General features: G+C 61.6%; 45 protein-coding genes and 1 pseudogene (1 of these 46 running past the window's edge). 27 read left to right on the top strand and 19 right to left on the bottom strand.

Annotated features, from left to right (window positions below; translation table 11 throughout):
* On the bottom strand, window positions 1–1,413 hold the 5' portion of the coding sequence (locus HHL24_RS14645) for a TAXI family TRAP transporter solute-binding subunit (RefSeq protein WP_169486176.1). The gene continues 84 nt to the left of window position 1, outside the view; the window shows 1,413 of its 1,497 coding nt (coding positions 1–1,413); it begins with the start codon at window positions 1,411–1,413; the stop codon falls past the left edge of the window.
* Between the two features lie 685 nt (window positions 1,414–2,098).
* Between HHL24_RS14645 and HHL24_RS14640 the strand changes: the two genes are divergently transcribed.
* The gene (locus tag HHL24_RS14640; protein WP_169486175.1) at window positions 2,099–2,452 is read left to right on the top strand and encodes a BON domain-containing protein; all 354 of its coding nucleotides are present in this window, start codon (window positions 2,099–2,101) and stop codon (window positions 2,450–2,452) included.
* 338 nt (window positions 2,453–2,790) lie between these two features.
* Window positions 2,791–3,039, top strand: coding sequence for a hypothetical protein (locus HHL24_RS14635; protein WP_169486174.1), 249 nt, complete (start codon window positions 2,791–2,793; stop codon window positions 3,037–3,039).
* Window positions 3,040–3,311: 272 nt separating this feature from the next.
* On the opposite strand, the gene HHL24_RS14630 is transcribed toward HHL24_RS14635, so the two are convergent.
* Both HHL24_RS14630 and HHL24_RS14625 read right to left on the bottom strand, forming a co-directional pair.
* Window positions 3,312–4,100 carry a sulfite exporter TauE/SafE family protein gene (locus tag HHL24_RS14630; protein WP_169486173.1) on the bottom strand — a complete coding sequence of 263 codons (789 nt, stop codon included), beginning with the start codon at window positions 4,098–4,100 and terminating at the stop codon, window positions 3,312–3,314.
* Window positions 4,101–4,255: 155 nt separating this feature from the next.
* Window positions 4,256–5,182 carry a LysR substrate-binding domain-containing protein gene (locus tag HHL24_RS14625; protein ID WP_169486172.1) on the bottom strand — a complete coding sequence of 309 codons (927 nt, stop codon included), beginning with the start codon at window positions 5,180–5,182 and terminating at the stop codon, window positions 4,256–4,258.
* A 63-nt stretch (window positions 5,183–5,245) separates the two neighbouring features.
* Here HHL24_RS14625 and HHL24_RS14620 point away from each other — a divergent pair, with 63 nt between their 5' ends.
* Window positions 5,246–6,148: a DMT family transporter gene (locus tag HHL24_RS14620; RefSeq protein ID WP_169486171.1), complete on the top strand. Its 903-nt coding sequence runs from the start codon at window positions 5,246–5,248 to the stop codon at window positions 6,146–6,148.
* A 51-nt stretch (window positions 6,149–6,199) separates the two neighbouring features.
* Here the strand turns inward: HHL24_RS14620 and HHL24_RS14615 are convergent, their stop codons facing one another.
* Entirely contained in the window at window positions 6,200–6,847 is a 648-nt protein-coding gene (locus HHL24_RS14615) for a LysE family translocator (protein ID WP_169486170.1), read from the bottom strand.
* Between the two features lie 363 nt (window positions 6,848–7,210).
* Here HHL24_RS14615 and HHL24_RS14610 point away from each other — a divergent pair.
* Window positions 7,211–7,303, top strand: a pseudogene (locus HHL24_RS14610) (LysR family transcriptional regulator); the annotation flags it as partial.
* A 163-nt stretch (window positions 7,304–7,466) separates the two neighbouring features.
* Here the strand turns inward: HHL24_RS14610 and HHL24_RS14605 are convergent.
* Complete coding sequence (locus HHL24_RS14605) at window positions 7,467–7,607, bottom strand: hypothetical protein (RefSeq protein ID WP_169486169.1); 141 nt, start codon at window positions 7,605–7,607, stop codon at window positions 7,467–7,469.
* Between the two features lie 499 nt (window positions 7,608–8,106).
* Here HHL24_RS14605 and HHL24_RS14600 point away from each other — a divergent pair, with 499 nt between their 5' ends.
* A complete protein-coding gene (locus HHL24_RS14600) occupies window positions 8,107–8,571 on the top strand; it encodes a hypothetical protein (protein WP_169486168.1) in 465 nt (154 codons plus the stop codon).
* A 359-nt stretch (window positions 8,572–8,930) separates the two neighbouring features.
* Here the strand turns inward: HHL24_RS14600 and HHL24_RS14595 are convergent, their stop codons facing one another.
* The gene (locus HHL24_RS14595) at window positions 8,931–9,914 is read right to left on the bottom strand and encodes a helix-turn-helix domain-containing protein (protein WP_169486167.1); all 984 of its coding nucleotides are present in this window, start codon (window positions 9,912–9,914) and stop codon (window positions 8,931–8,933) included.
* Window positions 9,915–10,232: 318 nt separating this feature from the next.
* Here HHL24_RS14595 and HHL24_RS14590 point away from each other — a divergent pair, with 318 nt between their 5' ends.
* Complete coding sequence (locus HHL24_RS14590; protein ID WP_169486166.1) at window positions 10,233–11,009, top strand: SDR family NAD(P)-dependent oxidoreductase; 777 nt, start codon at window positions 10,233–10,235, stop codon at window positions 11,007–11,009.
* A gap of 76 nt (window positions 11,010–11,085) precedes the next feature.
* Complete coding sequence (locus HHL24_RS14585; protein ID WP_169486165.1) at window positions 11,086–12,624, top strand: amino acid permease; 1,539 nt, start codon at window positions 11,086–11,088, stop codon at window positions 12,622–12,624.
* A gap of 123 nt (window positions 12,625–12,747) precedes the next feature.
* On the opposite strand, the gene HHL24_RS14580 is transcribed toward HHL24_RS14585, so the two are convergent.
* Window positions 12,748–14,262 carry a hypothetical protein gene (locus tag HHL24_RS14580; RefSeq protein WP_329606652.1) on the bottom strand — a complete coding sequence of 505 codons (1,515 nt, stop codon included), beginning with the start codon at window positions 14,260–14,262 and terminating at the stop codon, window positions 12,748–12,750.
* On the opposite strand from HHL24_RS14580, the gene HHL24_RS44780 reads away from it, so the two are divergent.
* Window positions 14,252–14,713: a hypothetical protein gene (locus HHL24_RS44780; protein ID WP_329606651.1), complete on the top strand. Its 462-nt coding sequence runs from the start codon at window positions 14,252–14,254 to the stop codon at window positions 14,711–14,713. The genes HHL24_RS14580 and HHL24_RS44780 overlap by 11 nt on opposite strands.
* A 710-nt stretch (window positions 14,714–15,423) precedes the next feature.
* Window positions 15,424–16,509 (top strand): glycosyltransferase family 4 protein, encoded by a 1,086-nt coding sequence (locus HHL24_RS14575; protein WP_169486163.1) that lies wholly within the window; start codon window positions 15,424–15,426, stop codon window positions 16,507–16,509.
* A gap of 25 nt (window positions 16,510–16,534) precedes the next feature.
* Here the strand turns inward: HHL24_RS14575 and HHL24_RS14570 are convergent, their stop codons facing one another.
* The 3 genes from HHL24_RS14570 to HHL24_RS14560 all read right to left on the bottom strand — a co-directional run bounded on the left by HHL24_RS14570 (window position 16,535) and on the right by HHL24_RS14560 (window position 21,899).
* Window positions 16,535–18,916 carry a PIG-L family deacetylase gene (locus HHL24_RS14570; protein WP_169486162.1) on the bottom strand — a complete coding sequence of 794 codons (2,382 nt, stop codon included), beginning with the start codon at window positions 18,914–18,916 and terminating at the stop codon, window positions 16,535–16,537.
* Window positions 18,917–19,062: 146 nt separating this feature from the next.
* Window positions 19,063–19,515, bottom strand: a complete 453-nt coding sequence (locus HHL24_RS14565; RefSeq protein ID WP_169486161.1) for a GDP-mannose mannosyl hydrolase — start codon at window positions 19,513–19,515, stop codon at window positions 19,063–19,065.
* A gap of 200 nt (window positions 19,516–19,715) precedes the next feature.
* On the bottom strand, window positions 19,716–21,899 hold the full coding sequence (locus tag HHL24_RS14560) for a hypothetical protein (protein WP_407947506.1): 2,184 nt from the start codon (window positions 21,897–21,899) through the stop codon (window positions 19,716–19,718).
* A gap of 909 nt (window positions 21,900–22,808) precedes the next feature.
* Here HHL24_RS14560 and HHL24_RS14555 point away from each other — a divergent pair.
* The 9 genes from HHL24_RS14555 (at window position 22,809) to HHL24_RS14515 (ending at window position 35,259) form a co-directional block, all read left to right on the top strand.
* Window positions 22,809–23,795, top strand: a complete 987-nt coding sequence (locus HHL24_RS14555; protein WP_169486159.1) for a helix-turn-helix domain-containing protein — start codon at window positions 22,809–22,811, stop codon at window positions 23,793–23,795.
* A 103-nt stretch (window positions 23,796–23,898) separates the two neighbouring features.
* Window positions 23,899–25,500, top strand: coding sequence for a sugar phosphate nucleotidyltransferase (locus tag HHL24_RS14550; protein ID WP_169486158.1), 1,602 nt, complete (start codon window positions 23,899–23,901; stop codon window positions 25,498–25,500).
* A 57-nt stretch (window positions 25,501–25,557) separates the two neighbouring features.
* On the top strand, window positions 25,558–26,943 hold the full coding sequence (locus HHL24_RS14545) for an undecaprenyl-phosphate glucose phosphotransferase (protein WP_169486157.1): 1,386 nt from the start codon (window positions 25,558–25,560) through the stop codon (window positions 26,941–26,943).
* A gap of 67 nt (window positions 26,944–27,010) precedes the next feature.
* Window positions 27,011–28,150, top strand: coding sequence for a polysaccharide biosynthesis/export family protein (locus HHL24_RS14540; RefSeq protein WP_169486156.1), 1,140 nt, complete (start codon window positions 27,011–27,013; stop codon window positions 28,148–28,150).
* 49 nt (window positions 28,151–28,199) lie between these two features.
* Window positions 28,200–30,434 carry a polysaccharide biosynthesis tyrosine autokinase gene (locus HHL24_RS14535; RefSeq protein WP_169486155.1) on the top strand — a complete coding sequence of 745 codons (2,235 nt, stop codon included), beginning with the start codon at window positions 28,200–28,202 and terminating at the stop codon, window positions 30,432–30,434.
* A 91-nt stretch (window positions 30,435–30,525) separates the two neighbouring features.
* Window positions 30,526–31,644 (top strand): GDP-mannose 4,6-dehydratase, encoded by a 1,119-nt coding sequence (gmd, locus tag HHL24_RS14530; RefSeq protein ID WP_169486154.1) that lies wholly within the window; start codon window positions 30,526–30,528, stop codon window positions 31,642–31,644.
* A 5-nt stretch (window positions 31,645–31,649) separates the two neighbouring features.
* On the top strand, window positions 31,650–32,609 hold the full coding sequence (locus HHL24_RS14525; RefSeq protein ID WP_169486153.1) for a GDP-L-fucose synthase family protein: 960 nt from the start codon (window positions 31,650–31,652) through the stop codon (window positions 32,607–32,609).
* 114 nt (window positions 32,610–32,723) lie between these two features.
* Window positions 32,724–33,866, top strand: a complete 1,143-nt coding sequence (locus tag HHL24_RS14520) for a glycosyltransferase family 4 protein (RefSeq protein WP_169486152.1) — start codon at window positions 32,724–32,726, stop codon at window positions 33,864–33,866.
* Between the two features lie 58 nt (window positions 33,867–33,924).
* Window positions 33,925–35,259 (top strand): glycosyltransferase WbuB, encoded by a 1,335-nt coding sequence (locus tag HHL24_RS14515; protein WP_169486151.1) that lies wholly within the window; start codon window positions 33,925–33,927, stop codon window positions 35,257–35,259.
* Window positions 35,260–35,290: 31 nt separating this feature from the next.
* Here HHL24_RS14515 and HHL24_RS14510 read toward each other — a convergent pair whose 3' ends face one another.
* Window positions 35,291–35,788, bottom strand: coding sequence for a hypothetical protein (locus tag HHL24_RS14510; protein ID WP_169486150.1), 498 nt, complete (start codon window positions 35,786–35,788; stop codon window positions 35,291–35,293).
* A gap of 176 nt (window positions 35,789–35,964) precedes the next feature.
* Between HHL24_RS14510 and HHL24_RS14505 the strand changes: the two genes are divergently transcribed.
* Both HHL24_RS14505 and HHL24_RS14500 read left to right on the top strand, forming a co-directional pair.
* Window positions 35,965–36,591, top strand: a complete 627-nt coding sequence (locus HHL24_RS14505; RefSeq protein ID WP_169486273.1) for an LbetaH domain-containing protein — start codon at window positions 35,965–35,967, stop codon at window positions 36,589–36,591.
* A gap of 228 nt (window positions 36,592–36,819) precedes the next feature.
* Window positions 36,820–38,562 carry an FAD-dependent oxidoreductase gene (locus HHL24_RS14500; protein WP_169486149.1) on the top strand — a complete coding sequence of 581 codons (1,743 nt, stop codon included), beginning with the start codon at window positions 36,820–36,822 and terminating at the stop codon, window positions 38,560–38,562.
* Window positions 38,563–38,603: 41 nt separating this feature from the next.
* On the opposite strand, the gene HHL24_RS14495 is transcribed toward HHL24_RS14500, so the two are convergent.
* Together HHL24_RS14495 and HHL24_RS14490 are read right to left on the bottom strand one after the other, a co-directional pair.
* Complete coding sequence (locus HHL24_RS14495; protein ID WP_169486148.1) at window positions 38,604–39,842, bottom strand: glycosyltransferase; 1,239 nt, start codon at window positions 39,840–39,842, stop codon at window positions 38,604–38,606.
* Window positions 39,839–41,332, bottom strand: coding sequence for an O-antigen ligase family protein (locus HHL24_RS14490; protein WP_169486147.1), 1,494 nt, complete (start codon window positions 41,330–41,332; stop codon window positions 39,839–39,841). The genes HHL24_RS14495 and HHL24_RS14490 overlap by 4 nt, the downstream gene beginning before the upstream one ends.
* A gap of 282 nt (window positions 41,333–41,614) precedes the next feature.
* Here HHL24_RS14490 and HHL24_RS14485 point away from each other — a divergent pair, with 282 nt between their 5' ends.
* On the top strand, window positions 41,615–42,763 hold the full coding sequence (locus tag HHL24_RS14485) for an acyltransferase family protein (protein ID WP_169486146.1): 1,149 nt from the start codon (window positions 41,615–41,617) through the stop codon (window positions 42,761–42,763).
* Between the two features lie 18 nt (window positions 42,764–42,781).
* Here HHL24_RS14485 and HHL24_RS14480 read toward each other — a convergent pair whose 3' ends face one another.
* Window positions 42,782–43,972, bottom strand: coding sequence for a glycosyltransferase (locus HHL24_RS14480; protein WP_169486145.1), 1,191 nt, complete (start codon window positions 43,970–43,972; stop codon window positions 42,782–42,784).
* 349 nt (window positions 43,973–44,321) lie between these two features.
* On the opposite strand from HHL24_RS14480, the gene HHL24_RS14475 reads away from it, so the two are divergent.
* Together HHL24_RS14475 and HHL24_RS14470 are read left to right on the top strand one after the other, a co-directional pair.
* Window positions 44,322–45,575, top strand: coding sequence for an oligosaccharide flippase family protein (locus tag HHL24_RS14475; protein ID WP_169486144.1), 1,254 nt, complete (start codon window positions 44,322–44,324; stop codon window positions 45,573–45,575).
* Complete coding sequence (locus HHL24_RS14470; protein WP_169486272.1) at window positions 45,575–46,654, top strand: glycosyltransferase; 1,080 nt, start codon at window positions 45,575–45,577, stop codon at window positions 46,652–46,654. Before HHL24_RS14475 ends, HHL24_RS14470 begins: the two co-directional genes overlap by 1 nt.
* A gap of 40 nt (window positions 46,655–46,694) precedes the next feature.
* Here the strand turns inward: HHL24_RS14470 and HHL24_RS14465 are convergent, their stop codons facing one another.
* From HHL24_RS14465 to HHL24_RS14455, 3 genes are all read right to left on the bottom strand, one after another.
* Window positions 46,695–47,528, bottom strand: a complete 834-nt coding sequence (locus HHL24_RS14465) for a hypothetical protein (protein WP_230417470.1) — start codon at window positions 47,526–47,528, stop codon at window positions 46,695–46,697.
* Between the two features lie 256 nt (window positions 47,529–47,784).
* Window positions 47,785–48,372, bottom strand: a complete 588-nt coding sequence (locus tag HHL24_RS44000; protein WP_230417469.1) for a hypothetical protein — start codon at window positions 48,370–48,372, stop codon at window positions 47,785–47,787.
* Between the two features lie 593 nt (window positions 48,373–48,965).
* Window positions 48,966–50,171 carry a glycosyltransferase family 4 protein gene (locus tag HHL24_RS14455; RefSeq protein ID WP_169486271.1) on the bottom strand — a complete coding sequence of 402 codons (1,206 nt, stop codon included), beginning with the start codon at window positions 50,169–50,171 and terminating at the stop codon, window positions 48,966–48,968.
* A 497-nt stretch (window positions 50,172–50,668) separates the two neighbouring features.
* On the opposite strand from HHL24_RS14455, the gene HHL24_RS14450 reads away from it, so the two are divergent.
* Window positions 50,669–52,030 carry a tyrosinase family protein gene (locus tag HHL24_RS14450; protein WP_169486141.1) on the top strand — a complete coding sequence of 454 codons (1,362 nt, stop codon included), beginning with the start codon at window positions 50,669–50,671 and terminating at the stop codon, window positions 52,028–52,030.
* 159 nt (window positions 52,031–52,189) lie between these two features.
* Here HHL24_RS14450 and HHL24_RS14445 read toward each other — a convergent pair whose 3' ends face one another.
* Complete coding sequence (locus HHL24_RS14445; RefSeq protein WP_169486140.1) at window positions 52,190–53,092, bottom strand: LysR family transcriptional regulator; 903 nt, start codon at window positions 53,090–53,092, stop codon at window positions 52,190–52,192.
* 255 nt (window positions 53,093–53,347) lie between these two features.
* Here HHL24_RS14445 and HHL24_RS14440 point away from each other — a divergent pair, with 255 nt between their 5' ends.
* From HHL24_RS14440 to HHL24_RS14430, 3 genes are all read left to right on the top strand, one after another.
* The gene (locus tag HHL24_RS14440) at window positions 53,348–55,117 is read left to right on the top strand and encodes an adenine deaminase C-terminal domain-containing protein (protein WP_169486139.1); all 1,770 of its coding nucleotides are present in this window, start codon (window positions 53,348–53,350) and stop codon (window positions 55,115–55,117) included.
* 66 nt (window positions 55,118–55,183) lie between these two features.
* Window positions 55,184–56,008: a YczE/YyaS/YitT family protein gene (locus HHL24_RS14435; RefSeq protein WP_230417468.1), complete on the top strand. Its 825-nt coding sequence runs from the start codon at window positions 55,184–55,186 to the stop codon at window positions 56,006–56,008.
* Window positions 56,009–56,289: 281 nt separating this feature from the next.
* A complete protein-coding gene (locus tag HHL24_RS14430; RefSeq protein WP_169486138.1) occupies window positions 56,290–57,366 on the top strand; it encodes a porin in 1,077 nt (358 codons plus the stop codon).
* Window positions 57,367–57,448: 82 nt separating this feature from the next.
* Here HHL24_RS14430 and HHL24_RS14425 read toward each other — a convergent pair.
* The coding region (locus HHL24_RS14425; RefSeq protein ID WP_169486137.1) for an ATP-binding protein at window positions 57,449–57,671 on the bottom strand (223 nt) is incomplete at its 5' end.

The following is a 57,671-nucleotide window of genomic DNA, read 5'->3' as shown; positions in this document are numbered from 1 at the left end:
CTCGCCCGCTGAAGCAGGTGGTGGGGGCTCGTCGCCGGGTCCGCCCGGTTCGCCCGCTGCGTCGCGCTGAGCCTCGCGGCTATGCGTGAGCCGCTCGCGCACGAAGCCGATATGCTCGCGCAGCACGTAGAACTGATCCGCATAGGCGAGCGGCATTTTCAGACCGTTCACCGATTCTTCAATCGCATCGAGCTGCTCGATCAGCGACGCGCGTTCGGCGGCCGAGTGCTCGCTGAGCGCGCTTCGCTCGATCGCGATCAGCGCGCCGTACCAGCGGTAGATGCGCGATTTCACTCGCCACGCGTACAGCGACGGCACGAGGCGCAGCGCCGGAATCAGCAGCACGATCAGCGGCACCACGACCACCAGCAGCCGGTCCGCGAGGCTTGCGAGCCAGAACGGCAGGATCCGGTAGAGGAAGCTCTTGCCTGACTTGTAGTAGCGGGCAGCGTCGTCGCTGATCGGGAAATCGTGCGCGAGCGGCGCGGGGAATTCGCCGGCGCGCTGCATGACGTTCGCCTTACCGTGGACCTCGCGTGCCGCTTCGATCAGCAGATCGGAAAGCGCGGGATGCAGCGAATCGCGCGCCACCAGTTCGGCGGTCGGCGCCACCATATGAATCGGCGTGGACGGCAGGTTCTTGCCGAGGTCGAACGCGCCCATCGGCATTTCGAGCTGTGTCAGATACGGAAAACGGCGGGTGTAGGCATCGGCCTGGGTGAAGTCGTAGAACTGCACATTCGGCGTGCGATAGAGCTTACCCATCACCGCTGGTTGCGCCGAATCGCCGGCCAGAAAAGCGGCGTCGACTTTGCCTGCGACGAGTGCCTGGGCGGCGTCGTCGCCCGAGAGCGGCAGCAGTTTGGTCGGGCCGCCCGGCACGATGCCGTTTGCCTTCAGCAGCGCGAGCGCCAGTTCGCGCGTGCCGCTGCCCTCGGCGCCGACCGCGAGGCGCAAGCCCTTGAATTCGGAGAGCCGCGCGACCGTCGGCCCGTGATAGAAGATCGCCAGCGGCACATAGGCCACGCTGCCGAGCGACATCAGGCCCTCGCTTGCCGGCCCGGGTGCGACGCCGTCCTGCACGAAGGCGACGTCGACATTCGACTTCGGGTCTGAAAGCCGCTTGAGATTCTGCAGCGAGCCTTCCGAGGACAACACGTTCAGGGTGATACGGTTGCGCGCCAGAATCGCCTTGTACTTCTGCGCCGCGTTCCAGAAGGTGCTGCCTTCGGGGCCGGCGCTAATCGTCAGCGTACTGGGCGGGGCGGGCTGGATCAGGCGCACGGCGACCCAGATCGCCGCGACGGCGATCAGCAGGATCGGTCCGAACGAGACCGCCAGATCGCGCCAGGAGATCGCCACGAAACGGGCGACGAGACGGGGAGGGCGTTTGCGGCCGGTGGCTGGCTTCATCAGGTGACGTGATGGCTACGGTCGAAAGTGAACAGGGTGGCGGCGCTCTGCGGCGCGCGAACCGGGGTGAGGCGCTCATGCCATGCCGGGCTGGCCGTGGCGAAAGACGCACACGCCGCGCGGCAGCGCACGTCGCGCCGATGGTACCTGAGAATCGCGCGGCGGCGCAGCGTCCGGCCGGGGCGGGTGCTGTCAAACCCGTAACAATTCGTGAGCGGTGCGTGAATGGCGCATGAACGCTCGATGAACGGCCGATGAACGGCCGATGAACTACGCCCGGACCAAAATATGAACGGCGCATGAATAAAAAACACGATCCATGGCCCCATGACAACCGGAAGGCACCCCCAGGTATGACTAAACCCTTTGCGCTTCTGGCGCGGCTAGATTAAATTGTGGATCGCTGCCGCGAACAGACGTTTGCGCGGCGTGACCCGGCACGACAGACAAGAACCGGGCGCGCTGGCGGACTTCGCGGCTTGCCGGCTCTCGTACCGCATTGCATGCGTGTCATCGCACGCGACTAACGGCGGCCGGCCTCTCTCGCCTCTCGCACACCGTGTTGCAGCCATAGTCGGCCGTCGCTAAGCCGCGCCTCGTCGCGACTGAAAAGCATGGCCGCCCGTAGTCGTAACGAAGCCGCTTGTACATGCGGTCCAATGTGTAGCTAAGGAGAAGAGAAACTATGAAATCGGTCGGTTTTCTGAAAACGCTGGGCTCGGTTGTGGCAATGGTGGTGGCGTGCAATGTGTACGCTCAGGCAAGCGATGCAACGGCGACGGGTACGACCGCAGCGCCGGCTGCAAGCGCCAAGGCCGGCAAGAAGGCCAATAGCCAGCTGGGTCACAAGGTGCGCAGCGCGCTCGCCAAGGCGCAAGGCATCGACGTCTCGAACATCGCCGTGCGTGCTCGTGGCGGCGCGGTGACCCTGACGGGCTCGGTGCCTGACCAAGGCCAGATCGACGCTGCCGGCGAAGCGGCCAAGGGCGTCGCCGGCGTGACGTCGGTGTCGAACAAGCTGACCGTGGTTCAGCAGTAAGAAGGCTGCAATGAGCAGGCCGCAATAAGCGGTCTGGCATAAGCGGTTTGCAGCAAGCGCACGAGGCGCCGGCAGGCGCGGAATGCTGTATCGGAAGGTGCATGCGATTCGATATCGCTATGCGCCATCGTGATGCATGTCAGTGCGAGGGCTCCGGCGAATAACCGGAGCCTTTTTTTCGATTTATTTTTCGTAGCAGTGATTTTTGAAGCGGTGATGATGGCTCAGACCCGTTCCGGGCTGAACGCCGGTACCGCAACGGCCGGTCTGTGCGCTGTGACACACAGTTGACGCGTCGCGAGGCGTACTGTGAGATGAAGGGAACCGGAGCCAACGCCATGGAAATCACACGTTTGCGCTATACCGATCTGCCGATCGGCGATCGGGCGGCTTTCGAACTGGTGTGCGCGCGGCACGGATTTGCGCCGGCGCATTTCGACATCAGCGCCTGCCTGGATCCGGGCGATGCCGCGCACGAGCGCCTCGTCACGGTTCGGCGCGGCGGCTGGGCGCAGTCCTATCACGACTGTCACGGCCAATGGGTCAGGCAGTTCGAGAACGATCTGACTTGCAGGTTTTTCAAATAGAGGTGGTCTGGGTGCGGTGGTGTTTTTGCCAGATACTGAGGCGGGCGACTGAGGCCTGCATCTGAGGCAGCCTGCCTAAAGCAGGCACCTAAAGCAGGCACCTAAAGCAGGCACCTAAAGCAGACACCTAAAGCAGACACCTAAGGCAGACACCTAAGGCAGACACCTAAGGCAGACACCTAAGGCGGACACCTAAGGCAGACACCTAAGGCAGGCATCTGAGGCAGGCGCTTCAGGCCGGCTATCAAGACCGCATATTCAGGGCTACTGCTTCACGCCAGCACGAGGCGCACGCCGACCAACGTGAGCGTAGCGGCGAGCACATTGCGCAGCAGCGCGTCCGGCGCGCGCGACGACAGATAGCTGCCGATCGCGATGCCCGGCAATGATCCCACCAGCAGCGACAGCAGCATCGACCAGTCGATCGAACCCAGCAGCCAATGACCCGCGCCCGCCAGCAGCGTGAGCGGTACCGCATGCGCGATATCGGAGCCGACGATGCGCGTGGTCGGCAGCAACGGATACAGCAGCAACAACACCGTCACGCCGATGGCGCCCGCTCCCACCGAGGTCAGCGACACCAGCACGCCCAGCACCGCGCCCGTCAGCATGGTGAGCGCGAGCGTACGGCCTTGGCTGGGGGCGCGCCGACGGCGCGCGCCCAGCGCCGCGAGTTGCGGGCGGAAGATCAGCGCCACGGCGGTCACCAGCAGCGCGACGCCGAGCACGATCTGGATCAGCCGGCTCGTGCCCGGCGTGTCCATCCCGTAACGATGCAGCAGGATCAAGGTGACCGTTGCGGCCGGTACGCTGCCGGCCGCGAGGCGCAGGGTGATCTGCCAGTCGACGGAGCCTTTCAGGCCGTGCACCAGCGTGCCGGTCGCCTTGGTGGCGGCCGCGTACAGCAGATCGGTGCCGACCGCGGTGGCCGGATGCACGTTGAACAGCAGAACCAGGATCGGCGTCATCAGCGAGCCGCCGCCGACGCCCGTCAGTCCGACCAGAAAGCCGACGAACAGGCCGGACACGGAGTACAGCAGATCGATGTGAGGAAGAGCCATTGAGCAGACCGCTGATGGTCGGGTGGGTTGGACAGGTTAGGCGGCGAGGCCGGCGCGCGCCTGCCTTCGAGCGTCGGCGAATGTCGGCGACAGGCCCGCGGCGGCACGGCGAAAGCCGCTATTGTCGCAAAACTGCCGAGCTTGCGTATAAAGCGCTACGACGGGCCCTGCTGCGCCGCCTGCATCCGGTCGATCAGCGCCAGCACTTCGGGCCGGTTTTCGCCCTTTGCATGCACGAAGTAGTAAGTCAGCGGCGAGGCGACTTCGTGGCGGCTCACCCGCACGAGACCGGTTTTCCGCAGATACGCGTCGGCGAACGGCACACGCGCCAGCGCTACGCCGAGTCCCGCCTCGGCGGCGGCTAGCACCAGTGTGTAGTCTTCGAAGCGCCGATCCTGCGCGCGCGGTTTCAGCGGAATCGCCAGCGCGTCGAACCACGCGCGCCAGCCGGTGACATCCGAGTCATGCAACAGGGGCACATCGAGCAGCGCGGCATCGCCACGTTTGTGCCGCTGCTTCGCCAGTTGCGCGGCGAGCGTGGGATGCGCAACCGGATAGAGCGTCTCCGGCAGGAAAGGCTTGACCTCGAGTTGACGCCAACTGCCGCGCCCGTAGCGAATCGCCAGATCCGCTTCGCCGCCGGCGATGTCCGCGTTGCGATGGTCGATATCGAGCTGGATGCGCAGCGCCGGGGCCGCGCTTTCGAATGCCGCCTGCCGCTCGAAAAACCACAGCTTGGCGAAAGCGGGCACGACGCTCAGCTTGACCAACTGCGGGCTGCGCGGCGAGCGCCACTGATCCGCCGCGCTGTCGATGATGCCGAACGCCTGCTCGATACGCCCCACGAAGCGCTGCCCGTCAGGCGTGAGCCGCACGCCGCGCGCATGGCGTTCGAACAACGTCATGCCGAGCCAGTTTTCGACCGCGGCGACCCGCCGGCTGATCGCGCCGTGCGTCAATCCGGCGACTTCGGCAGCGGCGAGAAACGAGCCTTCGCGGGCGACCGCGCAGACGGTTTCGAGGCTTGCGAGCGGCGGCCGCGCCGACGAAGTGCGTGCCGTTGGTGAGGAGCTGTGAGCCATATTCACATCACGATGTTCATTTGTGCGCTAGCTTAGCAGCTCGCCGCGCGGCACCATCGGCCAATGAACACACTCACTTCATCCCCATCGCCGCGTTCCGCGCGGCAGCCGCTGCTGGCGGCAGGCGCGGTCGCCTTCACTATCGTGTCCTGGGCCTCCGCCTTTCCATTCATTCGCATCGGCTTGCAGGGTTTGCCGCCTTTGCAATTGGCGGCGGCGCGTTTCGCCACCGCCGCGCTGCTGGTGATTGCGTGGCTCGCCTATCGGCGTCCGCCGTTGCCGACATGGCGCGACGGCCTGCGTTTCGTATTGTGCGGTTTTCTCGGCATCGCGCTTTACAACGCGCTGCTCAATACCGGCGAGAAAACGGTGGCGCCAGGTGCGGCGAGTTTCATCGTCAATACGCTGCCGATTTTCACGGCACTGCTGGCAGCCGCGTTTCTCGGCGAGCGATTCAATCGGTGGGGATGGTTCGGTTCCCTCGTCAGTCTCGCCGGCATCGCGGTAATCGCACGGGGTCAGCCTGGCGGGCTGACGCTCGGCGCGGGCAGTACGCTGATTCTCGGCGCGGCGTTGTGTTCGGCGAGCTACTTCGTGCTGCAGCGACGCCTGATTCCGGTTTATGGGGCGCTGACCTGTACTGCCTACACGTTGCTGGCGGGGGCGGTGTTGCTGGTGCCGTGGCTGCCGGGCGCCTTGAGTTCGCTTGGCAGTGCACCGCACGGCACGTTGCAGGCGGTGCTGGTGCTCGGCGTGTTTCCCGCAGCGCTTGGCTATGCGACGTGGACCTTCGCGCTGGGCTACTTCGGTGCGGCGCGCGCGGCCAATTTCCTGTATCTGACGCCTGCAGTGGCGACGGCGTTATCCGCAGTGCTGACCGGCGAGCGCCCGGGTCTCGCGACGCTATGCGGTGGTTTGATGGCGATTGCCGGTGTGGTGTTCGTGGCGTTGCGAGGTCGCACGTGAGTTCGCAGGCACCGCTTTGAGCACCACGTGCGCGACGCCCCTAACCCTCATTCAAAGCGCGCGGCGAATCTCGACGATACCGAACGCCGCCAGCGTGAATCCGGCGATCCGGTCGATCGCCACACGCAACTTGCTGCCGATCGCATGACGCGCGAGCGACACCACGGTCACGAGAAAACACCACCACGCGATCGAACCGCAAAACACGCCGCCTACGGTCGTCAGTGCGATGCTCGATGAAAACGCCCCACGCGGTGCGAGCGTCGTGAACAGCGCGGCGAACATGATGACGGTTTGCGGATTGGTCAGCGTCAGCAGCAATGAACTCGCATACGCGCGCAGTGCGCCGGCACGACCCACCTGCGCGAGCTTGCCGTCGCTGTTGCCATTACCGTTGGCCGCGTCGGCGGGCGCTTTTTGCAGCAAGGTACGCACGCCGAGATAAAGCAGGAATAGGCCGGCGAGCAGATGCAAGGGCCGGTCGTAGGCGAGCATGAACTGCGAAATGCCGACAAGACCGAGTGCCGCGATCAGACCGTAAACCGCATCGCCGGTCGCAATGCCGAAGCCGATTGCGAGCCCCGCGCGCGGACCGCCGGTCAACGTGCGGCGAATGCATAGCATGCCCATCGGGCCGACCGGTGCGGCAATCGCGAGCCCGACGCCGGCAGAGGTGATGAAGAGACTTGTGGTGGACATGGGCAAGCCTTGATGGGTTGTTCTGTTTCGTGGTTGGTTGCGCGCGCTGCGCTTCTCGCCTGCGGGCAGGTGGCAGGCCAGCGTGACCCCAAGCATAGCCAGATCGAAAATCCTGAGCAAGGCGGTGGGGTCAAGCGGCGTGAACCAGCAGCGCATCAAACTACGTCATTCTGCACGCGATCAAGCTTCGCGACGCAGCACCGTTTTAACCTGCGCAGTTTGACGCACGATCAACCTTCACAACTCAGCGCGCGATCGACGACGCAATCCGACGTGCCGGCCGTGGATATCTTGGGATGGACTCGGCCGCCACTTTCCGCGGGCATCATTTTCCCACTTCAAATACCCAGGGCACGCCTGATCATGTGGCAAATCGATCAGGTGACGTTGCGCTTGTTTATCGCCGTCTGCGAGGAAGGCACGAGCGCGCGTGCGGCTGAACGCGAGTTCTTCGCGGGCCCTTGTGCGCAGCGGTATTCTCACCGGATCGTCATGCTGGCCATCGGGACGCTTGGGCCGAAGACGCGAGATGTCGCGTTGGAGGATGTTTCGAGGGAGTGCTTTGCGGATGGTTGATGCCCGCCTGGCGGGGCGGGCTTGCTGCGCGGTTAGTGCATGCTCAGTGTTTCTTCTGTGTTGCCGATACGGTCGGCGCCACGCGGATCGGCGGCGCGCCCGACGGCGTCGTGGCCGGTGTAGGTTTCTTGGCCTGCTTCGGTTTCTTTACTTCGCGGTTACTGCGCATTTGACCTTTTGCCATGATGGACTCCCAGTTGGCTTTATCGCTCCGCGACGGAGCAGCATGATAGTGTGCGCTGATTTTGGGGTTTTGGGGTGGGTTTTCGGTTTGCCTTCGCGGCGCATGGTTGAATGTTTGCCTGCGGGTTGAGCGCTCCTTTGGTCCGTTGCGACGGCGTTGGTTTTTCCTTGATTTGTCGTTCGCGGGGCAAATGTAAAGATTAGTTATAATTCGCGCGTTTAGCCTGTTTGGGCGATCGTCCCAAAAAACAGGTGGTTTACATTGTTCCTGCCGTTAGACAAAACGGCGCGGGTTTGACGGCCCGTCGTGATGCACCGCACTGCCCGTGAAAGCGGGTAGTGCTCACCTATGTGCGCCTTTTCTATGGGCGGGCAGTGGTGAGGGAGCCGCGAGGCTCGCCGGTTTGGTGCATCACCCGGTCCGTCAACCTTGCCACGTGCCCGCTCACCCATCTGTTAGTGAGTGTCGGGCGATTCAGGAACGAACCGGAAATCGCACCATGAGCAAAGCCACTAAAAAGACCCAACCCACGTCACGTCTTCCCGTTGACGCTCTCCAGTACGAAAAACTAGCGCTATCAGCGCACAATTTGTGCAACCGGCAGTTGGATCAACTCAGGAGACTGGCCATTCTTGCGGTCTCGATATGCAGGAGTCCTTCTATGACAAGGGAGGAGCGTCAGAGCCAGAAGGCGCTATTGGAACTGCTGGTTGAAACTGCCGAGGGGTATGAGCGGGAGGTTGAATGCGATCGCGAACTGTACCAGGTGATCGCACTCGACGCTAAGGGAATTCCTCACAGTCGCATCACGGCCAGCGTTGCGGCGAAACTGCTTTCCGAAGCCGCGCAGATGGCAGGGGAAACTTGGGCTGATGCAGAGCCGAATATGATTGCAACGCTCAAGCCTGTGCGGGCAAGACCCGCTGCGAGCGGCGGTGACCAGCAGGCAGCCGTGCAGCACTGACCAGCACTAGCGGCCACCACGCTGCAGCAACGACGAAGGCGCGAATTGGTCGCGCCTTTTTTATTGCCTTAGCAGCATACCGATAATCGTACACGCTCCGATGATTGCTCCCTGTGAATTGATAGATATCTCCGATGGCATCACTCGCCCCCGCTATTTAGGCTCGTGTATTACGAACGATTGCAACGCTAACGAGCTGACTACGGACGGCGAAACGTCGTAGCACATATACGTCATTTCTAACCGTCAGTTAGGATTTTAAATAAAATCCATGACCTGCGTCGAAGTGACGTAAAAGGTTGGAAGAAGGCACCACCGCGGGGCAGCTAAAAAAGCACCGTGTGGCCACAAACCCAACCTCAACCTGCGCGACTCCTACTACGCCGCCATGTCTCACTCGGCAATTCCTCAAACTGCCCGCGATACTCGTTCGAGAAATTCCCAAAATGCCAGAACCCCCAACGCGTAGCGACTTCGGTAACGGACGCAGCGGCTCTTAGTTCACGCCGCACATGATCAAGCCGAACGGCACGTATATACGCTGAAGGATTGACCCCAAGCGTATTCTCAAACGCATATTGAAGAGTTCGCCGACTCGCGCGAAACCGCGCACATAGCTCGGCCACGGACAGCGGGCAATCAGGCGAGTCTTCCACCAGTTCACGAACGCTCCGTACGAGTTGCCAATTCCGTGCGGTACGCGCCTCGACATTCCCGTGCGGATCGGCATCCCGCATCCCCTGCACCGCCTCAGCAAGACCGAATATCACCGACTTCTCGAACGACGCTGCCACGCCCACGTCATCGAGCAAAGCCGGCGTCGCAGCCACCGCGTCGAGCAATTGTTTGAGTACTTCGCGAAAGCCCTGCAATCTCGCAGGATCAACATTCAATACGCCAGGCTTCGCGCCTAGCAGCGGCGTAATTCCATCGAGTTGCGAGCGCACCAGTTCATCGTCAATCGCGCCAGGCTCAATCTCCAGATTCACCACGACATGCTTGTCGGGCGATAAAAACTCGAATCCGCCATCGCCGGAAAACACATGCAGGCCGTCGCGATGACTCGTCTGCCCGCACAGCAGCGCATGTCCTTCGAGTTGAAAAGGAATGCCCACCGCCAACTTGGACAGCGCCACCTGGCCGCGTTGATAGACCGTGCGGTTCAGGCGTTCCACCAATACCCGCACACCACCCGCGGCGAACGAACTCACCGAGCCGTCGAAGGCGCCGCGCGAAATCTGGCAATAGCTCTGGTTCCACGCGTCGAGCAACATCGCCTGCTCATCAATGTTCCGGCAACAGCGAATCTCAACGGCGCTGCTTGTCTGATTGACCGGCTGCATAGCTTCTCCCGATTCTGTTGGCGCTCCCCGAAAGCCTCGTGCCGATCAGTGTATGCGAAAAAAAATTTACGCCGCAGTGTTGGAGCGACCCATCCAGGGCACACGCGCGGCGTCCTGCCCCGTGTGCGCAAAGATCACGAACACGGGCGACTGCCAGATACGGCAAGCATTCAGGTCGGGATGTAATGCATTTGTCAGCAAGTCTGATTTTTACGGGATTTTTACTTTTTGCCAATTTTGGATAGTCGCCGCTTTTTGCTGCCCCTACTTTGTGCACAACGCAATGCAATGCATTAGACACTGGAACGGGAGTCACGCATGAGCAGATCGGCAGGCAGGCTGGAAGGCAAGATCGCAATCGTGTCAGGCGGCGCAACCGGCGCTGGCGGCGCGGCATCGCTGCTGTTCGCGCAAGAAGGCGCGCAGGTCGCCGTGGTCGATATCAATACCGATGTGGGCGAGGAAGTCGTGACGCGCATTCGCGCGGCAGGCGGCACAGCCGAACTGTTTGCCGCCGATGTGTCGAAGCGCGAAGCCGTGGACGCCGCCGTGGCGAACATCATGGCGCGCTTCGGGCGCATCGACGTGCTGTTCAACCACGCCGGCAGCATCGTCGTGAAGCCGTTCGTCGATACCACCGACGAAGACTACGACTGGCTCATGAACGTCAACGTAAAGAGCATGTTCATGATGACGCGCGCGGTGTTGCCGCACATGCTCGCCGCGGGCGGCGGTTCGATCGTGTGCACGGCGTCGATTTCGTCGGTGGCGGCCACGCCGCTCGAGGTGCTGTACTGCACGACCAAAGGCGCGTGCGCGATGTTCGCGCGTTCGATTGCCGTCGAGTATCGCGACCGCGGCATTCGCTGCAATGCCGTGTGCCCCGGCTTCATCGATACGCCGCACGGACGCCGCGAAATCAGTGCGCTCGCCAGGTATGGCTTCGATGCGAGCGAGGCGGCGCTGTCGGTGCAGCAGGGCCGTCTGTGCGCGCCTGAAGAAGTCGCGCGCGCCGCGCTCTTTCTCGCCAGCGACGACGCCAGTTTCGTCAACGGCGCCCACCTGTACGTGGATAACTGCTTTACGGCTGCGTGAGCCGGTCCTTCGTCGCGCGGTCACGCCTCTGCATCGCTTAGCCGCTTCGTCATAACCCTGTTCAAAGGATCGCGTCATGGACATCAACACGGCCGTGCCGTCGGCGGACCCCGCCGACAACGACGTCAAGCTGTTGCACAAGATGGGTTACGCGCAGGAACTGTCCCGGCGTATGGGGGCGTTCTCGAACTTCGCGGTGTCGTTCTCGCTGATCTGCATTCTGTCGGGCGGCATCACGTCGTTCCAGATGGGCTTGTCGGCGGCAGGCGGGGCATCGATCGGACTCGGCTGGCCGCTCGGCTCGCTGTTCGCGTTGGTCGTGGCGGCGGCGATGGCGCAGATCGCGTCGTCGTATCCGACGGCGGGCGGCCTCTATCACTGGAGTTCGATTCTCGGCGGCAAAATGTGGGGCTGGCTCACCGCGTGGCTGAATCTGCTCGGTCTCGTGTTCGTCGTCGCCGCGATCAATTACGGTACCTATGATCCCTTCTTTCGCACGCTGATCGCACCGATGTTCGGCGTGAATCCCGACTCGCTCGGCTGGTGGCAGCAGACGCTCTTTCTGACTGTGATCACCGCTTCGCAAGCGTTTCTGAATCATCGTGGCATTCGCATCACGAGCAAGATCACGGACCTGTCGGGCTATCTGATTTTTGTGGTGACGATCATGCTGGTGGTTTCCCTGCTGGTGTATTCGCCGGTCAAGATCGATCTGTCGCGGCTCTATACCTTCACCAACTTCACGGGTGTCGATGGCGGCGCGTGGCCCAAGCAGACCATCGCCATGGCGTTTCTATCCGGTCTGCTGCTGACCGCTTATACGATCACGGGCTTCGACGCTTCCGCGCACACCTCGGAGGAAACGCATCAGGCGGCGCGCAATGTGCCGCGCGGCATTGTCGGCTCCGTGTTCTGGTCGACTACCTTCGGCTACGTGATGGTGTGCGCATTCGTGCTGGTGATGCCGGATATCGGCGCGGGGGTGAAGCAGGGCACTGGATTCTTCGAAGCGATTCTCGCGCCGATTCCCGGACCGCTGCGCATTCTGATCGAATTGCTGATGTTCTTCATCAACTACGTATGCGGTCTCGCCGCTGTCACGTCGACCTCGCGCATGATGTTCGCGTTTGCCCGCGACGGCGGCTTGCCTGGCTCGAAGTGGCTGCGCAAAGTGAATGCGGCACATCGCACGCCCGGCGCTGCGATCTGGACCTCGGCGGTGCTGGCGATCGTGGTGACCTTGTACGGCGATGCCTTCACGGTGCTAAGCGCGGGTAGCGCAGTGTTCCTGTTCATTTCGTACGCCATGCCGATTGCGGCCGGCATTTTTGCCGAGGGTCGCACGTGGAAAGAAAAGGGGCCGTTCCAGTTAGGCATGCTGTCGAAGCCGTTCGCGGTGGCGGCGGTGTTCGGCGCACTCGTGCTCGCCTATGTCGGTATGCAGCCGCCGAATCAGAAGGTGGTGTACGTGATCGTCGGATTGCTCGCGGTGTTACTGACGATCTGGTACGGCGCGGGTGTACGCAAGAGCTTTGCGGGTCCGCCGATCGGCAAGGTGTCGAAGGAGCGCGAGCAGGAACTGAGCGGGATGGAGGGGCAGTTGGGGGAGAGCTGAGTCTCGGCGAATGTGCGGCCCGTTGCCGCCATTCATGCCTGAAAAAATAACGTCAGCCGGCCCTGAAGCCGGCTGACGTTTTGCCATCTACTGTTAGTACCCGACCTTAGGGTCCTAAGCGACTTACATGCCGACGTATCCCACCGGAACCGTCGCGTTGGCTTTGGCGACCGACGCGTTGTTCGACACCACATATACCGGCGATTCGGTCAGGTTGAGCGTCAGCGTACCGTTGCTGTAGTTCGCGCTCGACGCATTACCCATCATGTCGACGACCTTCACGCTGCCGCTCGTGCCCGGTGCATCCACCGTGAGGCTATACGGCACGCTATAGCTCGAGCTGAAGCCGACGCTCGCGTCCCACACGCTGTTGTTGTGCGCCCACAGCGCGGTAATCACGGCGCCGTTGCCCACCTGCTGGAATGCGTAGGCGTAGATGCCAGTCGGCGTGCCGTTCACCGGTCCGAGCGTGGTCGTGCCGTCGAGCGTATGCGTCATCGCGCTGATCGCCATTGCGACCGGCTTCGGACTGATGTTTGTTGCGCCGAATGCGCCTTGCGCGTCGTTCAAATCGAAGAACGTGCCATAGCCGACTTCGCCCGGATAGTCCGCACCGTAGAACACGTAGGTCTGATCCGCGCCTTCGCCGAGCGTGATGATGTGCATGCGGGCCGCGACCGCCGCTTGCGCGTACAACACGTTCGCGGTCGGGTAGTTCGGGCCGTACGAGGTGCCGAGGTCGTAGCTGATGCCGGCTTCTGTCGAGAACAGGTGAATGCCCGGACGGTAATCGGTGGCCATTTCCGAGCGCAGACCGCGCATCTGGCCGCGCAGCGAACCTGAAGCCGTGGACGGATCGGCATCGTAGCGCTCCGGCGGATGCGACGGCGAGGTACCCGCGTCGTAGTAGCCGTGCGTGGCGACGGCGTCGATGTATTGACCGAAGCCGAGCGGCGCGAGGCGCTTCAGACGCGTCGTGGTCAGGCTCGGGAACGCATCGGTCGGGCCCATCACCACCGCGTGCGGATCAGTCAAGTGAATGCCCTGATAGACGGACTGATACAGCGCGATGAAATTGGCGTCCGTGTCGGTCCAGAACTGGTTCGGCTCCCACGTCACCTGATAGTAGTTCGCTGACTGGGTCGGGAAATACGCTGCGCGAATCGCGTTCGATTCGGTGCCGACGCGGCTCATGTAGTTCTGGTAATACGAAAGATTGGTCGGCACGCTCGTGTCGTCCTGGAACGCACCGGTGCTGCTCGCCCATGCGGGGATGCCGTCGAGACGGATCAGACGCATCACGTTACCGGTCGTGTAGAACGGATCGAGATTGTTGGCCGAAGGATTGAACGTGTTCGGTCCGTTCGGTTCCATGGTCGAGAGCTGGCGGTCGTCGATCGTCGACGAGATGCCGAGGTCGGCGAGCACCGGGTCGTTGTCGTTCGCGCCCTGCATACCGAAGCGGTGCTGTTCCTGACGTGCGTAGGTGACCGCAGGCACGACACCGGACAGGTTCGGCAGCACACCGAAGGTTGCGATGCCAACCGGACGCGTGCCGGCTTGCGGCAACTGACCGCCGTTCTGCGCGAGCGTGCCCGTCGCGGCGAAATAGCCGGCGAGCGTTGAGGTGCAATTCAACGTGATGGTCTTCGAACCGCTCGGCACGGCAGTGCTGCCGCTCGCCGCGACCCGGCCGAGGGTGTCCGTGACGGCCCAGTTCAACGTGTCGGCGTTCGGCACGTTGGTGGTGAAGGCGAGCTGGAAAGTGCTGCCGGAAGCGAAGATGCGGGTGCCGTCGGCACTGGGTGTGTCGGCGGAAATGGTGGCGCTGCCCGAGCCTGCCGAGACGGCCGGCGACGCACAGCTTAGTGTCGCGACGATGTTGCCCGCGGCGTTCACCGTGGCGGTGCCGCCGGTGCTGCTGTTTCCCGCCGCAGTCGAACTGGACGAACTGGACGGGCTGGTAGTGCCGTTGGCCTGGGTTGACGCGTTGGTGCTGCTGGCGTTACCACTGCCGCCGCCGCCGCAAGCTGCTAGTGCCAAAGAAAGTGTCGAGAGTAGGAGTAGCTGCGATTTCATCAATCTCTAACCAATGCGTAAGCTGAACGTTCGTTCGCCTCTTCGCGCAAAGCGCGTTGGGAGACGGAGCGAAGAAAAATTCATATCGTACGAATCCGTGCCGCACGTCATGGCGGATTTGGCGGAATCGGACGGCCGGGGAAGGTGCGACGAAAACAACTAACGTCTGGAGAACAGCGTGGTTCATATCGCAGGGCCTGAGTTGATGGCGCCGCTCAATGAACTTTTTACTGTTCTGTAAGCAAGAAAGCCTCTGACGAGGCGAATCGACCGCAACAATACGCATTAGTATGTTTAAAAGAAGTAACGAGTCGTTACGTATGAACAATAATGCAGTACTAATTGCATTGATCTCATCAAAAAATACATATGATTAAATCAGTCTTTATCCGCCAAACAAAAATGGGGGTCGAATAAAGTTGTAACGGATGCCTAACTATACGAATTGGCGTAAACCACGGCGAAATGGGCGCTAGCGCTCATTCCATAGCCGATGGAACCTTGGAGATGGCGGAAAAGTGCTGGGCCTTCGGTGTAAGGTTTCCTCGCGACCGTGACTTCGCGGCGGAACTGTCGCTGTTTTATGGAGACGAGGCGCGTCCTGCAAAAAGGGCGCGCCAGATGAACGAGATGGAATGCCGATGTTTTTTGGGGCCGGTACTTGCTGGTCGGCATGTCCATCCGCTGCGCAAAAAAGGCGGTTATCCAGAGAGATAGATCGTGAGAATTCTTCAGTTGGTTCACGCACCGCGACTGTCCGGGGCAGAGGTGCTGGTAAAGGGGCTTGCGATTCATCATCAGCGCGGCGGCCATGACGTTTGTATTGCATCGCTGCTTCCGCAGCAGGACGATTTCATCGGTATTCGCGCGGAGCTTGAGGCCGCGGGCGTCACCTGCCTGTTCCCGAGCATCCGATACGGGAGGGTGGGCAAACTGCTGCACCTGTATCGGGTGGTGCGCCAGTTCCGTCCCGATTTCATCGTGGCTCACGCCACGCTCGCCGCACTTTATGTGCGTCTACTGCCTGTCCATACGCCGATCGCCTGGGTGATGCACTCCGGCGTCAACGACTTCGAGAACGGCGCGCTCAAGCGGGCCGAGCGCCTGCTGTCACGGCGGGCGAGAGCGATCATCGGCGTGTCGCAGCAAAATATCGACGACTACTTGAGAGAGATCGGCAAACATCCGGCGATGGTGGTGATCCCGAATGGCGTCGACGCGTCGCAGTTCGCGGAGGACAACGGCACGTCGGCACCGGATATCGCAGTGCCTGCCAAGCAGATTGTTCAGCTGGGCCGCTATATAGAAGCGAAGAGCCAGTTGCACACGATCCGCGCGTTCGAGCGTGTCCTGCAAAGCGAGCCCGAGGCACGCCTGCTGCTGTGTGGTGTCGTCGAAGACATCGCCTATCACAAGGCGGTGCTGTCGCTCGTTCATCAACTCGGGTTGGAAAGCCGCGTGACCGTGTGCGGGCCGCGCTCGGATGTCGCCGCGATCCTGCGCTCCTCGCGTGTCTTCGCCATGCCTTCTCGATTCGAAGCGCAGAGCATCGGCTTTCTGGAGGCGCTCGCCTCGGGTATTCCCGTCGTGGCGAACCGGATTCCATCGTTCGCTTTTGCCAGTGGATTTGCCAGCGTCAATCTCGTCGATACGACCGATCCTGAGGCCTACGGCCGCGCATTGCTCGGGGCGCTCGACATGCCGCGTGCCAACCGGCAACTGGCGGGATACACGTTGCATGACACGGCAGATCGCTACATGACGATCGCACGGCAGTTCGTCCGTTCGCTGCAAGTGTCGGCCTGAACTGCGCCGGATCGACCAGCTCGCGCTACTGCGCCAATCGGTCGATCCGCACCGTCTCCGAGAAGAGCCCCGGCAGTTCACCGAGATCCTGGGCTGTGCCCAGGGCGAAACCGTCGCCGACCGGATAGCGCGTCAGCGCCGGTGCGCCGCCGGTGAAATAGAAATCGCCGAGCGTCGCGTCGGTTCTCCGGTAAAGCACGAGCGCGGCATTGCGCTTGTCGCGCACGAAAACCGGAAAGACATCCGACCACGACATGCCATGCAATGTCGCTGCCTGGACGGGCACGCTCCTCGCGTCCGCCGTGTCGAGCGTGGCAATGTCGATGACCGCGTCCTCATTTGTTCCATCGAGATGCGGTGTCAAAAGGACCAGCGTATTGCTTGCTTTGCCGTGCACCGCCCCGACCGTCACCTTGACGAAATCGGGCAGGAAATTCGCCGGCAATAGTCTGCGTTCGCCGATGGTCATGCGCGTGCCGTCGTTGACAATTTGCGTAAGCGCGAGCCGGCCGTCCGCAGCCTCCATCACGACGAGTGACGCGCGTGATCCTGGAACCTGGACCGGCAGAAGATTTGCGTTTCGCGGTAGCGCTTTTGCCTGTGCCATGAGCGTCGGCGCCGAGCCGGTTGAGCCCGTGGAAGACGCCAGCCAGAGGTCGAGCCCGCTATCCGTTCGTTTCTGTGCGATCAGCACGCCGGCACGTCCCGTTCCGCTGAAATCCGCCGCTACATATTGCTGCGCCAGCTCAGGCCTGAACGCGCTGTCGGTCTGGAGCCAGAGGCGTGGGGCTTCGAAGCGATCGCCTGTACTGCGAAGCAACCAGAACGCCGTGCCGCCGCGGCGCGCGGTAACGACCATCAAGTCCGCTTTGCCGTCGCCGTCGAAGTCGCCTAGCAGAAAGCGCGCGCTGTCGAAGCACAACTTGTCATCCGCGCAACTCGGCGCCGTCGCGCGGGGATCGAACGGGACAGTGTTCGCGTACCAAAGGGCGGGGGGCGACGCTTTCACGAGCGACGCCGCATACACGTTGAATCCGGGCCCATCGTGCTGTCGCTGCACATAGACCGCGGCTTGTTCGCCCGTGCCGGCGATGTCGCCAACCATCGCGGTCGCGAGCCGCAGATCGGTCGCCTGGGTGCGTTGCGTGGTCGCCCAACGGTAGCGTGTGGTGAGCAGCGTGCAGCCGCGCATGGTGAGCTTGCCGTCGTTTTCGCCGAGACAGTGCCGCAGCGGCGTATAGACGAGGCCGAAGTCCCACGGTGTCCAGCGCTGCGCCATGTCCCATTGATCGCAGGTCTCGGAGATCAGATAGCCGTCGCGTTCGGCGATGCACTGCGAAGTCGCGGCGCTGACGAGCGCGGCATTGCGCGTATTGCCGGGATAGACGGTCAGCGGATCCCAGCGCCATTGTTGCGCGGATGAGCCCGTGCACGCGGCGAGTGTCGGCGCCTGGCCGCTACCCGCGGAGGTCAGGCAGCGGGTCGCGGCCGCATTGAATAGCTGAACGGGATGCGACTGGAAATCCGCGACGCGGCGATCGCTGCGGTCGGCAAACGCATAGCGGCGCGCGACCCAATTGCCGTCCCACTGGAACTCGCCGAATACGTGCGAAAACTCGCTGCCGTCGACAGAAAAATAGCTGGCGACGATGTCGCGCTTGCGCTGAACTTCAGCCGCCGGAACGTTGCCGGGCCAGTCGCCGGTTGGATAGGTGATGTGGTATTCGATCGGCACGCTTTTGCTCAGCGTCTGGGCGACGTGGCGCGTGATGCGCGCGGCATAGATGTGATCGGGATGCTCGAGAAACGGCACCGTGTCCGGATTGAGCGTGTAGATCTGCGACGCCTCGGCGAGTATCACTTTCAGCGTGGCCGACAGCGAGGCCCGATCGTATTGCACACGCACGGAACCGTCGGCGTTCATCGGATAGGTGGAGAGCGTGGCGTGCTGTTCCCACAGGAGGCCGAGCGGTACGCGGCCGCCGCGCACGGCGCCGCCAGGCAGGCGGAGTTCAAGCAGACGAACCTGCGGCTTCGCCTTCAGCACCATCTGGTGCACGAGCTTGCCGGCAATCGGGATATTCGCTTCGATCCATTCGTCAGGCACCCCCGCCATCCGCGCATAAGCGAGCCGCGAGGCCCGCTCGCGGGTCTGCACGTAAGCGAAATTCGCACCATTGGCGCCGCCGATCAGATGCACCGTGGTGATGCACCAGCCGGCATCGAGCCGTTCGCTGATAGCGGGGTCCACGAAGAGCAGATCGTCATCGAGGTGGGCGACGACGGTGACCAGCGTACCGGCGCCGCAATCCGCCGCGCGCGCCGAACCGGGAAGGAAAGCCAAGAAAAGTAGCGCTAGAAAAGCAATGAATGAATCGCGAACGAGCCTGGCTGCCGATGATCGCATGTTGATTCGAGCCCTGACGGTGAGCTCGATCATACTGTATCGGCGTGGTCCGCCACGTTGGCGAACTCACAGTTGGCATCGCTTTTGCACGCCGGCAATGGGCCATGCCGGTAGCGGGGCTGTTGGCCCCAACGGTAGCCTTGGCGTCAGCGGAAATAAGCCTTGGTGTTCTCGTGAACATCGGCGCGCGCGAGCAGTTCCGAAGGCGCGAGCCAGAGATATTCGCTGTGCTGGTCGAGCCGGCCGACTGAGACGGTGCTGGTGAACTGCAGCGCATAGGCAAGCACGATGTAGTGCGTCGACACGTCGGGCTCGGCGGCGAAGTTGTCCTGGTAGTGGTGCTCGAAAACGCCTTCGAAGCGTGCGGTCGAGCGCGCCAGCTTTGCAATGCCCAATTCGGCGTCGGCAATGCGTGCGAACGCTGCGTCGAGCGTTTCGTCTTTATGAATGCGCCCGCCAGGAACGAACCATGTGCCGCGCGCAGGACGATTGCGCCGATGGCCGATCAACACGCGACCCTCAGCGTCGCTGACGATCAGATCGATCGCGACCAGTGGCGTGAGACGCACCACGTCCAGGAAATCGATCTCGGTCAGCATGTCATCTCCTGCGGGGCGTGCGGCGATTGAGCGTGAGGGCGATCCTGACGGCGCTTGCAGTCGTGACGATGCCACCCGCTTGGATCTTACGTGCGCACGCAACGGACCGCTCTGTCACGACACGCCGAAGTATCGGCGCATCGCGACAGTGAGCCGTGCTTATCGCAGCCCCCGGCGCGGCCGCTACATGCACGGCACCGCTAGCGAGGAACGTAACCCTCCGGGGTCATGACTGCGTCCTTGAAGACGCCGACGTTGGCGGAGACCACATAGAGGGGCGTTGGCGAGAGCTTGAGGCTCGCGACGCCGTCGCGATACGGCAAGTTCGATGGGTTGCCCATCATGTCGAACACCGTTACTTCGCCCGACGTGCCGGGCGCGTCGACCCGCAGACGATAGTCTGCGCTCTGGCTCGCGCTGAAGCCGGTTTTGGCGTTCCATGCGTCGTTGTCATGCGTCCATAGTGCGGTCACGATCTTGCCGCCGCCGAGGCGGCGGAATGCGTACGCGTAAACGCCTTTTGGCAGACCCTTGAGCGGCCCGAGCGTATCCGTTCCGTCGATGATCCGTGTCATCGCCGCCACCGCGAGCGCGGCAGGTTTGGGGCTGATGCGAACGGGGCCGTAGGCGCCGTCCGGATGATCGAGTTCGAAGAAGATCCCGTAGCCTCGCGCGGCGTCCGGCATGTCCGCCAGGTAGAACACATAGGTCATGTCCGCGCCTTCGCCGAGCAGGATGAGATGCGTGCGCGCCACGACCGCAGCTTGCGCATACAGCACGTCTGCGCCCGGATAGTTCTTGCCGTACGCCTGACCGATGTCGTAGCTGATGCCGGTTTCGGTGACGAACAGCGGCGCGCCCGGCTTCAGGTACTGATGCAACTCATGGCGCAGCGCGCGCATCGCGGCGGGCAGCGCGCCCGGCACGGTGCCCTGATTGCCTGGGTCGGCAACGCGCTCGGGGGGATGCGACGGTGTCGTGCCGATGTCGTAATACCCGTGAATGGTCATGCCGTCCATATATCGGCCGATTCCAAGCGGACCGAGACGGCGCATCCACTCGACATTGGCCTGCACCGAGGCGTACGTCACACCCATCACCACGGCGTGCGGGTCTGTCTGATGAATACCCTCCCAGACGGCCTTGTACATCGCGACGAAATTCGCGTCGGAATCGCGCCAGGGCAGGCCACCATCGGCGTCAGGTTCCCATGTGACCTGATAGTAGTTGTCGCGTTGTTTGGGGAAGTAGGTTATCCGCGTGCGGTTGGACTCGGCGCCGACTTTTGCCATGTAGTCCTTCATTTGCGCGAGCGAGGTCGGCGCGTAGCTATGCGTCTCTTTGCCGTTCGGACTTACCCACTGAGGAATGCCGTCAAGCTGGATCAGGCGCATGATGTCGCCGCGCCGGAAGTAGGGGAGCAACTGCTTGCTCGCGGGATCGAACGTGCCCGCGTTTTTCGGCTCCTCCATATACCAGTTGCGGTTGTCGTTCGCCCATGAAAGGCCGAGCGCCGTATAGACCGGCCGGTAGCCGTCGCCGTCGCAGCAATGTTGCCCGGGCGCAAGGTAGGCGGTGCCCTGTCCGCCGAATCGATGCAGGTCTTCGTAGGGAAAGCGTACGGCGGGTAAGGCAGCCGAGGTGTCGGGCAGCACGCCGAAGGTGGCGATGCCCGCAGGACGTGTACCGCGCGATTCGAGCTGGCCGTGTGCGCGTTCCAGCGAAGCCGAGACGGCGAAGTAGCCGGCAATGCTCGACGCGCAACTGAGGGTCGATAGTGTGGCGCCGGCCGCAATGGGGAAGCGGCCGCTGGCGCGCACGGCATTCCAGCTGTCGCGGATCTGCCAGTTGAGCGTGTCGTTTTGCGTCGGACGCGCCGTGAAGACGAGCGCGAAGGGTTTATCCGCTGCGAACAGGCGCGTGCCGTCGCTCGGCGTGTCCGCTTCCAGCAGATCGCCGTTTGCTGCCGCGCGCACCTGTGAGGAGGGCGCGGCACAGCGCAAGCCCTGTCCCGGCGGCGCCTTCAGTCCAGTGGGCGCGGTGGCTGCCGATTCCAGTGTGGTGTCTTTATTCGCGGAGGCTGCCGCAGCCGCCTTGGCCGCCGTGCTCGGATCGACCGCGGTGAGCGCAACCGCGCAGCGCTTCTCCACCCCCGGCGCTGGATCGCCGAACACACCGTTATTGCAATCGGCGCTGTTCAAGAACGTCTTTATGACATGTTGCTCGACTGTGCCGTACAGCACGTCGCGCGATCCGCTGAACCGGCAGGTGCCGTATTCGGCCGCGCAGGGTCGCCACTTTCTGCCGTCGACGCTCAGATCGGCATTGCTTGCGCTGTCGGGACCGGCTGAAGCCCCCGCCGCACTACACGATGAGGCCATCATGCATAGCAGGAAAAATGCCGCCGCCGAGGCAGCGACGCGCAGCGCAAACCCGTGAGCGGCACAGCCCCTGGCGAGCGGTCGCAGCGCGCGATATTCGCGTACATTCGACATGTGTTCCCCGTGTCGTTCGACGTATATGTTCCGATGATAAAGCGTCGCCGGACTGCTAGTTGACCAGGTCAGACCCGCCTTAGGCTACTTCGTGTCGCAAGCTGTTGCGGAAACCGCATAGGCTATTTCCGCAATCCGATGGCGGAATCGTACCGCCTCTCATCCGACAGAATGCGCCATTGGCCCGTCTATTGCGACGCGGGCTAAAGTTGTCTTATTGCCGTGTTTCACGTTTGTAACATTAATCGTCATGTTTATATTCCCCGGATCCAATAACAACGAATTAAATAATTTTGTCTCTCAAAAAGTGCTTATATTGGATGCTGCTTTACATGCCTCTGCCGACCGAAAATATCGTCATAAGAAAGAGCCTTGGGCATCTGGTAAGAGCAATGACTGGTGCAAGCAAGGCGGCTGCGCTCATTCTGGCGACGTGACGGAAAGAAGTCACTTCAAATCTGCGGAACGGTGGGCGGATCAAATTGTAACTCGCGCGTTTTGAGTAGCGATCGTATGTGTGCTAACGCACAAAAAATTGCATTAATTAGCATTAAGATTCACGGATCGAAAACTCATTCATATGCAGAATCAGCATTTAATTTGTTGAAAAATCAGTAGTGTCGGGATTGTTCCGAAAATCACTGGCTGGCCACCATAGCGAAACGCCAACATGTCTGCGCTTTCGGTCATGGCGGCTAAATGCTTGATGGGGGATGACTATGATGCACTGCACAGAGCATCCCTCTGTGTGGGCGTTCGAGATTGAAAAGTAGATCCGTTTCTGTTGAGAGGATGACTATGACCTGCGCGAGTCTCGAGTCAGCAATGCTGCGCTGGGTGCACGCACCGAACAAGGGTATGCGTCGCATCGCAATTCTGATGTTCAACGATTGCTCGCTGCAGGGCGCGGGCGTGGTTGCCGAGGTGTTCCAGGCTGCGAACGAACTGGCATCGTCCGGCTCGGGCGGCTGGTTGTATGACGTTTCCTTCCTGTCGGCCGATGGTGGCATGGTGACCTCGTCATCCGCACTGCGGGTCTGGACCGACGGACTCGATGCGCGGCATTACGTCGGCTTCGACGCGTTGTATGTCGCCGGTGGCAAAGGCGCGTTCGCAGCAGCCAGTGACGAGCGCCTGATCGCCTGGTTGCGACGCGTTCGTCGCAATACCGGCATGATCCGGCCGATCGCCGAAGGGCGCGCGCTGCTCGAAGCGGCGTATGTGCCGGACAGCAAGGAAAGTGGCGATTTCCACCAGTCGCAGCCGGCGCCGTCGCGCCAGGCCGAGCAGAACGGCGATGCGGGCGACCGGCTTGAATCGATGCGAAGCGCCCTCGCCATGATCAAGCGCGATCTCGGCGGCGCGACCGCCCGTACGGTGGCCGAGCGCCTGCTCGCCGATTCGTGCTCGAACCTCGCGCCGCTGCTTGGCGAAGACGGCGGTTTGAGCCCGGGCGACAAAGTGCGCGCGGCGGCCCGCTGGCTGCAAGAGAATTGCCAGCAGTCGATTTCGATTGCCGATGCGGCTCAGTTCGCCGCGATGAGCGAGCGCAACTTCCTGCGCCGCTTCAAGATGGAAATGGGTATCACGCCTTCGAGTTTCCTGTTGCATGAGCGCCTCGCGGTGACCTGCAGCCTGCTAACCGAGTCGGAATTGCCGGTAGACAAGATTGCGCGGCGCACCGGCATGGGTAACGGTGACCGTCTCGCGAAGGTGTTCCGCAAGCGGATGAGAATTTCCCCCACTGAGTTCCGGATTCAAAGCCGCCGCATGGTCGGCGGATAACGCACGCGTCGCGAACCGGCTGAGCGCGCTTACTACGCGATATTTTCGCGTGGTGCCTGGGTAAGTCATTCGTCTACTTCAGAAAACTTTAAGGAATGCGAATATGTTGACTAAGGGGGGTGTGAGCGCTGCGTCGGCGAGCCCGGACAGCGCAAGTGCCGGGAGTGAAGGCGCGCATTGCGCGCGCATCGTCCCGGTCATTCTTGCTGGTGGCTCAGGCACGCGGCTGTGGCCGGTGTCGCGTGAAAACTATCCGAAGCAACTGATCGACGTGGTCGGCTCCGACTCGCTGCTGCAGGCGACTGCGCGGCGTATGGACGGCTTTCCCGCCGGCTGGAACGTAGACGTGTCGCCGATCATCGTGTGCGGCGAAGAACACCGGTTTGTGATTACCGAGCAGCTTCTTGAAAACGGCGTGAACGCGCGTTTGATCGTCGAGCCTGCGCGGCGCGATACGGCGCCGGCGTTGACGCTCGCGGCGTCGCTCGCATGCGCGGACGGCGACGATGCGATTCTCATCGTCATGCCGGCCGACCATTCGATTGCGGACCTGCCCGCGCTGCAAGGCGCGCTGGAACGTGCCGCCCGGTACGCGGCACGGGGCTCGATCGCCACGCTGGGCGTGCCGCCCACGCGCCCCGATACGGGCTTCGGCTATATCCGCATCGGCGCGCAATTACCTGATGGCGGTCATGCGATCGACGGCTTCGTCGAGAAGCCGGCCGAGGAAATCGCCGCGCAGTACGTCGCCGCGGGCACGTATTGGTGGAACGCCGGGATCTTTGTCGTGCGGGCGCGTGCGTGGCTCGATACGCTCAAACGCCTGCAGCCTGAGATGCACGCGGCCTGCGAACGCGCATTCGTCAACGGCCACACCGAAGGCGCGTATTTTCGTCCCCTGCTGGACGCTTTCCTGAGTTCGCCCGCTGACTCGATCGACTATGCGGTGATGGAGCGGCTCACTGACGTGAGCGACATGGGCGCAACGAGCGAGGGCGCCACGGACGATGCGGCCGCGGCCCACGGCACGGACCCGCAAGCGCAAGGATCCGACGCGAATCCGTCCGGCGTGGTGGTGCGTCTCGATGCGGGCTGGTCGGATCTCGGCTCCTGGGACGCCGTCTGGGCTGCGATGGACAAGGACGCCAACGGCAATGCCGGGCGCGGCCGCGTGACGTTCGAAGGCGCGGTGTCGAGCTATGCGCATTCCGAAGGCCGGCTCGTCGCCTGTGTCGGGACGACCAATGTGGTGGTCGTCGAAACGGCGGACGCCGTGCTGGTGGTCGACCGTTCACACGTGCAGGACGTCAAGGGCCTGGTGTCGCGCATCAAGGCGCAGCACGCCCCCGAGGCTGATTCGCATCGCAAGGTGCGCCGCCCGTGGGGTTTTTACGATTCCATCGACCATGGTGAACGCTTCCAGGTGAAGCGCATCGTCGTCACGCCGGGCGCGAAGCTTTCGCTGCAACTGCATCACCACCGGGCCGAGCACTGGGTCGTCGTGCGCGGTACGGCGCTCGTCACGCGGGGTGAAGAGCAGTTCCTGCTAAGCGAAAACGAATCGACCTACATTCCGCTCGGCACGCGGCACCGGCTCGAGAACCCCGGGAAAGTGCCGCTCGAAATCATTGAAATCCAGTCAGGCACGTATCTCGGGGAAGACGACATTGTGAGGTTCAACGACAACTACGGCCGCTGCTCCTAACAGCGCGCACGGGGTCATCTGCGGAAAAGAACGAACGGCCAGGACGAGGTAAGCAAAATGCGCAAGTTTCAGGATTTGCTCGCGCGAGTTTTCGATGTCGCGCTGGTGCTCGTCGGGGCGGCAGTGGCGTCGCAGATCCGCTTCGATTACCTCGCTCAATCCGGGTTCTATTGGGCGCTCGCGATGTTTTCCGCTGCCTTTGCGCTGGCCATCTTTCCGGCGTTCGGCGTGTATGAGTCCTGGCGCGGCCGTTCCAAGCTCGCGCTGGCCGGGCAGGTGTCGCTCGCATGGCTGATGGTGCAGGTCAGTGCGCTCGTGCTGATGTATTCGCTGCATCGCATCGACTTCGTATCGCGGCTGTGGTTCTCGTACTGGACCGCGGTGGCGGGTGGCCTGCTGATCGCTTACCGGCTGATCACGCATGCGGTGCTGGCGCGCGCGCGCAGTGCCGGCCTGAATCTGCATCAGGTCGCCATTGTCGGCAGCGGCTCGCAATGCGACGCGATCATTCGCCGGATCGATTCGGCGCCCGGCACAGGCTTCCGCGCCACGGCCGTCTACAACACGCGTCCTGACGTGTCTGCCGTTACCTGCGCGCGGGTGCCCGTCTGCGATACGGTGGATGCGCTTGCCGACTACATTCGAACCAACGACGTGCATGAGCTTTGGCTCATGTTGGCGCTTGCCGAAGAGCCCCTGATCTGCAAGCTGATCAGCGAGTTTCGCGATGATCTGGTGAATATTCGCTTCATGCCGGATGTGCGCAGCATTGCATTGTTCGATGGCAGCGGCGTGATCGATCTGCTCGGTGTGCCGGCGATCAACCTCGTCGCCTCACCGCTGTCCGCCAGTTCGATGCTGAAGAAGGAAATCTTCGACCGCCTGTTCGCCGCCGCGGCGCTGATCGGCCTGGCGCCCATCCTGCTCGCCATTGCGATCGCGGTGAAGCTCTCGTCGCGCGGCCCGGTTCTCTTCAAGCAGAAGCGTAAAGGCGCGGACGGCCGCGTCTTCACGATCTACAAATTCCGCTCGATGCGACTGCATATCGAGCAAAAAGGCGTGGTCAAGCAGGCGACGCGCAACGATGAGCGCGTCACGAAAGTCGGCGCATTTCTACGTCGTACGAGCCTTGACGAACTGCCGCAGTTCTTCAACGTGTTGCGTGGCGACATGTCGGTCGTCGGACCGCGTCCCCATGCACTCGAGCACGACGACCTCTATCAGAAAGTGGTCGCCGGCTATATCAATCGCTATCGGATCAAGCCGGGGATTACGGGTTGGGCGCAGATCAACGGCTTTCGTGGCGAAACCGACCGCATCGAGAAGATGGAGCGTCGCGTCGAGCATGACCTGTATTACTTGGGGCATTGGTCGTTTGCGCTCGATATGCGGATTATCGGCGCGACGATTGTCGCCGGACTGGTGCATCGAAACGCTTACTAAGCAGTTAACAAGCACGCTGGGCGCTACCTCCTCCGAGGACAGTTCCCTGGCACAAGGAGGAAACACCATGAGCTCACTTGGTATACGCACGGGAAGTCTCGTGATTTTCACAGCTACAGCACTGCTTTCCGGATGCGGGATCGTACCTGGTCAACAGATGATTACGCCCGCCGCGGTTCAGGACACGGGTGGGGATTTCAGCACGGAAGCATCGCAGCAACAGCAGATACCGATTACCGATATCAACCTCGCGCTGCTGCGCAAGATGAACGCGGTTCATACGTCCGCGACACTGCCGCCGGAGACGACCGCGCTGTTCGGCAAACCGACGGCTTACAAGGTCGGCCCCGGCGACGTGCTGCAGATCGTCGTGTGGGATCACCCGGAACTCGCCGCCGCGCTCGGCCAGCCCGCGCAAAACGCGAAAACGACGGATGCCGCGCCCGGTTTCCTGATCGACGAAAACGGCGACGTGCAGTTCCCGTACGCGGGCACGGTGCATGTGGCAGGCAAAGACGTCGCATCGATCCAGCGGGACCTGCATAAGCGTCTGAGCAACGTGTACCAGAAGCCTGAGGTGACGGTGCGGGTGGCCTCGTTCCGGAACGCGCAGGTCTACGTCGACGGAGAAGTACGCACGCCTGGCGCGCAGTCGGTCACCGACATTCCGTTGTCGTTGACGAGCGTGATCAACCAGGGCGGCGGCTTCAGCCCGAATGCGGATCGCAGCCGCGTCGAGCTGATCCGCAACGGCGTGACGTATCCACTCAACGTGGACGACCTGATCAAACGCGGCCGCAATCCGTCGGACATCTACCTCCAGGCCGGCGACATCGTGCGGGTGGCTTCGCGCGAAGACAGCGGCGTGTATGTGATGGGCGAGGTCAACAAGCCCGCGACCGTCCTGCCGATGCGTAACGGTTCGCTGACGCTTTCGCAGGCCATTTCCGACAGCGGCAGCTTCGACTCGAACACGGCGGCGGCCAGACAGTTGTTCGTGATCCGCAATTCGACAAGCGAATCGCCGCAGGTGTACCACCTCGATGCGACCTCGCCGGTGTCCATGATCCTTGCCAATCAGTTCGAGCTCCAACCGAAGGACGTCGTGTACGTCGGTCAAGGCGGATTGGTCCGCTTCAACCGCGTGTTGAACCTGCTGCTGCCGGCGATCAATGCGGCTGTGACGGGTGCCGTTCTTGCGAAATAACAACCGTGCAACGTGACCTTGAACCGCCGGGCTTTGTTGGGTGAACAAAATGGCAATCAACTTCGAAAACCGCTACACCGACGTGTCCGGACCGGACGAGCTGCATCTGTCGGACTATCTGCGCACGATCGTGAGGGGTTGGCGCACGATCACGATGGTGACCTTGATCGCGCTCGCGCTGGGGTGCGCGTACGCGTTTCTCGCGCCGCCGACGTATCGCGCGGATGTGCTGTTCCACGTCGAGGACAAAACGGCCAACGCCAACGCGAACGGCAAGGATTCCTTGCCGCCGCTCACTGGCATGTTCGACACCAAGCCCTCGACAGCGGCGGAGATCGAGTTGCTGAAGTCGCGTCTCGTCACCGAGGAAACGGTCAAGAACCTGCACCTCGACATTACGGCTTCGCCGCGCTACATGCCGCTCGTCGGCGGGATGATCGCGGGGTTGGTGAACGGGCAATGGGGCTTCAAGTTGCCGTCGTTCATCAACCTGTCGGGCTACGCATGGGGTGACGAGAGCATTGCCGTGTCGCGCTTCGACACCTCGAAGGAACTCTACGACACCACCTTCACGCTGATTGCGGGCGAGGGAGGTTCGTACGTGCTGCGCGACAAGAACGGTATCGCGATTCTCTCCGGCCATGTCGGCGAGACCGTGGAAACCGACACCGCCGACGGCCCGATCGCGTTGCACGTCGATAAGCTGGTCGGCGCTCCCGGCTCGCGTTTCGAACTGCAGCGCGCCTCGACGCTGGGGACCGTGGATCGCTTGCAGAAGGCACTCGTGGTCGCGGAGACCACGCTGCAGTCCGGCGTAATCCGCACGAGCCTCGAAGGCGGCGACCCCGCGCTGACCGCGGCGATCGTCAACAGCATGGCGCGTGAATTCGTGCGTCAGGATGTGGAGAGCCGTTCGACCGAAGCGGAGCATATGCTGGCCTTCCTCGATCAGCAACTCCCCGGCTTGCGCAAGGAACTCGACGACGCCGAGCAACGCTATAACAAGTTCCGCAACCAGCACGGCACGGTCGATCTCGGTGAAGAAAGCCGCCTGCTGCTCCAGCAGGTCGTCGACAACAAGACGAAGCTGCTCGATTTGCAGCAGCAACGCGCGGAGATGTCGCAGCGTTTCACGGCGAATCACCCGGCGGTAGCCGCGCTCGATGCACAGATCGCGGCGTTGCAGGGCGCAGCGGCCAGCATGAACCGCAGCGTGGCCGTGATGCCGGATACCGAGCAGACCGCGTTGCGTCTGCTGCGCGACGTGCACGTCGACACGGAGCTCTATACCAATCTGTTGAATAGCGCGCAGCAACTTCGGGTGGCGAAAGCCGGCCAGGTGGGCAACGTGCGGGTGGTGGACTTCGCCGAAACGCCTGACGAGCCGGTGCGTCCGAAGCGCGTGCTGGCAATCCTGATCTCGCTCGGCGGCGGCTTGCTGATCGGCATCATGCTGACCTTCTTCAAGCGCGCGATGTACGGCGGCGTGGAACGTCCGGACGAACTCGAAGCCGTGCTCGGCGTACCGGTGTTCGCGATCGTGCCGCGCAGCCAGACTCAGCTGCGTTTGCAGGAGAACGTCATGCTGCGGCGTCGTGGGCTTCATGTGCTCGCGCAGCAGGCGCCGGAAGACATCGCGGTGGAAGGCGTGCGCAATCTGCGGACCTCGTTGCAGTTGTCGCTCGATCACGCGGAGAACAACGTCGTGATGATCACGGGTTCGCGGCCCGACACCGGCAAGTCGTTCCTGTCGGTGAATCTGGCGGCGCTGGTGGCGTCGGCGAACAAGCGGGTGCTGATTATCGACGGCGACATGCGGCGCGGCGACGTCCACTCGCATTTCGGTATCGGGCATCAACCAGGCCTCTCGGACGTGTTGAGCGGCGGCGATCTGACGGCGATGATCCAGCGCGATGTGCTGCCCGGGCTCGACGTGCTCGCCAAGGGCACGCTGCCGTCGCATCCGTCCGAATTGCTGATGAGCAAGCGCTTCGAAACGATGCTCGAGGAATTGAAATCGCACTACGACATCGTGATCGTCGACACGCCGCCGGTGCTCGCCGTGACCGATTCGACGGTGATCGGCAAGTACGCCGGCACGACGCTGCTGGTGGTGCGCCACGGCCGCCATCCGCTGAATGAAATTGCCGAGACAGCCAAGCGGCTGTTCAACGGCGGTGTATCGCTCAGAGGTGTATTGCTCACCGATGTGCCTCAGGAAGGGGCATTCCTCGGTTCCGGTTATCAAGGCGGTTATTACGGATACGACAGTATCGCCGGTTGAGGGCTGACGCAGCGGCGGCTCCATAACGGGGCCGCTCACTCGAGCGTACTGTGGCACCGGCATCGTAAAGGCTAACTAGGTGGAGAACTCCATGAAACGCAAGGTCGCGTTGATCACCGGCATCACTGGACAGGACGGGTCGTATCTTGCCGAGCTTCTGCTCAGCAAGGATTACGACGTACATGGCATCAAACGCAGAACATCCCTGTTCAATACGGACCGGATCGATCATCTCTATCGCGACCCGCACGATCCGGATCAGCGACTCTTTCTGCATCACGCGGACCTGACGGACTCGACCAGCATCCTGCGCGTGATCCAGCGCGTGGAACCCGACGAGATCTACAACCTCGCGGCGCAGAGCCACGTGGCGGTCTCGTTCGAGGAGCCGGAATACACGGCTAATGCGGACGGCCTTGGGGCCCTGCGGATTCTCGAAGCGATCCGGATTCTTGACCTTCAGCACAAGACGCGCTTTTACCAGGCCTCCACCTCGGAGCTGTACGGCCTCGTGCAGCAGGTGCCGCAGTCCGAGACCACGCCGTTCTATCCGCGCAGTCCGTATGCGGTCGCCAAGCTGTTTGCGTACTGGACCACGGTCAATTACCGCGAGGCGTATGGGCTCTATGCCTGCAACGGAATTCTGTTCAACCACGAATCGCCGGTGCGCGGCGAGACCTTCGTGACGCGCAAGATCACGCGCGCTATGGCGCGCATTGCGGTGGGCATGCAGAAGACCTTGTATCTCGGCAATCTGTCGGCGTTGCGCGACTGGGGTCATGCGCGCGACTACGTGGAGATGCAATGGCGCATGCTGCAACAGGAGCAGCCGGAGGACTACGTCATCGCCACCGGCGTGCAGTACAGCGTGCGTGAGTTTGTTCAGCATGCCGCCGCTGAGTTGGGTGTCACGGTGCGTTTCGAAGGCACCGGCGTGGATGAAGTCGGCATCGTCGAGAAGGTGGAAGGGCGCGAAATCAAGATGTCGCCCGGGGATGTGATCGTGCGCGTCGATCCGCGCTACTTCCGGCCCGCCGAAGTCGAGACGCTGCTGGGCGATCCGTCAAAAGCCCATGCGAAGCTCGGCTGGCAACCAACCACGCCGTTCAGCGCGCTCGTCAAGGAAATGGTGCGGGCGGACTATCAGATTGCAAGACGTGACGCGCTTGTCACGCTGGCCGGTTTCACCGCGCTGGAACACCACGAGTAACGGCGATGAACAAACAAGCACGCATCTTTGTCGCGGGCCACCGTGGCATGGTCGGCTCCGCGCTGGTCCGGCGGCTAAACGCCGAGGGTTACCACAACCTCGTCACGCGTTCGAGGGCGGAGCTCGACCTCACGGATCAGGCTGCCGTGAACGGCTTCTTCGAGCGGGAAAAGATCGACGTGGTGCTGCTCGCGGCCGCGCGGGTGGGCGGCATCCTTGCCAATGCGTCGCGGCCGGGTGAGTTCATCTATGACAACCTGGTGATCGAAACCAACGTGATCCATGCCGCGTATCGCGCGCAGGTGGAGCGGCTGGTGTTTTTCGGTTCGTCGTGCATTTATCCAAAGCAATGTCCGCAGCCGATCCGCGAAGAGTATCTGTTGACCTCGCCGCTCGAGCCGACCAACGACGCTTACGCGATTGCAAAGATCGCCGGTCTCAAATTGTGCGAGGCGTACAACCGTGAATACAACACGCAGTACGTCTCGTTGATGCCGACCAATCTGTACGGTCCCAACGACAACTACGACCTGAACAGCAGCCATGTTTTTCCGGCTCTGCTGAGGAAGGCGCACGAAGCAAAGGTGAACGGCTCCGCGACCCTGACTGTGTGGGGCTCGGGCACGCCGCGCCGTGAGTTTCTGCACGTCGACGATCTCGCCGCAGCGACGCTTTTCGTGCTCGAGCACAACGTGACAGAAGGCCTGTTCAACGTCGGGGTGGGTGAAGACCTGTCGATCCGCGAGCTGGCTGAATGCATCTGCAAAGTGGCTGGCTTCGAGGGGGAACTCGTGTTCGACGCGTCCAAACCCGACGGCACGCCGCGTAAGCTGCTCGACGTATCGCGGCTTACGAAAATGGGCTGGCACGCGACCATTGGCCTTGAGGAGGGCATCGCGTCCACGTATCGGGAATTCGTTGAGTTACACGCCGGCTCGACACCAGCCGCCGCCATGCAGGTATAGGCGCGCACTGAAAGGCCGTTGAGCTCGGTTCCGGAATTGAGGGCGCGCGTGAGGCGTTGCGCACGAATAGCGTGCAACGCACACAGGGACGATTTTTCGAGGAGTGGCATAAAAATGACAGCGTCAGTCACGATCTTCCACAACGTCGTGTGGTCGCGCCACAAAGGTGTCGTGTTCTCCGCCTTGCATAACATTTCGTCATCCGGAGCGATTCGCTACTCGATGGTGCAGATTGCGGATACCGAGCACGACCGTGTCGGCTTTTCGGATGTGGACTATTCGTACCATCGCTACCCGATGCAGAAGCTGTTCGACGGTTGCTACGAAGATGTGCCGACGATGAAGATGATCGCGCGGCTCACGTGGGAAGTGTTGCGGACCAAGTCGGATCTGATCGTTCTGCCGGGCTACCACCGTCCGGAATACTGGGCAATGCTGGCGGCGTGCATCGTGACCGGCAAGCGGCGCGCGGTGTTCTGCGATTCGACCGCGCGCGACCGACCGAAGAAACTGCTTACGTCGATTCCGAAGCGCGTGTTCTTCTCGCTCTGCGACGGCTATTTCGGTTTCGGCGAGCGCAGCCGCGAGTATCTGTTGTCACTCGGCGCGAAGCGCGACAAGATTTTTGTGCCGTGTCAGGCCGCCGCATTGCCTGGATCGTTTTCGCCGGAGCGCGCGCTGGTCGAGCGGATTGCGGCACGCGTCGGCAACGCTCCAATTTTTCTCTACGTCGGCCGTCTTTCAGAAGAGAAGGGTATCGGCACGCTGATCGAGGCGTTCGCCGGCTTGCGGCGCCGTATTCCAGCGGCGAAGTTACGCATTGTCGGCACGGGGCCGATGGCGGACGCGCTGCACGCGAAGGTGGCTGACCTCGAACTGGGCGACGCGGTGACCTTCGCCGGCAGTTTGCAGGACGAGCCGCTCACCCGGGAATATTACGGTGCGACCTGCATGGTGCTGCCGAGCTACAGCGAGCCGTGGGGACTCGTCGTCAACGAGGCGCTTGCGCATGGCTGCCCGGCGGTGGTCAGCGAGAGTTGCGGCTGTGTGCCGGAGCTGGTGATCGACGGCGTGAGCGGCTATGCGTTCACGGCGGGCGATGTCGCCGGACTGCAGCGCACGATGCTCAAGGCGACGGAGGCTTTCGCCGACGCGGGCGGCACGGCGCGCCGTTGCATGGATGTGATTCGCCGTTTCGATCCGCCTTCTGCCGCCGCCAATATCGCTCGTGGCTGCGCGCTGATGCTGAGCGATTGACGCGCCGTGCGGCGCCGTCGTACATGCAAATAAGCTCTAACACGTTCTGGCAGCCACAATGAAGATCCTGATCTACGGCCTCAATTACGCGCCTGAACTGACAGGAGTGGGGAAGTACACGGCGGAAATGGCTGTGCTTCTGGCCAGCCGTGGTCACGAGGTTCGCGTGGTGTGCGCGCCACCCTATTACCCCGAGTGGCACGTTGCTGCGGGCTATGTGTCCTGGCGGTATCAGCGCGAGATGCGCGACGGCGTGACGATCTGGCGCGCGCCGCTGTGGGTGCCGGCACGTCCCAGCGGCCTGAAGCGGATGTTGCATCTGGCGAGCTTTGCGGCGAGCTCGTTGCCGCTGCTCGCCCGTCAGGTGCTGTGGCGCCCCGATACGGTGACGCTGATCGCGCCAACCCTGATGTGCGCGCCTGGCGCGCTGGCGCTCGCGCGTATCGCGCGCACGAGCGCCTGGCTGCATATTCAGGACTTCGAGGTCGATGCGGCGTTCGATCTGGGACTTCTGAAAAGTACGCGGGCAGCCCGCGTGGCGCGTTGGATCGAAAGCACGCTGCTGCGGCGCTTCGATACGGTGTCGTCGATTACGCCGCAGATGAGTGCGCGTGCGGTGGTCAAGGGGGTCGAGCCTTCGCGGGTCGTGTGCCTGCCCAATTGGGTCGATGTGTCGACCATCTTTCCGCTTTCGCGCGCGAGCGACTACCGGCGTCTGCTGAGCATTCCGGTTGACCACAAGGTGGTGCTGTACTCGGGCAACATGGGCGCGAAGCAGGGCATCGAAACGCTCGCCGATGCGGCGGCATCGCTTGCCGCGCGTGCCGATATCACCTTCGTTTTCTGCGGCAGCGGCGCCGCGAAAGCGAGTTTGCTCGAGCGCTGCGCCGGATTGACGAATTGCGTTTTCATTCCGCTGCAACCGGCCGAACAGCTGAACGAACTGCTCAATCTCGCCGACATCCATGTTCTGCCGCAACGCGGCGATGCCGCGGATCTGGTAATGCCTTCGAAGCTCACCGGCATGTTCGCAAGCGGGCGTGCTGTGGTAGCCATGGCGCGGCCCGGCACGGGTCTCTACGACGTGGTGTCGTCGCGCGGCGTGGTCGTGCCGCCAGACGACGTCAAAGCTTTGGCGGCGGCGATCACGGTATTGGCAAGCGATCCCGAAGGCCGCGCGGCGCTCGGCAAGGCCGCACGCGATTATGCGGAGCGCGCGCTATCGCCAGAGTCGACAATTGGCACCTTCGAGGAACGGCTCGCGACGCTGGTTCGTGAGTCACGTGGCAAGCGCGCAAAGGTGGAGGCACCGTATTTCGGTGGCCCCAAGTCCTCACCCGCCGCGGTCCGGCAGCAAAAGCCAGCTACCACGGAGGAAGCCGCGCCGGATTGATCCGGCACGCGGCCATCTCATGAATGCGATATCACCACGGGGACTTGTAGACGGCGTGCTTGCCCGGATCGTACGGATCGGCGTAAGTGGTTTTCGCTGCGCCTTCGGGCATCAGGGCCGCATTCGGATCGCCTGGCTGGCCGGCCACGCGTACCTTGCCGTTGGCTGCGGCCTGCGCCTTGTTGCGCTGGCCTTTGCCCACCGCCGGCTGCGCGCCTTGGCCGCCCAACACCGTCATGCGTTGTTCGTCGAGCAGCGCTGCCTGCTGGGCGTCGGCCGTATTGCCTTGCTGTGCGTCTGGCGAGCCGTATTCGCGTGGGGCGCCGAGCAACTGTGCTTCGCTGTTGCGATGCGCGGCACCCGGGTTGGCGGGCGCTGCTGCGGTGGGGACGCCGTAGCTGGTCGCAGCCGTAGCGGCAAGGGCCGGCGCAGCGGGCGCGGGTGCTGCATTCTGCGCGATCGCCGGTGCGGCACACGTAGCGATGGCGAGAAGCAGCGAGGTAGTTGTATGCCGAAACGAGATGGTCATCGTATGCCCCAGGGAGTTGCGGTCGCAATAGAGCTATCGTGCGCCAACCAGTACGCGTGTAGCCGCCAAAACGCTTGCCCGGACAGCCATGAAGCCAGGTTCAGTAAGGACTCGAAACATAATGTAAGAACGATGTGTGGGTATGTTGATTCCCGTTTGTGGTCCGGAGAAAAATGATGGGTCACGTTGCCGACGATCCGCAAATCGGGCGTATGCCGGAAGCCGAAGCCGAAGGCGTTCGCGCGAACGGCCGCGTCATCGATCTGAGTCAGGCTGGAAAGGGAAACTATCGCGCAAAGCGCGGTGTCCTGATCGAGTTCATCTGGTTTGTCGTTGAAGCCTGTGTGATCAACAACAAGCTGCTGCCTCTCTCGTCGGTCCGGGTAGCGCTACTACGTCTGTTCGGCGCGAAGGTCGGCACGGGTTGCCGTTTCGTGCATCCATTGCGTGTGAAGTCGCCGTGGAATCTGGAAGTGGGCAATAACTGCTGGTTCGGCGTCGACGTCTGGATTTACAACCAGGCGTTGATCCGCATCGGGTCGAATGTCTGCATTTCTCAGGGTACGTTCCTGAGCGCAGGCTCTCACGACATGAGCACTACGATGGATCTGCGCGTGGCGCCGATCGTTATCGAGGACGGCGTCTGGATCACGTCGAAATGTGTTGTGCAGATGGGGGTGACGATCGGCCGGTCGGCGGTGGTGACGCCGTTGTCAGTCGTGCATCGTTCGCTCGATCCAGAGGGCGTGTATGGCGGCAATCCATGCCGTTTTATCCGGAACCGTTTCGATTCCGTGACCTGAAGCACAGATAGAAAACCGCAGCGTTTATAAGCTGAGGAGGCCAGGTCGTTGACAAGCCGGAATGTCGGCGGCCGCAATGGGATTGTCGATCGATGCCTTTGATCGACACCCGCGGCGACGCCGATGATGTGTTTGGCAACGACGTGTGCGTGGTTTGCTTGCCAGCCCCGGTTGGATGAGTAGCCGGATTGACGCACTCAGAAATGCATGAAGAAGATGGGAGTAGGGATGTTTATCGATACTCGCACTGTTCAACACAACGCGGTCATTGAAACGACGGTTTGCATCATCGGCGGAGGTGTCGCCGGCATTACGCTTGCGCTGGAGATGTCGAGGGCCGGGGTCGACACCTGCATGCTCGAGAGCGGGGGCTTTGGGCCTGATGACGAAACCCGTGACCTCTATCGCGGCGAGAACGTTGGGCTTCCCTATTCTTTCGCGGACGGCTCGCGTAGCCGCTACTTCGGCGGCAGCAGCAACTGCTGGGGCGGCTGGTGCCGTCCGCTCGATCCGTGGGACTTCGAGAAGCGCGACTGGATCCCGCATAGCGGCTGGCCGTTCGGTCTCGAAGAACTGGCGCCGTACTACGCGCGTACCCACGAACTGCTGAAGCTCGGCCCGCTGAATTTCGACCCTGCCTACTGGGAGCGCGAGATCGGACGCCATGACGTGCGCCGCATACCGCTCGCGACCGGCGATATGCGCGATACCGTCGCGCAGTTCAGCCCCCCTGTGCGTTTCGGCAAGGCTTATCGCGACGAGCTGTCGCGTTCGACGCGGGTGCGCGTGTTCCTGCATGCGAATGTGCAGAATATCGACGCTGATGCCCAGGGCACGTCCATTTCGCGGCTCCAGGTGGCGACCATCAGTGGACGCAAGATGACGGTGACCGCCAGGATTTTCGTGCTGGCCACGGGCGGCATCGAGAACGCGCGTCTCCTGCTTGCCTCGAACAACGTGCAGGCGGCGGGCCTCGGCAATGCCAATGATCTGGTGGGGCGCTATTTCATGGATCATCCGCGGATGATGTGCGGAAAGGTGCGCTTTCGTCCGGGCAATGCTCGCAACAAACTGTATGACATCAAGTATCACTATCAGAATGCCGCAGTGTCTGCGCACGGCACGAAGATATCCTCACAGTTCGCACCGAAACAGGAGCTGATGGAGCGCGAGAAGCTGCTGAATTCGCGCGTGTGGCTCTATTCGCGCTGGTACGGTGAAGGCACCGCAGGGTCCGAGGCGCTGATCCACTGCAAGGAAGCGTTGCTGCAGAAGGACCAGCCGGGCCGCAGCCTGAAAACCGATATCGCGACGATGATCGCGCACCCGTTGCACACCGTGGGCTACGGGTTGACGCGGCTCCTGCAATGGCCCGCGCTGATCACCGACGTGACGTTGCAGGCAATCGTCGAAGCCGTGCCCGATCCCGATAGCCGGGTCACGTTGTCGGCCGATAAGCGGGACCGGTTCGGCATGCCGCGCGTCAAGGTGGAGTGGCGGCTGGGCGAGCAGGTGCAGCGCACCTTCGACACAACGTTTGCGTTGCTTGCGCAGGAGTTGCAGATGGCCGGTATCGCGGACGTCGAACTCGACACGCCGCTCGAAGGCCGGCCCTGGCCGGCGAAGCTGGAGGGCACGTGGCACCACATGGGCACCACGCGCATGCACGATTCGCCACGTGAAGGCGTGGTCGATCGCGATTGCAAGGTGCATGGGATGAGCAATCTCTATGTGGCGGGCAGCTCGGTGTTTCCGACTGTCGGCGCCAACTTTCCGACCATCACGATCGCCGCGCTTTCGCTACGTCTCGCGGGGCACCTGGTGCGGCAACTCGATGTGCCGGATATCGTCGGCGATACGCGGGGCGACGCCGCCAACAGTTCCATGATGTCGATGCCGACGCAGCAGCCTCAAGTCGAAACCCTGCCGATCGCAGCCTCGACCTTGACACCGTTGATGAAGGAGCAGTGAAGAAGAACGACGGATGACGGTGCGCGCGTGGCGGCGGGCTGTCACCGGCTCGGTTGAGTGCTCGGTTGCGTGCCTGGTTGCGTGACCTCACGCAGCGTGGTGAGCGTGTTTTCACGCGTTTCGACGGTACCACCCTTCGTTTCCAGCAGAGCAGTCAACGCGCTGACCATGGTTTCGATCCGGAAGCGGGCTTCGAACGTGCGGGCCGCCCGGGCGCGCATGTCGGCGCGAGCGGTGTCGTCGAGTTCGAGCCAGCGCACAAGATTTTTTTCCGTACCGTCGACCGTGTCGGCGGCGACCATCCCCGCGCCGTCCGCTTCGATCTCGCGCCACACGTTGACCTTGTCGGAGATTAGCACCGGCAGTCCGCAGCCGAGCGCCTCAGCAACCGCCACGCCGAAGTTCTCCTGATGCGAGGGCAGAACGAACACGTCGCTTCCATGAAACGCGCCCCACTTGAGATCGCCCTGCAGCATGCCCGGCAGACTGATGCGGTGTGCGATGCCGGCCGCCTGAGCCTGGGCGCGCAGATCGGCCACCCAGCCGCTCTCGTCGGGACCCGCGATCATGAGATGCAACGACTGATCGCGGCTGGCGACGCGCGCGAACGCGTCGATCAGCAGATCGCAGCCTTTCTTTGCGTGCACGCGGCCGAGAAACAGCACGATGCGTTTGCCACGCAGGCCGGGCACGGCTTGCAGGAACGCTTCGCGCAAGGGTGCGGCTTCAAGCGGTGGCACGGTCGTGCCGTACGGCACGATCCGCTCATGTGCCCGGTATAGCCAGAACGATTGACGCGCGCGTGTGCGCTCTTCTTCGGTCGTAAAGATGACGGCGCGTGCGTCGCGCAGTACCCGGTATTCGGCCCACGGCCAGTACAGCCACTTCTTCAGATGCTTGAGCGGGTACGCCTGCTTGAACCACGGGTCGAGCATGCCGTGCACGTACACGTAGTAGGGCACGTTGCTTCGGCGCAGCGCTTTCCATGCCGCAAAGCCGTGGTACTGCCACAAGCCATGCACGATGACCGCGTCGAACCGGTTCGCGTTGGCGGCAAGCCACGGCGCGAGCTGCGCGCTATAGCTGTAGCGGCTGTTGACAGGGCCGAACGCATGGACCGGAAACGGAAAGGCCGCGAGATAGGCGTCGCCGGGGGCATCGCAGGTGGCCACTTCGATCTCGTGACCCGCGTCCTGCATCGCCACGCCGCTGCGGCGAACACCTTCAACCGGGCCGCCGGCGCGCGGATCGATGCTGGCAAGCAGATGGAGGATTTTCATCGGACGTTATTCGGTCGGTTGGCGCTTCGCGTCGACGTGGTGCGCGGTACGAGGGCGCCGAACTGGCTGGAGCCGGGGGCGGCGGTTGCCGAGCGCGACATGCCTAGGGTCGTCGCGAGATCGGCGCGGCCCATGCCGGGCTGGATTCTGCCCGGCAATTCAGGCATCGCGGCCGGACGCACATGCGGTGAAGTCGGCGCGCGCTTCACCCGCGCCGGCAGCGCGCGCTGCAATCGTGCGTGCGTGGCGATCATCAGGCCGAGGGCGACGCCGAATACCAGTCCTGAGAAACGTGGCCCGAGTGGATTGCCGCCGATCGATGTGGCCGGCAGCGCGGCAAACAGCATAATGGCGCGTCCCAGCACCGGAAGCATGGGCGCGTCGGGAACCACCGAGCGCCAGTGGCGGTAGGAGAAGAAGCAGATCGCGAGGGCGGCCAGGGTCGCCAAAGGCATGGCGATGCCGAACAGCAGTCCGCCCGCGAAGAATTGATAGACCCAGAAGTTGTGACCCGCGGCCCATTCGTTGATCGCGTAGAAGTCTTTCTCGCTGATCTGGCCGGCGAGGTCCGGCAGGTAGGCGGGGGAATAGCGATAGTAGTGGCCGTAGCCTGCGCCGAACAGCAGCGTTTCCGGCGACGCCGTCACCTGGTCGTACTGATCGCGCATCTCGGCGAGGCGGGTGATGGTAGTCGGGTCCTTGCCAGTGACGGTTTCCTCCGACGCGAAAATGCGCTGCGTCCAGTGCTCGGCGACCGTCGGCATGCTCAGCGCCGCGATGCCGGCCACGCCGGCCAGCACAGCGCCGACAATCAAAGTACGGGCGGCCACGCGCCAGACCTGGCGGATCGACGGCGCGGACAGCGCCATGGCGACCAGAAACAGCAATACGGTGCCGACCAGCAAACTGCGCGTGACGCTCAGCAACTCGACGATCACACTGCCGGCGAACACAGCGATGGTGAAAAAGGAAAAGCGCTTGGCGACGATGAATTCGTGCAGGAGCACGCCTTGCAATCCGAGCAGCGTCACGGAGATGATGCGGAAGCGGACGTCGTCGAGATCGCCGCCCGTCGCCATGCCATAGACGAAGGTAAACACGAGACAGATCACGTTGGCGAAGAACAGCGCTTTCTCGAACTGCGAGATTCTGTATTCGCTCCACGGGCGGCAGGCCACGAGGTAGCCCAGCGCAAATAGCGTGAACGGTAGTAGAACGCGCAGATAATTGCCGGTGTCGTTATCCTGGACGAACTGGGCGACGATGCTGCCGAGCACGCTCAGCAACACGCTGAAAGTGACGATCGAGCGCAACCGCGAGCGGTCGTGAAAGCGTGGCGCAATCAGCACGAGGGCGAGTCCCGCGGCGACTACCGGGATCACCAATCCGGACTGCGCGAAGTGGACTACGTTGGCGTCGGTCGCTTTATAGTCGAGTGCAAGCGGTAACAGAAAAAACCATATCCAGAGCGTCGCATACTGGTGGCGCATTGCTGATTCCTCCCCGTGCCGTCGATCCGCCGTCAGTCTTTAGCGGACGGTCTCGCATCGGGTCATTGTGCGGGAATATCGCCGCGTGCAAATTCCGCGCACCCGCTTTCGTCGCCCATTGCCTGGGTTCTGGCGACCGTGGCAAGGGCGGTCCCTGCAAGACTCGCGCACACTTGCTCAGGTTGTCGGGCAATGCCTTGAAGTTGGCGCACACGCACGCTTGCCGCCACCGAAGATGCAAAAAGGGCCATGCGCCCACGAATGGTGACAGGGGAGAACAACATGAAATTATTCGGCGGGGCGAGATCCGTAACAGCCGGACGGGCCATCGAACTGGATTTCGTGCGCGGCATCGCCATTATCATGGTGATGGGATTTCACTTTCATGCCGTTCATACCGACAACTTCCTGATCCAGATCATCGAGTACCCCCTGAAGAGTTTCGGGCGCGAAGGCGTCAATCTGTTCTTTACGCTGAGCGGCTTTCTGGTCGGCGGCCTGCTGCTTCGACAGTACGCCGAAACAGGCAACGTCGACGCAAAGCGCTTTATCGTCCGGCGGATTTTCCGTATCTGGCCTGCGTATTACGTGCTGATCGCATTTCATGTGCTGGCCGGGCGCCATCCGTGGAATACGTTTCTGATTCAGAACCTGACCCACCTGCAGAACTATCTGGGCACCTCGATTACCCAGACCTGGAGTCTCGCGGTCGAAGAACACTTTTATCTCGTCCTGCCGGCACTGCTGTTGCTGTTCGCGCGCTGGCGCCTCGGTGCATGGACGATTGTCGGTGTGCTGACCGGAATCTGCGCGGTGGTGCTCACCGCGCGTTGCTTCGAGGTGGCGGGCGGCAACCTGGAAGGGGCTTTCGCGTACACGCAATATCGCATCGACAGTTTGCTGGTCGGTGTGATTCTGTCCGCGATCTACTGGATGAAACCGGGCGTCTATCATCAGATCGCAAAGCGCAAGTGGCTGCTGATCGCCTGCATCGTGGTGCTGTGCGCGTGGCTCGCTCTTGCGACGAAACACATCGCGCTCGACGAAAGCATTGGTTATACGATTCAGGCGCTCGGCTTCGCCGCGCTGATTGTGTTCGTGTTGGAGTATTCCGGATCGCTGCGTTCGTCGTGGGTGTATCGCGGGGTTGCTTGGATCGGTCTCTATTCGTACGGCATTTACCTGTGGCATTCGCTTGCGCTTGCCCCAGGCGACATGCTGATTCGCAAAGCGACCGCCATGGGTCTTGCACCGAGCGTGATCTGGATTGTGGCGCTCGTGGCGCAGTTCGCCTTCGCGATTGCGATCGGCTATGTGACGACGCGCGCGATCGAGTATCCGTTCCTGCTGATGCGCAACGCGCTGTTTCCGGCCAAGCGCAACAGTTCGGTGCGCGAGGAAGTGCCTGTCGCGGGCGGCCAGTTGTCCTGACCTTCTACCATCACCGGATCAGGCCATCTGCTGAAGCAAGGTCTGTTTGAATTGTCCGAGCGTGTGCCGCGACAGCAGATCTTCGCCTGCCGCCGGCACGGCTTGCGGCGCGTGCGGCCAGGAGGTCATCGTTTCGGTGATCGCACGGCCGATCGAGGCGGAACTCAGGTCGCTCAGAATCGGCCCCAGTTCGCAGCGCCGGCTGAACCAGCCGATCAAACCGTCTTCCGTTGCGATTACGGGCTTGCCGAAGCGGTACGCCTGCACCAGCACGCCGCTCATTCCGTAGTGTCCCTTGTAGCCTAGCCAGACTGCGTCACAGGCGGAGAACAGATCGCGCTCGACGTCGTTCGCAATGAACGAGTCGAGTACCAGCGGCGCGGGCGTGAGGCTGCGCACATGATTGCGCATGAAATGGCGTGTGCCCGCGTCCTGCTCACCCGCGACGATCAGCGTGGGCGCATGTTCCAGACGGGTCAACGCGTGGACGAGTTCGTAGATCCCTTTGCGTTCGGTGATCGCGCCGTACACCAGCAGATAACGCTGCGTGGGGTCCAGTCCGAGCCGCTCGCGAGCCAGCACAGGGTCTTCCGCATGCTCGTCGGGAAACGGGTCCGCTACGTAGGCGATAGCCGCACTGCGCTTCGAGGCGCTGCGCGCCGCCCACTCCGGCAGAGTCGGGTCGATCGTCAGCAGCGTGCGCAAGCCGGGGGTCTGGATCGCGCGCTTGAAAAGGAGTGCCTTGATCGCATTCACGATCGGTCGATCAGGCGACTTGATGCCGACCTTGTGATGATGGAAAGTCGAACGCATCGTGATGCCGATCCACGGTGTCTTGCGAAAAGGCGAACCGAGAAACGGCAATCCATAGAGGAAGTAATCGACATAGGGCACGACCACCAGCCTGATCGGCTGCGCGTGGCTGACGACTCGATGCACACGCTTGAAATAGCGGTGAAAGCTCGAGTATTGGTTCGACTGGCGCAGCAGCCCGCGTGGCCGTTCCTCGGGGTCGACGAATGCGATCTGTAGATCCGCACGGTTTGCGGCGACGATTTGTCTGGCGAGCCGATGGTCTTCGTTGGCGGATTCCGTCGCGAGGATGCACGGATAGCCGGCTTCCGTGCAGGCCTGCATGGTCCACTCGACATAGCGCCAGCGATGGCCTGTGAGGTTGGGTTCCACGATCAGGACGTAATCTTGTTCCATCGATTCAGTGGGCCTCAGTGGTCGAACGCGTTGTGGAAAAACATCGTCGCGCGGCTATCCGGTGGCGCTAATTGATCAACGTTAGCATCGGCAGCGTGAGTGGACCCGTCTATTTGACCCGTTCTGTGGGTCAACGTACCAGCACGCAATGGGTTCGGCTGAACGGGCCTAGCTGATGGCGGTTGTTGCCGATTCTCTCGCGGTAAGGTCGTATATAGCGTTCGATGAAAAAGCTCGCCAGCTTGCTGGTGCGACCTAACTATTTATGCGCCGGCGGCGTTTCGCAGCGATGCATTGAATCGCTGTGGGTGGCCGATTCAACGGCGTTCCGATTCGACGGAGATACAGCTTGCGGGCGATCAGGCTTCCGGCGGTCTCGATAGCGGCCAGCTTCGGCGCGAGTGCGGCGACGTGGGTGCTGTTGCAGCAGTTCGCTGTGCGTGGACTTGTAGCAATCAAGTTTCTGGCGATTGGCCGGATGCTCGGGCCGGCTGCGATCGGCAGCGTGAGCGTGGCCTTGCTCGCGGTCGCGATCGCCGAGGCGTTGTCGGACACGGGTCTCGCGCAAGCGGTCATTCAAGGCGAACATTCGCCGACGCGTTCGCAACTCGGCGCGGTGTGGACGACGCTGACGGCGCGCGGTGTGCTTATCTCGCTGCTGCTGGTCGCGCTCGCACCATTGCTGAGCAGCCAGTTTCATCTGAACGGCTCACTGGTGCTGATTCAGCTTGCCGCGCTGCTGCCGCTATTGCGCGGTCTGGCATCGCCCACGTACTACCTCGTGCAGCGCGAACGGCGCTTCCAGCATATTGCCGGCGTTGAGATTGCGGCGGCATGTGTCGATTGTTCAGTCGGGCTAGGTCTCGCGTATTTCGGCGCCGGTGCGGCCTCGGTGCTGATTGGCCTCGTGGCCGGCGAAAGCCTGAAAAGCATCCTGACCTGGTCGACGATGAAACCGCGTCCGCCGATCCGCGCCGTCTGGTCGGGCATCGGTCATTACGTGGGCTTCAGCCGCTGGATCTGGGCGAGCAGTGTGGTCAATCTGCTGCTCAACCAGTTCGACAAGGTTGTGGTCGGCAAACTGCTCGGCCCGGCGCAACTCGGCGGCTATCAGATGTCGTCGCGGCTCGCGCAGATGCTGCTTGCCGATGCCGCGATCGCCATGTCGCAATACCTGTTCCCCACCTTTGCAGCGCGTCATCGCCGGAGTCCGCAGTCGGCATCGCGGCTCATCAAGATCTATCTCCTCGTGATCGCGATCGGGCTGGCGGTCTTCGTCGAGGTGTTGAGGCTGATCGCCGAGCCGCTCTTCTCGCTGATTCTCGGCGCGGCCTGGTTGCCTGCGGTGCCGCTATTCAGAATTCTGGTGATCAATATGGCGATCGGCGCGTTGATCGCCGTGCTAGTTGCTTATCTGCGCGCGGTGGGTGACGCGAAGGCGACCGTGCACGCGTCGCTGATTCAGGTCGTTGTGCTGCTGGTCAGCGTGCCTCCGGCGGTTCATTGGTGGGGTGTGACGGGCATTGCCTGGTCCATGACCCTTGGACTTGGCTGTGCTGCGGCGTGGATGCTGTTCAGGACGCTGACTGCAAGGACGCCATGATGCGCGTTTTACATCTGGTCCTGGCGCCGCGGTTGTCGGGCGCCGAAGTCCTCGCGAAGGATCTCGCTATCGATCAGAGCGCTGAAGGCATGGCAGTCTGCGTGGCCTCGTTGTTACCCGTGCATGCCGAATTCTTGCCCTTACAGGACGAGCTGCAGAAGCAAGGAGTGCAGTGCTGGTTTCCGCCGCGGCGCCACCGCTTCGCCGGCAAACTGTGGAATCTGTTCTTCGCGGTGCGGCGATTTCGCCCGGACGTGATTTTCGCGCACGCCACGATTCCTTCGTTTTATGCGCGCGCTTTGCCGCTGCGCGTGCCGGTCGTCTACGTCATGCATTCGGCGACCAACGACTTCGAGAGACCGCTGTTCCGGCGCGTCGAGCACATCCTGTCGAGACGTGCCCGCGTGGTAATCGGCGTATCCCAGCAAGGCGTGACCGACTACGTGCAAGCCATCGGGCCGCATCCTTCGATGACCGTGGTGCCTAACGGTGTCGACCTCGGGCGCTTCGCGTTCACCGACGGTGCCGGGCATAGCGACCGGGCGCCTCAGGTCGTGCAGATCGGTCGGTATGCATCGGTGAAAAATCAGCTTCTGACGGTGCGCGCCTTCGGCCAGGTGCTCGAGCAGGTGACAGACGCGCGCCTCGTGCTGCACGGTGTGGTCGAAGATCCGGATTACCAGCGCACCGTTATCCGCCTCGTGCGAGAGTTGGGGCTCGCGGACCATGTGGTGGTGGCCGGGCCACGCACTGACGTGGCGAGCGTGCTGTCGGAGTCGAACGTGTTCGTCATGCCCTCGCGTTCCGAGGGGCATAGCGTCGCGTTTCTCGAAGCGCTGGCCTCCGGTATCCCGATTGTGGCGAGCAAGATTCCAGCGTTTGCGTTTGCGAGCGGATTTGCCGGCGTGCAGTTGGTCGATACGGACAATGTGCCGTGCTATGCGGATGCCATTGTCGCGGCGCTAGGACACGCGCGGGCGCAACGCTCGCTAGCCGGTCTGACGCTCAGGGATACGGCGGCTCGCTATCGGGCGATCGCGCAACAGGTCAGCAGTCATCTGGCCGCGTCGGCGCGTTAGTTCACTCTGGCCGTGCAGGCTGCACCGTGGCACGTCACGTTCAATGATGGCTGATGGTGGGGCTGCGTTCGTCGGGCGTCGTCTCGGGCGCGGGTGCCGTTGGCCACGCGCTCGCGAGTTCGGACTCGCGCATTGCAAGTGAGACGAGGTTCTGTGCTTCCTTGCTGCTCGAATCGACCTGCAGCGCGTTGGCGGCGTTGTGCCAGGTGCATCCCCATCGCGCGATATAGCCGCAGCCTCGGGCCAGGCTCAGCAGCGCGTCGCGCTGCTGCTCGCGCTCGGCGAGCGTCGTGCGCATGTTCAGCGCGTCGCGGTTATCCGGCTGTGCGGCGATGGCCGCCGCGAGGCGTGCCTTTGTGGCCGACAAATTGTTCTGCTGCAGATTGGCTCGGGCGGCTCTGAGCTGTTTCGAAATATCCACGCGAGGTTTGTCCGGCGGGGTGCCGGGGTTGCGTTTCGAGCCGGACGATGCGAGCGCCACACGACGCGAAGCCGGTGGCGCCTCAGCCGGTGGCGGGATAGGTGGGGAGCGCACGGGCGCAGTGCGTGGAGCGACTGCCACAGGCGCAGGCCGCTGTGCGGCGTAAACAGGCGCGGACCGCTGAGCGAGGACAACGGGCGGCTTGACGTTCTGGGTCGTCACTTTGCCGGATACCGCGATAGGGGGACCGATTTCCCCGTCGTTAGAATGGATGAAGCCCAGGTACACAGCAGATGTGACCACGACCAATGACATGCCCATCACGAGCGGACGGCGCAGTTTCTGGGTGACCGGCACGGCGAGTTGCGGCTCATCGGCGACATAGTACGGATCGATGAGGGCTCGCGAGGTTGGCCTCCAGATCTTGCGCACCGGCAGCTGCGGCTCAAACATCGACTGGCTGTCAGCCAGCGGGACCTTCAGGGGCGGCGGAGGTGCGGCGCGCGCGCCCAGTGAACCGGGCGGGCGCGCATTGCATGAAGGACAGGGCGTAAAGCGACCGGCTAGCGGCGCACCGCAGTGCCCGCATTGGGGGGAATCGTGCTCATCGGTTGTAATGTCGCTAAGCATTGCCATGTCGAAAACGGGCGTCAAAAGGCGGCGCCAAAATCAAAAAATGCACGGCACGGCGACGGGCCTGCAATCGGGGTTACTGCATGACGACGTAACCCCGCGCTTGCATGCACGCGCCATACGAGGCCCAATACCGGGTCATTGGTGGCTCAGGCGCAGGCAGTGGCGGCAGCTTCACGTTGGACGCTGCTGTCGTCTGCGCTGCGCCGCTTGCCGCTGTTTCCGAAGCGCCGTTATCCGCGATGGGCGCCGAACCCGCTGATGCCGATGCGGCTGCCGCCGTTGCCGCGGGTGCGCTTGCTGCCTTCGTCGCTGCCGCGTTGGTTGCCGTGTTCACAGCGGGCCCGCTTGCAGCAGGCGCAGTGGCGGCAGCAGGCATGCTCGCGCCAGGCGGGCTTGCCGAAAAGCTGCTGGGAGGCAGGGGTGGCCGCGACGAAACGCCGGTGGCCGAGGTTTTGGTTGCCTTAGGTTGGCGCGGCGGAAGCTGCGATTCGTGCGCCATGTTGACCTTGGTCTCTCGGTTCGCCGTGGCATAGCACATCGCTCTGTCGATGCTCTGCTGATAACCACTTTGACTTCGGACTGGATAGGTGACCGGCTGCCATGCGAAGGCAGCACTGCTAAACACCCATGCCGTCAATGCTATATATGTTTTGAGTCCCATCGCAGTCGCTCCCGCAGCGATGTTTCGCCGTTCGCCGGCAATGGCGCTTCGCGGTATGTTCTCGTGGCTGTTAATTTTGCCGCTGAACGGCGGCTCAATGCCGCGAAGGCTCCTTTTTTCAGCGTAACACTGTGCATTGTCTTCGAAATGCACTGCATAGCGCGAGAAAACGCCATCCTGCAGTCGAATCACGACACCTCAGCGTGAAAAGGCGGAAAACGGCGCGAAAGCGTAGGGAATTCCCTGGCCGCTACGCGCCGGGCGTCGCGGCCGACAAGTCCGCGTTTTCAATGAGGTTCAATTGCCTGCAGCGTTCTGACGAGGGGCTTTTTCATGCGGCCGGGCAGCAAAAACCGGAGTCGCAGTGGGCTAAAAACAGAAAGTTGGACCGATCTTCCGAGCTTCCTGAGTGGCCACATCGGTAGCGTCGACCTGTAGTTCGTCGATTGTCAGCAGCGTGCGCCACGTCGACAATCGCGCGCCATCGTGACATGTTCCTGACGTGCCGGACGCTTTCGCGCGAATGCGTTGGGTCATGTGCGTTGCCTGCGCAAGCGTGCGGCGCAATCGATGCGCGGGCGCGACGTGCTGTGCTATTCGTGTGACGCGCTCGCCGCGTTTGGCCACTCTTGAGCGATTTGAGGCTCGTCGACTCGCAATGATTGTTCGGACTCGCGCAATTCCAGGCGAAAGCAGGCAAGTCGCATCTCGACATATGCTCGAAACGACTTCTTGAAGTGCTCGGTCGAGAACTGCTCAGCCTTTTTTCGACAGTGGTAAGGCTCAAAAAGCCCTGCGTTGTTTTCGAAGCAATCGACTGCTTCCAAAAGGGAGGCCGTGGTCTGCTCACGGAAGAAGACACCGGTTGGATGCTCTTTCGGGAAACCCACGACCGACTCGAGGGCGCCGCCCTTTCCGAACGCAATGACTGGTGTTCCGCACGCCTGCGCCTCGACTACGGAGATGCCGAAGTCCTCTTCAGCCGCAAAGACGAAGGCCTTTGCTCTTTGCAGGTGATCGCGCAACACTTCGAATGACTGATAGCCGAGGATCTGCACGTTGGGCCCGCAGGCCGCCTTGACTTTCTTCATATCCGGGCCGTCGCCGATCACGATCAACCGTCGCTGCGGTGTTTGCGAAAACGCCTTGACGATGAGATCGATCCGCTTGTACGGCACCATCCGTGAAGCCGTCAGATAGAAGTCGCTCTTCTCGGAATGCAGCGGCAGTCCGCTCACATCGACGGGCGGATAGATGACCGTGGCATCGCGTCCATAGATTTTCTTGATCCTGCGCGCGATAAAGCGGGAGTTGGAGATCAAGTGGTCGACGCTGTTCGCCGAATGAACGTCCCAGCCGCGAATGTAGTGCAACAGCACGCGCGCCAACGCCGACTTGAAGCCTGAGGTCAGCCCGGCTTCCCTGAGGTACTGATGCTGAAGATCCCACGCATATCGGATCGGGGAATGCACATAACTGATGTGCAACTGGTCCGGTCCGCTGAGCACGCCTTTCGCCACCGCATGGGAGCTCGAAATGATCAGATCGTAAGCCGACAGGTCGAACTGCTCAATGGCAAGCGGCATCAGCGGCAGATACGTGCGGTAATGCTTGCGTGCAAACGGCAGGTTCTGGATGAACGACGTTTTGACCTGCTTGCCCTTTAGCCACGAGCGATCGTCGAGATAATCAATCAGCGTAAAGATGTCTGCCTGCGGGAAGCACTCCATGATCTGTTGAAGGACCTTTTCCGAGCCACCTAGCGTGACGAGCCACTCATGGACAATCGCAACTTTCATCTGCTTCCCCCTTCTTGACAGCGGACCTAGGGCCAACATGAACGCGCGACAGGGCGTCCGGTGGTTAATATTGCGCGATGCGGCAAAATACACCGTGCGCACGGACACATACGTAAGGATTCGTTTGGAGGGCCGGAGTCTTGAGACCGTGAACGTATGTGCCATGTAGGTCTATCGTGTGACGAAGGCCGCGCTTACATCACTATGGCTCATAGGGCGTGTGCGCTAGCGCACACAAGATGCCGGAGGCCTTAAAAGTCAGGTTGAAACTTTTGGGAAGTAGTCCATACTTCCAAACACCCTTCAGGCAGCCAGTCCGTCGTTCGAAGTAACGATAATGCGGCGGACCCGAAACAGCCTGCCCTCTTTTTTCTCCCACCGCCAGGGGAGTCGCCATGATTTCCGGTCCATTCACGCGGCGCGCGTTCGTTAAAGGAACCGCGTCGGCAATCGCACTTGCGTCACTCCCCAGGCTAGGCGTCGGAGCGACGCCCACCGTGATCAGGCTAGAGTGGCAAACGTTCAAGACGACGCCGCACTATGCATCGTATCTGAACGCGGTTCAAACGATGAAGGCCAATACCAATTCCGCCAAGCCAGCGTCCTGGCAGTACTGGGTCAACGTTCACCTCAATTATTGCCCTCACGATCTGCCCTATTTTCTGGCGTGGCATCGCGGTTATATCTATTATTTCGAGCAGCAGTTGCGAACCGTATCCGGCGATAGCGCGCTGATTCTTCCCTACTGGGATTACTACACGTATCCCGTCATGCCGTCGGAATTCACGGATACTGCCAGTGGCAATCCACTCTACGTTTCGCGAGTGAACACGAACGTCTATCAGGCGCTCTCTCTGAGTCCGTTCGCAACCAGCGTGACAAACTTTCAGCGTGGCCTGAGCAATGCATTCGAAACCTCCCTGGAAAACGTGCCGCATGATGCGGTGCACGACACCATCGGCGGTGATATGGGCGACATTACGACGGCCCCGATAGATCCGATTTTCTACTTGCATCATTGCAACCTCGACCGCTTGTGGAACGCGTGGTCGCTGCGCTCGACGAGCAAGGTACCCGCGGCGAACAATAGTTACTGGAACGGTAGCTTTACATACGCAAGCGGTCTGACAATGACGAAGTCCCGTACGCGCACGACGACGGGGCTGGGCTACGACTATGCCAACGACAAGATGCCCACCGTATTGCCGCCACAGACGCGTGAGGGGAGGATTATTCGTGTGCAAGGACAGACCATGCCGAATCAGACGCGCCCGGCAGTAGCCGCATTGACGACGACCCCGCCGCGCACCGTGTCCTCCACGCGCGAGTCGTTGGGGGGCGTGACGAGCGTGTCGCTTGGCAACAACTCCTTGAGCGCCGCCATTCCGCTTCAGGCAACCAGCACGAACACGCTGCAGAGTGTGCTCACGACTTCGCCTGCAGTGGGTCTGGGCAATTCGTCAGCGGCAACAACTGCGAGCCCACTGGCCGCGACCCCGGCGGCCACGAAGTTCCCGTACGTGAAGCTCGTTCTCGATGGCTTGGCCCTTGCGCAGGCGGCCAAAGCCGGGGGGTTCTTCTACAACGTGTATATCAATTTGCCCGCTACCGGAGACGTGAATGCCGCAGAGGCGCCGCACTTCGTCGGCACGCTCGGCTCTTTCGAAATTTCGACCGCGGCACATCACGGCATGAACATGATGGACTACGACGTGACCGATCTGCTGGCGCAGCAAGGCGTGACCAAACTGTCCCAGATCGTCGTTTCGTTCGTGCGTGTCAATTCTGCCGGCTCGCCGAGCGGCAACGCGATCGCTATTCAGGAGATACGAATCGAGCTAGGCACGGATGCGCCATAGTGGATCGAGCCGCGCGTCTTCGATCCAGTAGTTCGATTGCGATTCCCCGGGCGCTTGCGAGCGCGGTTACTTCGGTAGCGCCCGGATGGTATCTGGACGTTGTGACGAATACACCTCGGTGTAGTGTCGAGCGTACTGCCTCGTTGTGCCGGCTGTGCATCAGCCACTCATCGCGCCTAATACACCCATGATTTCCTCAGCGAGCAGCAAGCTCGCAAGGCCGTGTCCGTGCTTTTCGCGGCGCACGAGAGAGAGAACATTCTTGCTGAACGCACGGTCACGAATCTGCCGGTAAGTCAGCACCTCATGGCGGTACTCCTCCGCGATATCGAACTTGCTGAGAAACGCAATGCTTTCGCTCGCGGCCGCCAGGCGTTTCATCGCCTCGATCGAATTCGTTTGAAACGCAGGCTCGACGCTGAGGCCCGCTTCCTCGAAAGTATCCGCAACGATGCCATGAATAAGCATGGATCGGTCGGCGAAGATCAGCGGATAAGAAGCGCAATACGCAAGCGGTATGGACTCCATACGCGCCAACGCGTGCGTCGGCGACATCACGGCGCCAAGGCTCGTGTCCATTTCCCAGAGGCATTCGAGTTGCGGCGACGGCGGCAGGTTGAAGCTCAGGCCTAGATCGGCATCACCGTTGACCAACGCATCGAGGATCTCGCGCACGGACATGACGCGGATCGAAATCTTTATGTGAGGATGCTGCGCGGCGAAACTCGCCGCCGCGGTGGACACTATTCCGCTAGCCAGGCCGGTTGCCGTGGCAATGATGACCTCGCCTTTCTGCAGCGTCTTGAGGTCGCGTATTTCGGCTTCGACCTGCCGGTATTCCTGCATGGTCCTGCGCACATGCGCGAGCAGGATTTCTCCCGCCGGTGTAGGCCGCAGCCCGCGCGGCAGGCGATCGAATAGCGGCTCGCCAATCTCCTCTTCGAGGAGCAGCAGGTGCTTATTGATCGCAGACGGTGCGATATGCAGCTTTTCACCCGCAGCACGGATGGAACCGGATCGCGCCACCTCGTCGATGTAGCGCAGTAAGCGTGAATGGAGCATGTGGTCTGCCTTTCTGGTCGCGATAGCGTACTCGAAAAGTGCACGCTCCGTGCAAAAAACGCTTCTTTTTAGAAACGCTCATTTCGGTCTTAATTGCACCAGTCGCAGCCGCCGGCGAGCGGATCTCAAAGGGTCGATCGGCACGCTCCTGACCGGCTTTTCCGCAAACATTGTCTCGGGACTTACGCCGACGAATGGGTTCGCTGCGGCGCGGCAAAAAGCAGGCTCAATCTAAATGATGAAAGCGAGACAACCATGTATCAAGAAGTCAGCGAGAGAAACGTCCCAGCATCTGTACAACGTGGCCAGGTTGCTGCCCACTACGACCAGGTGAAGGCCATTTTCGACGTCCTGAACGGGAAAAAAGAGGCCGACCTTCTTCTAAAGAATGTGAATATCCTCGACGTGCACAGCGAAAGCGTCTATCAAGGGTCCATTCTTGTTTACGACAAGCGCATCGTCGCGTTGAATCCTGACGAATCCGCGATCAGCGTACGTGAGATTTTCGATGGTGAAGGCCTCTACGCCATTCCCGGGTTGATCGACGCTCACGTTCACTTCGACGCGCAATTGGCCCATCCGGCCGCGTTTGCCGAGGCCATCGTCCCCTGCGGCACGACCACCATTTTTTCCGAGTGCCTTGACTTTGTAAGCGCGGCGGGTCCGGAAGCGATACCCGCCACCGAGCAACTGTTCAAGAATCACGAACGTCTGCCGTACCGCGTCTATGCATTCGCACCCGGAAAGAAAACTTCCGTGGAAGTCACCGATGCGCTGCTGAAGATGGACCCCGTGATCGGTCTGGGCGAACTCGCGCACCTGACCTACAGCGTGGGCAATGACGACGATTTCCGCAAATCAGCGCTGGGCCGTGCCAAGGGCGGCTTCATGAATACGCACTGGGGCGTGACCACGCTGACGGACATGATGTTGAACTACATGCCCGCGATCGGCGCCTTCGCCAACCACGACGTCTGGAAAGAAGACGACATCGAGAAAAGCGTCCGCTACGGCCTTCAGACGCAAATTAAATTCGGCGTGGGCAGCCCCGAAGTGATCAAGATCATGCTGCGCGCAATCGTCAAGCGTCGCTGGCCGGCGGAGAACTTCCAGCTGTGCGCCGACAATATCTCGGTCGATCGCCTGCTGACCAAGGGCCACATGGACTGGATCGTGTCGCTATGCGCCGAAATGGGCATCGATCCGATCAAGGCGATCAAGATGGCGACGCTGTACACGGCGCGCGCTTTCCGGATGGACAACAAGTTCGGTTCGCTGACCCCGGGCCGCTTTGCCGATATCGTGCTGACCGACAGCCTGTCGAAGATCAACCCGCGCTTCGTTTTCAAGGATGGCGAACTGGTCGCCAAAGATCGCAAACTGCTGAAGCAGGCCGATATCGACTACTCCGGCATGGCGAAAAAGCCGGTTCCAGGCCTCGCCGATCTGACGCCGGCGCAACTGGACCTGGTCCCGCTGGAGGTCTCGGAGGACGGCACGCAGGCGAAGGTCTACCTGTTCGACGTCTATGGCCGCGGCCACGAAAAGTTCTACCAGGAAGTGTGGGTGCCGTTCCAGGACGGAAAAGTCGTCGCCGAGCTCGGTGGGGTCAAACTCAACCGTATTTCGGTCGTGCAGCGCTATGCCAACGGCAAGCGGCACGTGGTCAACGGTCTGTTCAAAGGCGTCTACATCGATCGCGGCGCCGTGGCGACGTTCTGGCCTGCGCCTAAGGCCTACTTCGTCGCGGTCGGCCAGGACAGCGCGGAAATGTGCCACAGCCTCAAGCAGGTCGACGCGTATGCGGGCGGTTGCGTCGTCACTGATAACAAGGAGATCAAGGCGGTGCTGCCGCTCGACATCTACGGCGTAATGGCCAATATGGAACTGTCCGAGCTGATTGCGAAGACACGCGCTATCGACGCGGCGCTGGAAGAGATGGGCAACCGCAATGAGGGTGAACCCGTGGTCAACAAGCTGTTGACTTTGTTCATCTCGCTCGACCGTTTTGGCTTCATGGCTTGATGCCGGGTCGATAGGAGGAGACTGCCGGCGGGTATGCTGAATATCCGCCGGCCATGGAGACAAAGGATGGAAACGGCGCACTCACTCCGGCATGCCGCTACGCCTCGCAATAGCGCGATGCCCGATCATCGAGAACGCGAACCGCACCGAAAGATTGCAGGAAGACAACCAAGGAAAGTCATGGCGCACCATGCAAGGGAAGCTGAAGTTATCGATACCGGTAGCCTGAAACGGCGCTGGATCACCTACGTCGTTGGCATTTACGTACTCACCCTGGGTCTCAGTCTGGCGATCAGGGCCGGCATAGGCATTTCGCCGCAAAGCAGCCTGACCCGGACGATGACTCTCGTGTACAAGCCACTGAGCCAGGGCACTTACAACTTTATGCTCGAGTTGGTCATGTTGTTCCTGACGTATCTGGTCGCACGCAAAGACTTCAAGCTGAAGAACTTCGCCTCATTGATTCCGGCGTTCGTGCTCGCCTCGTGTCTGGACCTGAATTTGATGTTGACGAGGTCGATCGCGCTTCAGGACTATTTTCCGAAACTTTCGTTGTTGATTTTCGCCGATGCGTTGCTCGCCTTCGGCCTCTTCCTGATGATCCGTGCGAATCTCGTGCTGATGCCAATCGACATGTTCGTCAACACGCTATTCAAGCGTACGGGATTGAAATGGGGGGACATCAAGACGACCTTTGACTGCACGCTTCTGGTGATCAGCGCGGTAATCGGCTTCACGCTCCTTGGTGGACCCAAGTTCATCCGCGAAGGTACGTTTATGAATGCCATTCTGGTTGGACAGTACATCAAGCTCTATTTCTTTCTGTTCCAGAAAATCAAAACTGCCGTTGCTTCCTATCACCGAAGATCGTTGGAACATCGACCTTATTAACGTCGGTGCTTCTGAAGCAAGGCGCCTGCCAAATAGCTGAGTACATGGCAATCGAATTGCTTTCCTGCGTCGCGCCAAATAGCGACGCCACGCACTAATCGCGTGATCGACTGCAGGTCGCCTACGGCGCGCTCCCGCGTTGAATCGACGACCGGATTACGAGGCCCCAATCACGCCTCAAATCTTTGCTGTGCCCACCTTTAACCCCTCGGTTCCGAGACGTCGATCACGACGTCGGCATCCACTCGTCCTTCGAAAGAGAAAGAGACAACATTATGCTTATGGAAAGTACTTGCGTTGCCACGCTAAAAAAAATCTGCCGCGTCGCCGCGACCGTTGCCCCCGTATTGATCAGCGCTCACGCGCACGCACAATCGAGCGTGCAGTTGTACGGTATCGTCGACACCTGGGTCGGCGTTCAAAAATACCCAGGCAAAGCGGCTAGCTGGCAGGAAGGCGGCGGTGGGCTGTCTACTTCATTCTGGGGTTTCGGCGGTCAGGAGGATTTGGGTGGCGGCTATAAAGCGATCTTTGCTATAGAAGGTTTTTTCCGTCCGCAGAATGGCGCGTACGGTTCTTTCAACGGCGATCCGTTCTTCTCACGCAACGCGTACGTGGGCCTCACTACCCCGGCGGGCACGTTCACACTCGGTCGCCAGAGCAGCCTCCTGTATTTGCAGGCATGCCAGTTCAATCCGTTCTACGCATCATTCACGTTCTCGCCGACCATCCTGCAAATCTACGCCGGCCTGGGTACTTATCCGGCGTACAAGACCGATCAAGGGGTTGTCGGCGGCACGGCGTGGAGCAATGCTGTCCAGTACGCCACGCCCGATCTGCACGGATTCAGCGGCCATGCCATGTACGCCTTCGGCGACAGCGCCTCGGGGAACGGCAGCAAGCAATATTCCGTGCAGGCGTCTTATCGGAACGGCCCTTTTGCCGCCGGCGCCGTCTATCAGTACGCGAACTTTAACTCTACCGCGGGTGACCTGAACTCCCTGATCGCCGGCTTCCACAGTCAGAGCGCGACCCAACTTGCCGTCGCGTATGAATTTTCTTTTGCGAAGTTCTACGGCGAATATACCTATACGAACGACAACGTGATCAACAAGGACTTCCACGTCAACATGTTCGAGGGCGGCGTCGCTATTCCTATCGGCACAAGCAGGATTCTCGCGTCGTACGCGTATTCGCGCGATTCCGGCGGGCTCGATCAGACCCGTCAGACAGCAACGCTGGGATACGACTATCCGCTCTCCAAACGCACTGACCTCTATGCCGTGTATATGTACGACCATTTTGCGCATGTGGCGTCCGGTGAGACTACAGGGGTTGGGATTCGCACACGGTTCTAAGCATAGCGATGTTGATTTGCACGGAATCCTGACCCGGGATTTGCATTGAATTCTGACCCACCCGTTGGACCAGCTTTGCGGGTTATTCGGTGGGTGTCTGGGTCTTCTTTCTCTCCTTCTTTGGCTGTGTCGTGCTGTTTCTGAAACGATAGCTATCGTTGCCTGTTTCTACAATGTGGCAGTGGTGCGTGAGCCGGTCGAGCAGCGCCGTCGTCATCTTTGCATCGCCGAACACACTGGCCCACTCAGCGAAGCTCAGGTTGGTGGTGATGATGATGCTGGTTCGTTCGTAGAGCTTGCTGAGC

It is taken from the genome of Paraburkholderia polaris, assembly GCF_012927345.1.
Taxonomy (GTDB): domain Bacteria; phylum Pseudomonadota; class Gammaproteobacteria; order Burkholderiales; family Burkholderiaceae; genus Paraburkholderia; species Paraburkholderia polaris.
Note: the sequence above shows the minus strand (reverse complement) of the source record. Positions and strands in the feature narration are given on the sequence as shown.

Excerpts from the sequence above, each read along its gene's own strand:
- HHL24_RS14640 (WP_169486175.1), top strand. The coding sequence starts at position 2,099 with ATGAAATCGGTCGGTTTTCTGAAAACGCTGGGCTCGGTTGTGGCAATG.
- HHL24_RS14635 (WP_169486174.1), top strand. The coding sequence starts at position 2,791 with ATGGAAATCACACGTTTGCGCTATACCGATCTGCCGATCGGCGATCGG.
- HHL24_RS14630 (WP_169486173.1), bottom strand. The coding sequence starts at position 4,100 with ATGGCTCTTCCTCACATCGATCTGCTGTACTCCGTGTCCGGCCTGTTC.
- HHL24_RS14625 (WP_169486172.1), bottom strand. The coding sequence starts at position 5,182 with ATGGCTCACAGCTCCTCACCAACGGCACGCACTTCGTCGGCGCGGCCG.
- HHL24_RS14620 (WP_169486171.1), top strand. The coding sequence starts at position 5,246 with ATGAACACACTCACTTCATCCCCATCGCCGCGTTCCGCGCGGCAGCCG.
- HHL24_RS14615 (WP_169486170.1), bottom strand. The coding sequence starts at position 6,847 with ATGTCCACCACAAGTCTCTTCATCACCTCTGCCGGCGTCGGGCTCGCG.
- HHL24_RS14605 (WP_169486169.1), bottom strand. The coding sequence starts at position 7,607 with ATGGCAAAAGGTCAAATGCGCAGTAACCGCGAAGTAAAGAAACCGAAG.
- HHL24_RS14600 (WP_169486168.1), top strand. The coding sequence starts at position 8,107 with ATGAGCAAAGCCACTAAAAAGACCCAACCCACGTCACGTCTTCCCGTT.
- HHL24_RS14595 (WP_169486167.1), bottom strand. The coding sequence starts at position 9,914 with ATGCAGCCGGTCAATCAGACAAGCAGCGCCGTTGAGATTCGCTGTTGC.
- HHL24_RS14590 (WP_169486166.1), top strand. The coding sequence starts at position 10,233 with ATGAGCAGATCGGCAGGCAGGCTGGAAGGCAAGATCGCAATCGTGTCA.
- HHL24_RS14585 (WP_169486165.1), top strand. The coding sequence starts at position 11,086 with ATGGACATCAACACGGCCGTGCCGTCGGCGGACCCCGCCGACAACGAC.
- HHL24_RS14570 (WP_169486162.1), bottom strand. The coding sequence starts at position 18,916 with ATGCGATCATCGGCAGCCAGGCTCGTTCGCGATTCATTCATTGCTTTT.
- HHL24_RS14565 (WP_169486161.1), bottom strand. The coding sequence starts at position 19,515 with ATGCTGACCGAGATCGATTTCCTGGACGTGGTGCGTCTCACGCCACTG.
- HHL24_RS14560 (WP_407947506.1), bottom strand. The coding sequence starts at position 21,899 with ATGATGGCCTCATCGTGTAGTGCGGCGGGGGCTTCAGCCGGTCCCGAC.
- HHL24_RS14555 (WP_169486159.1), top strand. The coding sequence starts at position 22,809 with ATGACCTGCGCGAGTCTCGAGTCAGCAATGCTGCGCTGGGTGCACGCA.
- HHL24_RS14550 (WP_169486158.1), top strand. The coding sequence starts at position 23,899 with ATGTTGACTAAGGGGGGTGTGAGCGCTGCGTCGGCGAGCCCGGACAGC.
- HHL24_RS14545 (WP_169486157.1), top strand. The coding sequence starts at position 25,558 with ATGCGCAAGTTTCAGGATTTGCTCGCGCGAGTTTTCGATGTCGCGCTG.
- HHL24_RS14540 (WP_169486156.1), top strand. The coding sequence starts at position 27,011 with ATGAGCTCACTTGGTATACGCACGGGAAGTCTCGTGATTTTCACAGCT.
- HHL24_RS14535 (WP_169486155.1), top strand. The coding sequence starts at position 28,200 with ATGGCAATCAACTTCGAAAACCGCTACACCGACGTGTCCGGACCGGAC.
- gmd (WP_169486154.1), top strand. The coding sequence starts at position 30,526 with ATGAAACGCAAGGTCGCGTTGATCACCGGCATCACTGGACAGGACGGG.
- HHL24_RS14525 (WP_169486153.1), top strand. The coding sequence starts at position 31,650 with ATGAACAAACAAGCACGCATCTTTGTCGCGGGCCACCGTGGCATGGTC.
- HHL24_RS14520 (WP_169486152.1), top strand. The coding sequence starts at position 32,724 with ATGACAGCGTCAGTCACGATCTTCCACAACGTCGTGTGGTCGCGCCAC.
- HHL24_RS14515 (WP_169486151.1), top strand. The coding sequence starts at position 33,925 with ATGAAGATCCTGATCTACGGCCTCAATTACGCGCCTGAACTGACAGGA.
- HHL24_RS14510 (WP_169486150.1), bottom strand. The coding sequence starts at position 35,788 with ATGACCATCTCGTTTCGGCATACAACTACCTCGCTGCTTCTCGCCATC.
- HHL24_RS14505 (WP_169486273.1), top strand. The coding sequence starts at position 35,965 with ATGGGTCACGTTGCCGACGATCCGCAAATCGGGCGTATGCCGGAAGCC.
- HHL24_RS14500 (WP_169486149.1), top strand. The coding sequence starts at position 36,820 with ATGTTTATCGATACTCGCACTGTTCAACACAACGCGGTCATTGAAACG.
- HHL24_RS14495 (WP_169486148.1), bottom strand. The coding sequence starts at position 39,842 with ATGAAAATCCTCCATCTGCTTGCCAGCATCGATCCGCGCGCCGGCGGC.
- HHL24_RS14490 (WP_169486147.1), bottom strand. The coding sequence starts at position 41,332 with ATGCGCCACCAGTATGCGACGCTCTGGATATGGTTTTTTCTGTTACCG.
- HHL24_RS14485 (WP_169486146.1), top strand. The coding sequence starts at position 41,615 with ATGAAATTATTCGGCGGGGCGAGATCCGTAACAGCCGGACGGGCCATC.
- HHL24_RS14480 (WP_169486145.1), bottom strand. The coding sequence starts at position 43,972 with ATGGAACAAGATTACGTCCTGATCGTGGAACCCAACCTCACAGGCCAT.
- HHL24_RS14470 (WP_169486272.1), top strand. The coding sequence starts at position 45,575 with ATGCGCGTTTTACATCTGGTCCTGGCGCCGCGGTTGTCGGGCGCCGAA.
- HHL24_RS14465 (WP_230417470.1), bottom strand. The coding sequence starts at position 47,528 with ATGTTTGAGCCGCAGCTGCCGGTGCGCAAGATCTGGAGGCCAACCTCG.
- HHL24_RS44000 (WP_230417469.1), bottom strand. The coding sequence starts at position 48,372 with ATGGGACTCAAAACATATATAGCATTGACGGCATGGGTGTTTAGCAGT.
- HHL24_RS14455 (WP_169486271.1), bottom strand. The coding sequence starts at position 50,171 with ATGAAAGTTGCGATTGTCCATGAGTGGCTCGTCACGCTAGGTGGCTCG.
- HHL24_RS14445 (WP_169486140.1), bottom strand. The coding sequence starts at position 53,092 with ATGCTCCATTCACGCTTACTGCGCTACATCGACGAGGTGGCGCGATCC.
- HHL24_RS14440 (WP_169486139.1), top strand. The coding sequence starts at position 53,348 with ATGTATCAAGAAGTCAGCGAGAGAAACGTCCCAGCATCTGTACAACGT.
- HHL24_RS14435 (WP_230417468.1), top strand. The coding sequence starts at position 55,184 with ATGGAAACGGCGCACTCACTCCGGCATGCCGCTACGCCTCGCAATAGC.
- HHL24_RS14430 (WP_169486138.1), top strand. The coding sequence starts at position 56,290 with ATGGAAAGTACTTGCGTTGCCACGCTAAAAAAAATCTGCCGCGTCGCC.